51 protein-coding genes (2 of these 51 cut by a window edge) are annotated in these 55,859 nt (G+C 67.4%); 30 read left to right on the top strand and 21 right to left on the bottom strand.

The window, feature by feature from the left end; all coding sequences use genetic code 11:
- Positions 1 to 927, bottom strand: partial view of an anhydro-N-acetylmuramic acid kinase gene (locus CXY91_RS25995; protein ID WP_100964743.1) — the 5' portion only. 204 nt of this gene lie to the left of the window's left edge; the window shows 927 of its 1,131 coding nt (coding positions 1-927); it begins with the start codon at positions 925 to 927; the stop codon falls past the left edge of the window.
- Positions 928 to 1,103: 176 nt separating this feature from the next.
- Here CXY91_RS25995 and CXY91_RS26000 point away from each other — a divergent pair, with 176 nt between their 5' ends.
- Positions 1,104 to 1,502 carry a hypothetical protein gene (locus tag CXY91_RS26000; RefSeq protein ID WP_091834816.1) on the top strand — a complete coding sequence of 133 codons (399 nt, stop codon included), beginning with the start codon at positions 1,104 to 1,106 and terminating at the stop codon, positions 1,500 to 1,502.
- A 2-nt stretch (positions 1,503 to 1,504) separates the two neighbouring features.
- Here CXY91_RS26000 and CXY91_RS26005 read toward each other — a convergent pair whose 3' ends face one another.
- The 3 genes from CXY91_RS26005 to CXY91_RS26015 all read right to left on the bottom strand — a co-directional run bounded on the left by CXY91_RS26005 (position 1,505) and on the right by CXY91_RS26015 (position 4,928).
- Positions 1,505 to 1,711 carry a hypothetical protein gene (locus CXY91_RS26005; RefSeq protein ID WP_158673586.1) on the bottom strand — a complete coding sequence of 69 codons (207 nt, stop codon included), beginning with the start codon at positions 1,709 to 1,711 and terminating at the stop codon, positions 1,505 to 1,507.
- 113 nt (positions 1,712 to 1,824) lie between these two features.
- On the bottom strand, positions 1,825 to 3,408 hold the full coding sequence (locus CXY91_RS26010; RefSeq protein ID WP_100964651.1) for an ABC transporter substrate-binding protein: 1,584 nt from the start codon (positions 3,406 to 3,408) through the stop codon (positions 1,825 to 1,827).
- Positions 3,405 to 4,928, bottom strand: coding sequence for a serine hydrolase domain-containing protein (locus CXY91_RS26015; RefSeq protein ID WP_100964653.1), 1,524 nt, complete (start codon positions 4,926 to 4,928; stop codon positions 3,405 to 3,407). Before CXY91_RS26015 ends, CXY91_RS26010 begins: the two co-directional genes overlap by 4 nt.
- A 221-nt stretch (positions 4,929 to 5,149) precedes the next feature.
- Between CXY91_RS26015 and CXY91_RS30395 the strand changes: the two genes are divergently transcribed.
- A complete protein-coding gene (locus CXY91_RS30395; protein ID WP_158673587.1) occupies positions 5,150 to 5,473 on the top strand; it encodes a hypothetical protein in 324 nt (107 codons plus the stop codon).
- Positions 5,474 to 5,485: 12 nt separating this feature from the next.
- On the opposite strand, the gene CXY91_RS26025 is transcribed toward CXY91_RS30395, so the two are convergent.
- From CXY91_RS26025 to CXY91_RS26045, 5 genes are all read right to left on the bottom strand, one after another.
- Positions 5,486 to 6,772 carry a four-carbon acid sugar kinase family protein gene (locus tag CXY91_RS26025; protein WP_100964657.1) on the bottom strand — a complete coding sequence of 429 codons (1,287 nt, stop codon included), beginning with the start codon at positions 6,770 to 6,772 and terminating at the stop codon, positions 5,486 to 5,488.
- A gap of 2 nt (positions 6,773 to 6,774) precedes the next feature.
- The gene (locus tag CXY91_RS26030) at positions 6,775 to 8,052 is read right to left on the bottom strand and encodes a ribulose-bisphosphate carboxylase large subunit family protein (protein WP_100964659.1); all 1,278 of its coding nucleotides are present in this window, start codon (positions 8,050 to 8,052) and stop codon (positions 6,775 to 6,777) included.
- 154 nt (positions 8,053 to 8,206) lie between these two features.
- Positions 8,207 to 8,746 (bottom strand): VOC family protein, encoded by a 540-nt coding sequence (locus tag CXY91_RS26035; protein ID WP_092157499.1) that lies wholly within the window; start codon positions 8,744 to 8,746, stop codon positions 8,207 to 8,209.
- A gap of 25 nt (positions 8,747 to 8,771) precedes the next feature.
- Positions 8,772 to 10,649 carry a TRAP transporter large permease gene (locus CXY91_RS26040; protein WP_100964662.1) on the bottom strand — a complete coding sequence of 626 codons (1,878 nt, stop codon included), beginning with the start codon at positions 10,647 to 10,649 and terminating at the stop codon, positions 8,772 to 8,774.
- A 36-nt stretch (positions 10,650 to 10,685) separates the two neighbouring features.
- Complete coding sequence (locus tag CXY91_RS26045; RefSeq protein ID WP_100964745.1) at positions 10,686 to 11,702, bottom strand: TRAP transporter substrate-binding protein; 1,017 nt, start codon at positions 11,700 to 11,702, stop codon at positions 10,686 to 10,688.
- A gap of 112 nt (positions 11,703 to 11,814) precedes the next feature.
- On the opposite strand from CXY91_RS26045, the gene CXY91_RS26050 reads away from it, so the two are divergent.
- Positions 11,815 to 12,885, top strand: coding sequence for a LacI family DNA-binding transcriptional regulator (locus CXY91_RS26050; protein ID WP_091834843.1), 1,071 nt, complete (start codon positions 11,815 to 11,817; stop codon positions 12,883 to 12,885).
- 20 nt (positions 12,886 to 12,905) lie between these two features.
- On the opposite strand, the gene CXY91_RS26055 is transcribed toward CXY91_RS26050, so the two are convergent.
- Complete coding sequence (locus CXY91_RS26055) at positions 12,906 to 14,555, bottom strand: acyl-CoA dehydrogenase family protein (RefSeq protein WP_100964664.1); 1,650 nt, start codon at positions 14,553 to 14,555, stop codon at positions 12,906 to 12,908.
- Entirely contained in the window at positions 14,552 to 16,084 is a 1,533-nt protein-coding gene (locus CXY91_RS26060; RefSeq protein WP_100964666.1) for a 4-hydroxyphenylacetate 3-hydroxylase family protein, read from the bottom strand. The genes CXY91_RS26055 and CXY91_RS26060 overlap by 4 nt, the downstream gene beginning before the upstream one ends.
- 81 nt (positions 16,085 to 16,165) lie before the next feature.
- Here CXY91_RS26060 and CXY91_RS26065 point away from each other — a divergent pair, with 81 nt between their 5' ends.
- From CXY91_RS26065 to CXY91_RS26085, 5 genes are all read left to right on the top strand, one after another.
- Positions 16,166 to 16,798 carry a TetR/AcrR family transcriptional regulator gene (locus tag CXY91_RS26065; protein WP_100964667.1) on the top strand — a complete coding sequence of 211 codons (633 nt, stop codon included), beginning with the start codon at positions 16,166 to 16,168 and terminating at the stop codon, positions 16,796 to 16,798.
- A 5-nt stretch (positions 16,799 to 16,803) separates the two neighbouring features.
- Entirely contained in the window at positions 16,804 to 17,334 is a 531-nt protein-coding gene (locus CXY91_RS26070) for a hydrolase (RefSeq protein WP_100964747.1), read from the top strand.
- A gap of 8 nt (positions 17,335 to 17,342) precedes the next feature.
- Positions 17,343 to 17,978, top strand: a complete 636-nt coding sequence (locus tag CXY91_RS26075) for a 2-hydroxychromene-2-carboxylate isomerase (protein WP_158673588.1) — start codon at positions 17,343 to 17,345, stop codon at positions 17,976 to 17,978.
- Positions 17,979 to 18,088: 110 nt separating this feature from the next.
- Positions 18,089 to 19,096: a Vgb family protein gene (locus CXY91_RS26080; protein ID WP_100964669.1), complete on the top strand. Its 1,008-nt coding sequence runs from the start codon at positions 18,089 to 18,091 to the stop codon at positions 19,094 to 19,096.
- Positions 19,093 to 19,464 carry a c-type cytochrome gene (locus CXY91_RS26085; protein ID WP_158673589.1) on the top strand — a complete coding sequence of 124 codons (372 nt, stop codon included), beginning with the start codon at positions 19,093 to 19,095 and terminating at the stop codon, positions 19,462 to 19,464. The genes CXY91_RS26080 and CXY91_RS26085 overlap by 4 nt, the downstream gene beginning before the upstream one ends.
- Positions 19,465 to 19,473: 9 nt before the next feature.
- Here the strand turns inward: CXY91_RS26085 and CXY91_RS26090 are convergent, their stop codons facing one another.
- The 6 genes from CXY91_RS26090 to CXY91_RS26115 form a co-directional block, all read right to left on the bottom strand.
- Positions 19,474 to 20,466, bottom strand: coding sequence for a branched-chain amino acid ABC transporter permease (locus CXY91_RS26090; RefSeq protein ID WP_091834862.1), 993 nt, complete (start codon positions 20,464 to 20,466; stop codon positions 19,474 to 19,476).
- A 9-nt stretch (positions 20,467 to 20,475) separates the two neighbouring features.
- Positions 20,476 to 21,363 (bottom strand): branched-chain amino acid ABC transporter permease, encoded by an 888-nt coding sequence (locus CXY91_RS26095; RefSeq protein WP_091834865.1) that lies wholly within the window; start codon positions 21,361 to 21,363, stop codon positions 20,476 to 20,478.
- 77 nt (positions 21,364 to 21,440) lie between these two features.
- Positions 21,441 to 22,646 (bottom strand): ABC transporter substrate-binding protein, encoded by a 1,206-nt coding sequence (locus CXY91_RS26100; RefSeq protein WP_100964671.1) that lies wholly within the window; start codon positions 22,644 to 22,646, stop codon positions 21,441 to 21,443.
- 56 nt (positions 22,647 to 22,702) lie between these two features.
- Positions 22,703 to 23,461, bottom strand: coding sequence for an ABC transporter ATP-binding protein (locus CXY91_RS26105; RefSeq protein WP_100964672.1), 759 nt, complete (start codon positions 23,459 to 23,461; stop codon positions 22,703 to 22,705).
- Complete coding sequence (locus CXY91_RS26110) at positions 23,451 to 24,215, bottom strand: ABC transporter ATP-binding protein (RefSeq protein WP_091834874.1); 765 nt, start codon at positions 24,213 to 24,215, stop codon at positions 23,451 to 23,453. The genes CXY91_RS26105 and CXY91_RS26110 overlap by 11 nt, the downstream gene beginning before the upstream one ends.
- A 208-nt stretch (positions 24,216 to 24,423) precedes the next feature.
- Positions 24,424 to 25,059 (bottom strand): TetR/AcrR family transcriptional regulator, encoded by a 636-nt coding sequence (locus CXY91_RS26115; protein ID WP_100964674.1) that lies wholly within the window; start codon positions 25,057 to 25,059, stop codon positions 24,424 to 24,426.
- A gap of 194 nt (positions 25,060 to 25,253) precedes the next feature.
- Between CXY91_RS26115 and CXY91_RS26120 the strand changes: the two genes are divergently transcribed.
- From CXY91_RS26120 to CXY91_RS26130, 3 genes are read left to right on the top strand one after another with little or no spacing between them, the layout of a single operon-like run.
- Positions 25,254 to 25,715: a (2Fe-2S)-binding protein gene (locus CXY91_RS26120; protein WP_100964676.1), complete on the top strand. Its 462-nt coding sequence runs from the start codon at positions 25,254 to 25,256 to the stop codon at positions 25,713 to 25,715.
- A gap of 2 nt (positions 25,716 to 25,717) precedes the next feature.
- A complete protein-coding gene (locus CXY91_RS26125) occupies positions 25,718 to 27,895 on the top strand; it encodes a xanthine dehydrogenase family protein molybdopterin-binding subunit (protein WP_100964678.1) in 2,178 nt (725 codons plus the stop codon).
- Positions 27,895 to 28,515, top strand: a complete 621-nt coding sequence (locus CXY91_RS26130; protein WP_100964680.1) for an Isoquinoline 1-oxidoreductase subunit — start codon at positions 27,895 to 27,897, stop codon at positions 28,513 to 28,515. Before CXY91_RS26125 ends, CXY91_RS26130 begins: the two co-directional genes overlap by 1 nt.
- Before the next feature lie 120 nt (positions 28,516 to 28,635).
- Here the strand turns inward: CXY91_RS26130 and CXY91_RS26135 are convergent, their stop codons facing one another.
- Positions 28,636 to 30,090, bottom strand: a complete 1,455-nt coding sequence (locus tag CXY91_RS26135; RefSeq protein WP_091834889.1) for an AMP nucleosidase — start codon at positions 30,088 to 30,090, stop codon at positions 28,636 to 28,638.
- A gap of 190 nt (positions 30,091 to 30,280) precedes the next feature.
- Here CXY91_RS26135 and CXY91_RS26140 point away from each other — a divergent pair, with 190 nt between their 5' ends.
- The 3 genes from CXY91_RS26140 (at position 30,281) to CXY91_RS26150 (ending at position 32,057) form a co-directional block, all read left to right on the top strand.
- A complete protein-coding gene (locus CXY91_RS26140; protein WP_100964682.1) occupies positions 30,281 to 30,694 on the top strand; it encodes a VOC family protein in 414 nt (137 codons plus the stop codon).
- A 224-nt stretch (positions 30,695 to 30,918) separates the two neighbouring features.
- Entirely contained in the window at positions 30,919 to 31,575 is a 657-nt protein-coding gene (locus CXY91_RS26145) for a GntR family transcriptional regulator (protein WP_100964684.1), read from the top strand.
- The gene (locus tag CXY91_RS26150; RefSeq protein WP_100964686.1) at positions 31,575 to 32,057 is read left to right on the top strand and encodes an OsmC family protein; all 483 of its coding nucleotides are present in this window, start codon (positions 31,575 to 31,577) and stop codon (positions 32,055 to 32,057) included. Before CXY91_RS26145 ends, CXY91_RS26150 begins: the two co-directional genes overlap by 1 nt.
- Before the next feature lie 11 nt (positions 32,058 to 32,068).
- Here the strand turns inward: CXY91_RS26150 and CXY91_RS26155 are convergent, their stop codons facing one another.
- Together CXY91_RS26155 and CXY91_RS26160 are read right to left on the bottom strand one after the other, a co-directional pair.
- A complete protein-coding gene (locus CXY91_RS26155) occupies positions 32,069 to 33,286 on the bottom strand; it encodes a glycosyltransferase (protein ID WP_100964688.1) in 1,218 nt (405 codons plus the stop codon).
- On the bottom strand, positions 33,235 to 33,720 hold the full coding sequence (locus tag CXY91_RS26160) for a MarR family transcriptional regulator (RefSeq protein ID WP_199777573.1): 486 nt from the start codon (positions 33,718 to 33,720) through the stop codon (positions 33,235 to 33,237). The genes CXY91_RS26155 and CXY91_RS26160 overlap by 52 nt, the downstream gene beginning before the upstream one ends.
- Before the next feature lie 459 nt (positions 33,721 to 34,179).
- On the opposite strand from CXY91_RS26160, the gene CXY91_RS26165 reads away from it, so the two are divergent.
- The 16 genes from CXY91_RS26165 (at position 34,180) to CXY91_RS26240 (ending at position 55,481) form a co-directional block, all read left to right on the top strand.
- The gene (locus CXY91_RS26165; protein WP_091834909.1) at positions 34,180 to 35,919 is read left to right on the top strand and encodes a type I secretion system permease/ATPase; all 1,740 of its coding nucleotides are present in this window, start codon (positions 34,180 to 34,182) and stop codon (positions 35,917 to 35,919) included.
- A complete protein-coding gene (locus CXY91_RS26170; RefSeq protein ID WP_100964690.1) occupies positions 35,916 to 37,271 on the top strand; it encodes an HlyD family type I secretion periplasmic adaptor subunit in 1,356 nt (451 codons plus the stop codon). Before CXY91_RS26165 ends, CXY91_RS26170 begins: the two co-directional genes overlap by 4 nt.
- Before the next feature lie 313 nt (positions 37,272 to 37,584).
- Positions 37,585 to 38,379 carry a calcium-binding protein gene (locus tag CXY91_RS26175; RefSeq protein WP_100964692.1) on the top strand — a complete coding sequence of 265 codons (795 nt, stop codon included), beginning with the start codon at positions 37,585 to 37,587 and terminating at the stop codon, positions 38,377 to 38,379.
- Between the two features lie 69 nt (positions 38,380 to 38,448).
- Entirely contained in the window at positions 38,449 to 40,755 is a 2,307-nt protein-coding gene (locus CXY91_RS26180; protein WP_100964694.1) for a glycosyltransferase, read from the top strand.
- Entirely contained in the window at positions 40,752 to 41,585 is an 834-nt protein-coding gene (locus CXY91_RS26185; RefSeq protein WP_100964696.1) for a class I SAM-dependent methyltransferase, read from the top strand. The genes CXY91_RS26180 and CXY91_RS26185 overlap by 4 nt, the downstream gene beginning before the upstream one ends.
- On the top strand, positions 41,582 to 42,835 hold the full coding sequence (locus CXY91_RS26190; RefSeq protein WP_100964698.1) for a glycosyltransferase family 4 protein: 1,254 nt from the start codon (positions 41,582 to 41,584) through the stop codon (positions 42,833 to 42,835). The genes CXY91_RS26185 and CXY91_RS26190 overlap by 4 nt, the downstream gene beginning before the upstream one ends.
- Positions 42,832 to 43,599, top strand: coding sequence for a hypothetical protein (locus tag CXY91_RS26195; RefSeq protein WP_091834930.1), 768 nt, complete (start codon positions 42,832 to 42,834; stop codon positions 43,597 to 43,599). The genes CXY91_RS26190 and CXY91_RS26195 overlap by 4 nt, the downstream gene beginning before the upstream one ends.
- Before the next feature lie 4 nt (positions 43,600 to 43,603).
- Positions 43,604 to 45,784 carry a glycosyltransferase family 2 protein gene (locus CXY91_RS26200; protein WP_100964700.1) on the top strand — a complete coding sequence of 727 codons (2,181 nt, stop codon included), beginning with the start codon at positions 43,604 to 43,606 and terminating at the stop codon, positions 45,782 to 45,784.
- Between the two features lie 2 nt (positions 45,785 to 45,786).
- Entirely contained in the window at positions 45,787 to 47,091 is a 1,305-nt protein-coding gene (locus tag CXY91_RS26205; RefSeq protein ID WP_465246894.1) for a glycosyltransferase family 4 protein, read from the top strand.
- 32 nt (positions 47,092 to 47,123) lie between these two features.
- A complete protein-coding gene (locus CXY91_RS26210; RefSeq protein ID WP_100964704.1) occupies positions 47,124 to 48,329 on the top strand; it encodes a polysaccharide pyruvyl transferase family protein in 1,206 nt (401 codons plus the stop codon).
- On the top strand, positions 48,326 to 49,525 hold the full coding sequence (locus tag CXY91_RS26215; protein ID WP_100964706.1) for a hypothetical protein: 1,200 nt from the start codon (positions 48,326 to 48,328) through the stop codon (positions 49,523 to 49,525). The genes CXY91_RS26210 and CXY91_RS26215 overlap by 4 nt, the downstream gene beginning before the upstream one ends.
- Positions 49,522 to 50,982 (top strand): polysaccharide pyruvyl transferase family protein, encoded by a 1,461-nt coding sequence (locus tag CXY91_RS26220; RefSeq protein ID WP_100964708.1) that lies wholly within the window; start codon positions 49,522 to 49,524, stop codon positions 50,980 to 50,982. The genes CXY91_RS26215 and CXY91_RS26220 overlap by 4 nt, the downstream gene beginning before the upstream one ends.
- A 142-nt stretch (positions 50,983 to 51,124) precedes the next feature.
- Positions 51,125 to 52,159 carry a GSCFA domain-containing protein gene (locus CXY91_RS26225; protein ID WP_158673590.1) on the top strand — a complete coding sequence of 345 codons (1,035 nt, stop codon included), beginning with the start codon at positions 51,125 to 51,127 and terminating at the stop codon, positions 52,157 to 52,159.
- 121 nt (positions 52,160 to 52,280) lie between these two features.
- A complete protein-coding gene (locus CXY91_RS26230; RefSeq protein ID WP_100964712.1) occupies positions 52,281 to 52,562 on the top strand; it encodes a P-loop NTPase family protein in 282 nt (93 codons plus the stop codon).
- Positions 52,563 to 52,690: 128 nt separating this feature from the next.
- Positions 52,691 to 54,793, top strand: coding sequence for a protein-disulfide reductase DsbD family protein (locus CXY91_RS26235; protein ID WP_100964753.1), 2,103 nt, complete (start codon positions 52,691 to 52,693; stop codon positions 54,791 to 54,793).
- Positions 54,794 to 54,842: 49 nt separating this feature from the next.
- The gene (locus tag CXY91_RS26240) at positions 54,843 to 55,481 is read left to right on the top strand and encodes a thioredoxin family protein (RefSeq protein WP_100964714.1); all 639 of its coding nucleotides are present in this window, start codon (positions 54,843 to 54,845) and stop codon (positions 55,479 to 55,481) included.
- A 190-nt stretch (positions 55,482 to 55,671) separates the two neighbouring features.
- Here the strand turns inward: CXY91_RS26240 and CXY91_RS26245 are convergent, their stop codons facing one another.
- Positions 55,672 to 55,859, bottom strand: the 3' end of a protein-coding gene (locus tag CXY91_RS26245) for a sn-glycerol-3-phosphate import ATP-binding protein UgpC (protein WP_100964716.1). Its footprint extends 892 nt past the window's final position; the window shows 188 of its 1,080 coding nt (coding positions 893-1,080); the start codon falls outside the window, past its right edge; it ends in the stop codon at positions 55,672 to 55,674.

The raw sequence follows: 55,859 nt of genomic DNA on the forward strand, positions 1-55,859 counted from the left end.
CATGATCGCCGGGTTGCGCCGCCCGCCGCCGCAAACGATCAGCCTCCGTGGCCTGACCGGCAGCAAGTCGAGCCCACGCCCGACGGCACCGGCAGTGAAGGCGGTCAGCGTCGCCGCCCCGTTCTCAAAGGTGAGGCCGTCGGCCATGGCCGCGGTGAAGTCGTAGCGATCGAGCGATTTCGGGTAGGGCGCGAAGAGATAGCGGTGCTCGAGCAGCAGCGCGAGCCGGGCCTCGTCGACAGTGCCCGCAAGCGAGAAGGCGCCGTCGCGGTCCATCTCGCCCTTGCCGTGCCGCTTGATCCAGTCGTTGAGCGGCGCATTGCCCGGCCCGGTATCGAAAGCGAGGACACGTTCGGCATCGGCGAACGCGCTGAGATTGCCGACACCGCCGAGATTGAGCACGGCCGTCTCCTGCCCGGCCCCGATGCTGGCCATCAGCGCAGCATGATAGCTTGCGACCAGCGGCGCGCCCTGGCCGCCGGCGCGGACATCGGCGGTGCGGAAATCGTAGACGACGTCGATACCGAGCTGCCGTGCCATGAGCGCCCCGTCGCCGAGCTGACGGGTGTCGCCCTTACGCTCCCTGGTCGGGGCGCGGTGCAGCACGGTCTGACCATGGAAGCCGATCGCTGCGACTTCGCTCGAAGCGATGCCCTCAGAGGCAAGGAACTCGGCGACGGCTTCGCCTTGCGCCAGCGTCAGAGCACGCTCGGCCTCAGCGAAAATCGCCGGCTCCGGCCCCTCGAAGCGCCAGCCGAGCGCCGCCTGGACCGCCTCAGCCAACAGGTCGCGGACCTCCTGGCGATAGGGCGAGAGGCGCCACGGTCCGAACTCGGCGACAACAGTGCCATCGGTGCGGATCGCGGCGATGTCGATATTGCCGTCGAGGACCGTTCCGGTCATCAGGCCGATCGCCCAGGCTTGCATGCGCCGCATCTCCCTCTCGTCCCGCAATCTCACGCAATTGCGGACGCGAAACCGCTGCACGCACTTGCTGGACTGGCTCTGGCGATGCCTGTCACAGGCCAGCTTCGCCCGCAATCCCGTCCCGATTCCGACCCAATCGCCGCTTACGCAAGGCAAGCCTCTTCTGGAGATCGGCCATGCTGACCCGTCGCTTCGTCCTAACTGCCTGCCTCGGCCTCGTTCCGACGGGATCGGTGATGGCTCAGGCTCTGAGCGGCGGTATCGGCGCGCCGCCGCGAGCCGTTCCCCCGCCCGGGCCTGGACCGGGGCCGGGACCCGCTCCGGCGCCCGATCTTGCTCCGCCGCCACCGCGCGCGCCCCGGCCGCCGGCGCCCGCCTATGACGACGATGACGGCGACTACGGCATCAGCCGGCGCGACGCGGTGCGCATCGCCCGCCGCCGCGGCGTGGTCGATGTCGAGAACGTCAGCCGCCGCCGCGGGGTCTGGATCGTCTCGGGCATCGACGATGAGGGCGATGGTATCCGCGTCGTCGTCAACGACGAGGGCTATGTCGTCGATGTCAGGCGCGACTGAGCTCAGCCGGCCTGCAGTGCGGCGTCGAAAGCGTCCTGCAGCATCTGCCGGCACTGCCGCGCCTGCTCGCGGCTCGGCTCATGCAGGATATGCGGTGTGATGTCGGCGAGGTCACGCAAGGCGAAGTCGATCGCCGACATCAGGTCGAGCGCATCGCCATCGCCCATGACGGCCGGCGGCTTCAAGCGGAACTGCAAAACCTGACCCATCAGGACCTGACCCATTACGCGTCTCACGAGACTAGGAAGGCGAATCGTTCTCCCGAGTCTCGCCCGCAATCGGTCAGGAACCGGTTAACGCCCGATCTTTCGACCTTGGGCACTCACTTCTTCTCGACGTTCCAGAACAGCATCACCGGCGCCGCCAGCACGCCCGAGACCGAGCTGCGCCTGGCATAGGGCTGCTCGAACTGGCCGAGCACGCGATAGGGCTGCACCTCGGCCAGGCGCTTGTGCAATGCCTCGACCGCCGCCTTGCGGGCGGCATCGTCGGGCGCATCGACCACGGCGCCGCGCAGCTTCTCGGCTTCGGCATCGCAAGGCCAGCCGGCCCAGGCCTTCTCGCAGGCCATGTTGGTGCCGATATTGGTCATCGGCGACTGCATGGTCGCGCCCGAGGCATAGGTCACGAACAGGTTCCAGCCGCCCTGGTCCGGCGGGCTCTTGTTCTGCTGGCGGGTGGTGACGGTGCCCCAGTCGGAGAACTGGACGTCGACGTTGATTCCGACCTTCTTGAGCTGCGCGGCAGCGACCTCGGCCATCCGGCCGATCGCGGCGATGTCGTTGCTGGTGGTCAGGACGAGCTTCTCGCCCTTGTAGCCGGCCTCCGCCAGCAATTGCTTCGCCTTCTCCAGATCGGGCTTGGAATAGCCCTCCGTGCCGGCTTCCGTGCCGTTCGGCCCGCCGCAGATGAAATAAGCGGCGCAGCGCTTCCACCAGTCCTCGTCGCCGAAGCCGCCGGCCAAAAACTCGGCCTGGTCGGTGGCATAGGCAAGAGCGAGCCGCGCCTTGGGGTTATCGAAGGGCGGATGCAGGCTGTTGGGCCGCAGCATCACCTGGTTGGCGAGATTGGAATAGCGTTCGACCTTGACGTCCCTGGCCGCGGCGACCACCGGGATCAGATCCTGGCTCGGCTGCTCCCAGATGTCGATCTCACCGGTCTGCAGCGCGGCCGCGGCCGTCGCCGCGTCCGGCATGATCAACCACTCGACGCGGTCGACCTTGACGATCCGCCCGCCGGCGAGCCCGTCGGCCGGCTCCGAGCGCGGCACATAATCGGGGTTCTTGTCGTAGACGACCTTGGCGCCGCTGCGCCATTCGGCGCGGTTGAACCTGAACGGGCCGGAACCGATCGTCTCGGTCACCGGCTTCATCGGGTCGGTCGCGGCATCCGCCTCGCGCATGATCACCGGGATCTGGCCCACCGCCGAGCCGAGCGCGAACGGCACCAGCGCCATGGGCCGCTTCAGCTTGAGCACGAAGGTTCGCTCGTCCTTCGCCTCCATCCCTTCGGTGTACTCGCCGAGCTTGCCGCCGATCGTGTCGCGCTTCATCCAGCGAGCCAGCGAGGCGATGACGTCGCGCGTGGTCACCGACTGGCCGTCATGGAATTTCAGGCCCGGCCGCAAGGTGAAGGTCCAGGAGAGCTTGTCGTCCGAGGTCGAGAAGCTCTCGACCATCTGCGGCTTCGCCTGGAGATTGGCGTCCCAGGCGAACAGGCTCTCGTAGATCATCAGCCCGTGCATGCGGGTGATGACGATCGAGGCGGCGACGGGATCGAGCGTCTTGAGGTCGGCATGCGGCGCCACCCGCAGCACGTTTTTCGGTGCCGGCTGTGCCTGCGCGCCAGCGGCGAGCAGCAGCGCGGTTGTGCCGAACAGAGCAGCGACAAGGCGGGATCGGGTCATGACTGGCCTCCCTCGATACGTTGGAAATGCAGGATGCGTGAACGATGGCTGGCGAGCCGCAGGCTGCCGTCCGGCTGCAGCCAGAGGCAAGGCCGATGCCGCCACGGGCCATGCTTCAGGTCGGCAAGCGCCCGCCCGCCGGGCAGCGGCGTCAGCGGGGTTGTGAGGCCGACCGTCCCGGCCCAGGGCCAGGATGCGGTGCCGTCGGCACTGATCGTGATCTCGACCTCGAGCCGCTCGTCGCGCCAGCGCCCGACGAGGCGCTCGTCGAGCATCGTCTCGGGCGGCACCGGCAGCAGCCGGCGCGGCACGCCGCCGATCCGGCCGCTGAACGCGCCGTCGGGATCGGCCTTCAGGGCAATGTCGAGATAGGCCGGCAGGCTGCGCAGGCCGCCGTCGCCATCCGAGACCAGCTTCTCATAGCCGCCCATGACGCTGATCGCGCCGGCAGCGAACTCGGCCCAGAACGGCCCGTCCTCGGCCGCGTATAGCCCGGTTGGAACACGCTCGGGATCGTCAGGCAGCGCCTCACCGAGCAGCGCCGTCAGCACGCGCAGCGCCGGCCAGAGCGCATCCTCCTCGCGATTGGTCAGCACGACGACGCCGACGCCCAGCTCCGGCGCCATCAGCATGTGGTTGCGATAGCCCGTCAGCGAGCCGCCATGGCCGATAATCCGGGTACCGCCGAGCCGGCTCGCGACTAGGCCGAGCCGGTAGCCGCTCTGGCTGCCATCGACGAACTGGCGCGGCGCGGCGAGCCGGTCGAGCAGCCCGGCATACGGCTCGCGCCCGGCCATCAGCCCCGCCGCCCAGCGCGCCAGCCCGGCCGCGCTGCCGGCCATGCCGCCAGACGCCGAGAAGTTGAAGCCGTAAAAGCCGCGCCGCCAGCCCTGCCCGTCATGCCAGTAGCCGGTAGCGAGCCCGGGGACGACCTCGCTCTCGTCGGAGACGAAGCGGATCGGCAGCGTGGCTGGCGCCATCAGCTCCTCGACCAGTTGCGCGGCGCCCTTGCTGGTCCGACGTTCGAGGATCGCCTGCGCCAGGCGCCAACCAGTGTTCGAGTAGGCCATCTCGCTGCCTGGCTCGCCGTTGAGCCCGGGCAGGCGGCAGGCAGCGGCGAAGATCTCGGAGGCGGACAGACTCGCGGTGAACGGCGTTCCCTGCTGCCAGAGCGCCTCCATCATGTCCGGCAGCGCGCCGGTCATGTCGAGCGCCCGGCCGAGCGGCACGGCGCCAAGTGCCCGGGGTAGCTCAGGGATGAAGCTGGCGAGCGTTTCCTCCAGCGATACCCCCTCGCGCAACAGAAGGGCCGCGCAGATATGCTTGCTGATCGAGGCCAACCGATTCTGGGTGTCGGGCGTGAACGGGAGGCGGTGCTCGATCACCGCGAAGCCGCCGCTTGCGCTCTCGCGCACGCCATCGCTGTCGAACAGCACGATCGCCCCGCCCGGTCCGCCTTGCCGCGTCCATGGCTCGGCGATCGCCTGTGCCTCGCCGCGTCCCTTCGTCCAGTCGACCATGCGCTGTCCTGCTCCGCCGTTCCGTCCCGGTTGGAACTGTCGCGGATGAGAGGGCGATCAGGCAATCCTCTCAGCCATGCGCTGACGTTCAACCCCTATCGTCATGAAAGCGGCACATTCGCTGGACGATCCTGCCACGCGCGCGGCGGCGCGCTGGACCGGAGCCCGGCCCTGTCGGAGACTGCGGATTTGATGAAGCGATATTGAGGAGGCGGATTGGGATGAAACGTGCGTTTATTGTGGCCGGGGCGATTGGTCTTACCGGTATCGTGGCAGGTTGCTCGCAGCCGCAGCGCTTCGGCGCCCCGCCTCCCGGCCTGGCCCCCAGCCCCGCGCCCGGCACCACCGTAATGACCAAGCGCATCGTCAGCGACGGCGCTGGTGGCCTGCAACTGCCTGATGGAACGCGCGTCCAGACCGACCAGAGCGGCGGCTTTTCCCTGCCCAACGGCGCCTATGTCCGCCGCGATCGCTCCGGCGCCCTCAACCTGCCCAACGGCGCGCGCTGCGTGCCCGACAACCAGGGCGGCTACGTCTGCCCGTAGGCCGAGACCGGCTCAGGCCGTCTCTGCGACGCGGTTGAAGAAATCGGGTGTGCCCATCTGGCCGCCCTTCAGCACGATATCGAGGCCATCGAGCCGGGGATCATCGCTATGGGCGCGGCAGAGCGGCGCGCCCGGCGTGCAGGGCGAGCGATAGGACAGGCCCCAGAGATCGAGCGCGCGGATCGCCAGCGTCGAGGTGTCGCCGCCGGCGACGACCAGCCGTTTGATCCGCGCGTCGCTCATGATCGCTCGCAGCAGCGCTCCGGTCGCGGCCGCGACCTTCCCGGTCTCGGCCGGTACGCCGGCCGGCTTGTCGGTGATCAGCATGACGTTGCTCTGTTCCAAGCTGGCCAGGGCTTCGATGCGCAGCGCTTCCAGATAAGCGGGTTCGCGAGTGAGTCGCGCCGGATCGATCGCGATCCGCTCATAGCCCTGGGCGAGCTCGACCTGGGCGCGGGTCACAGGCGACAAGCTGCCGACCAGAGCGAGCAGATTGCCACCGGAAGCGGAGCGAGCGAGCTTTGGCATCTCGGCCTTGGGGGTCTGCGGGAAGCCGGCAATCGCCTGTGCCACCGAGCTGGCGCCGATTGCAAGCATCGGCCCCGCACTCATGCGCTCGCGCAGCAGGGCGCCGATCGCGGCGAGGTCGGACGGGCGCGAGACGTCGAAAAGGACGGCTTCGGGCGCTCCAGCGAGCGCAGCGTCCAAGGCCCGTCGCCCGCCCTCGCCTTCATGGCTGCGGTAATCGACGAGCGCGGCGCGCTCCAGCCCCTGCGCCTGGAGATGCCGCCGCAGATCCGCCTCGCCCATCGGCGTCACCGGATGGACGCTCATCGTCGGGTGGCGGTCGATTCGGTGAACGACGCCGCCCGCGCCCGCCGCAGCGAAGAGAGTGCCGAACAGACAGTAGCGCCCGAGATTGGGCTGGCCGCCGATCACCGGCAGACATGGATTGGGAAAATGCGGCCGCAAGGCCCGTGCCGCCGCGCCGAGGCTGCCGACATCCGGAGCGCTGTCGAAGGTCGAGCAGCATTTGTAGTGCAGCAGGCCGATACCGAGCGTGGCGAAGAAGCGCCCCGCTTCTTCCAGCTCCCGCGCCATGGCCTCGGGCGCCATCGCTCGTGTCGCCCCCGCAATGCCGACCGCGTCGAGCGATCCGGCGCTCGCAAGCTGCTGGGCCGTCGGGATTTGCAGGAAGAGCAGAGCGCGCTGTCCGGCCTCCGCCAGCGTCGCGAGCGTGTCGGTCGCACCGGTGAAGTCGTCGCCATACCAGCCGTAGCAGGGTGCCGCCTCAGCCATGCTCAGCCGCCGCTCTTGCCAAAGAAGGCGAGCGCCTGCGCGAGTTCGTCATGGCTCTTCGCCGCTTCGCCCAGCGGCAGGCCGGCCGCGACCGCAGCCCAGGCCTGGCGGATGCTGGCGACGCCGGCCGCCGGCCCGCCGGGATGGGCGAGGATGCCACCTCCCGCCATGAACAGCAGATCGTCATGGCCGATCGCGTCCCAGGTCGGCTGCGCCGTGCCGGCCCATTGCCCGGAGGAGAAGGCGGGTAGCACGCGATCGTCGATGCCATCCGCCAGCGGCGTCACGCAATCCCTGGCGGAGGTCACGACCTCCCCGTCCTCCTGTGCAAACTTCCCCTGCAAGCCGTGGACATGCATGTGGTCGACGCCGGCGAGCCGCCAAAGCGTCTGGTAGGCCTGGAAGCCGATGCCGAGCAATGGATGGCGCGAGAGCGCGCCAAAACCGTTACGGTGGCCGTGCAGGGCAAGGCTGGTCGAGCGACGCAGCGTCTCGACCGCCGAAAAGCCGCACCAGTTCAGGCTGACCATCACACAGGTGCCACCCTCGCGCTCGACCAGCTCGGCATGGCGGCGCATCTGGTCGGTTTCGGCGGTGATGTTGAAGGCGACCATCACCGCCTTGCCGGTGCGGTCCTGATGGCGGCGCACCGCGGCCATCACCGCCGGCACGCGCTGGGCCAGCGGCGCATGCACGGGATCAGCCGAGACCTCATCGTCCTTGATGAAGTCGAGCCCGGCGGCGCAGAGCCGCCCGACGAGCTCGGCGGTCTCGAAGGGACGCAGGCCGACATTGGGCTTGATGATCGAGCCGATCATCGGGCCATCCATGACGCCGGTCGCCCGGCGGGTGCCGGCGATGCCCCGTGTCGGCAACGGGAAGAGACGGCGATAGGCGGCTGGGAGCGCCATGCTCTCGAGCCGGAGCCCGGTGACCTCGCCGAGATCGAACAGGTTGCCCGCGACGATCGAAGCCAGCGTCGGCAGGTTGGGACCGACATTGTCGACCGGGAAGGAGAGCGTGATCCGGGCGCGACGCCACGGCCCCTCGACGCCTTTCCGCGCCAGCCAGGCATTGGGCAGGCTCGGTTCGGCAGCGCTATCGAGGTCCTCGACCGAGATGACGACGGCGCGGGTGCGGTCGCGCAGTTCGTCGGTCTCGCCGGCAACGCGGGTGAAGGTGCCGCTCGACTGCTCGCCGGCCATGATTTCCGCGACCTTGCGCGGATCGAGCGGCGTCTCGATCAGATAGGTGGCCGTGAAACGGTCGGCAGCGGACATGTCGCGATACTCACCATGGCGGTCGTCCCGGAAAAGCCGCCTTCGGCGGCGCCGATCCCGGACCCATGCCTGAGCATCTATCGGTGGGGCTCAGGCATGGGTCCCGGGTCTCCCTGCGGTCGTCCGGGACGACCGCAGAGCCTAGGCGAAAGCGTCAAAGCTTGCTGAGGTCGGGGAAGGGGCGCACCGGGTCCTCGCCGTCCCAAGTTTCCGCCGCCTCGCGGATCAATCGGAACATCTCGCCCTTGGGGCCGGCGACCTCCGAGAGCTCGATCACCGTGCCGGGATGGTAGTGCGTGTCGAAATAGATGAAGCGGCCGCGCTCGCCGACTTCGCCGGACATCACCGGCTTGAAGCCTTCCGCCAACAGCCGCTCCAGGTCGGCATCGTAGTCCGAGGTCCAGTAGGCGACATGCTGCAGGCCACTATGGCCGGCATCGGTGAAGTCCTTGTACATGGACGGCACCGCGTTGCGGCACTGGATCAGCTCGATCTGCAGCGGGCCGGAATTGGCGAGCGCCACAGAGTTATGCGGTTCGTAGGCTTCGCCCTTGTAGCGGTAGTTCCTGATCGGGACCTTCGGGTTGTAGAAGAACGGCCCGACGCCGAGCACCCGGCTCCAATAGTCCATTGCCGCCTCGATATCGGGGACGACATAGCCGGCCTGACGGATCTGGCCAAAATGACGGCTCATGGCGGGTGCTTTCCTGCAACGATGACTAGAGGAAGCCGATGGAGAACCACGGCACGGCGGCGACGATGACGAGGCCGACCAAAAGGGCCGCGACATAGGCCCAGATGTATTTCAGCCCCTCGTCGGGATTGATCTTCGAGATCGCGCAGGCGCCGTAATAGCCGACGCCGAAGGGCGGGGCGAAAAGCCCGATGCCCATCGCGAAGATCACGACCATCGAATAGTGGACTTCGTGCACGCCGATCTGCTTGGCGATCGGGAAGAGCAGCGGGCCGAACAGCACGATCGCCGGAATGCCCTCGAGCACGCTGCCGAGGATGACGAAGGCGACGATCGAGATGGCGAGGAAGCCCCAGGTGCCGCCCGGGACGGCCGCCATCACCTTGGCGAGGTCCTGCGAGAAGCCCGATTGCGTCAGGCCCCAGGCCATCGCTGTGGCGCAGCCGATGATGAAGATGATCGCGCCGGTGAGCGAGGCCGTGTCGACCAGCATGCGCTTGAGCCGGCGCCAGTCGAACTGTCGGTAGATCAGGATGCCGGCCAGCACTGCATAGGCGATGCCGATGGTCGAGACCTCGGTCGCGGTAGCGACGCCCTCGACGACGGCGGCGCGGATGACGAAGGGCAGTGCGATGGCGGGCGCCGCGATCAGGCAGAGCCTGCCGATCTCGTGCTTCGAATATTTGGTGACCTGGCTGAGATCCTCGCCCCGGTTGCGCCACCAGACCACGAAGCAGAGCGCGATGCCGAGCACGACCGCCGGCAGCATGCCGCCGGTGAACAGGGCCGCGATCGAGACGCCGGTGACCGAGCCGATCGTGATCAGCACGATCGAGGGCGGGATCGTCTCGGTCTGCGCGCCCGTCGCCGAGAGCAGCGCGACGAGGTCGCCGGGCTTGGCGCCGCGCTTCTGCATCTCCGGGAACAGGACAGGGGCGATCGCCGCCATGTCGGCGATCTTCGAACCGGAGATGCCGGAGACCAGATACATCGCGCCGACCAGCACATAGGAAAGCCCGCCGCGGACATGGCCGAGCAGCGAGGCCAGGAACTGGATCATGGCGCGGGCCATGCCGGTCATCTCGATCAACGCGCCGAGGAAGATGAACAGCGGCACGGCGAGCAGGATGAGATGGCTCATGCCCTCGTCGAGCCGGCCGACCATGACGACCATCGGCGTGGACGTGGTCAGCGCAAGATAGCCGAAGGTGGCGAGCGCGAAGGAGAAGGCGATCGGCACCCCGGCGAAGACGTTCGCCGCGACGACGCCGACGAAGAAGACCACCAGGTTGAGCTTGCCGAGCGGCTTCAGCACCGGCCCCGCGAGATAGAACAGGCCGATCAGCGCCACGGTGATCCCGAGAGCCAGCGCGACGGTCTTCCAGGAGCCGAAGCGCAGCAGCCGGCAGAAGGCGGCGAACAGCATCAGGACGATGCCGATCGGCAGCGCCGCGGCGCGCCAGGAGTTGGCGATCTCCAGCGCCGGCGTGACGATGAAGCGCTCGTCCCCGGCATATTCCAGCGCATCCGGCAGGATCATCACCAGGAAGGCGATCGCGGCGGTGATGGCGAACGCCTCGAGCAGGAGGCGCGCCTGCGGGCCGACGCGGGTGACGAGCCCGGTCATGCGCATATGCTCGCCGCGGCGCAACGCCACCACCGCGCCGAGCATGGAAAGCCAGAGGAACAGGATCGAGGCGAGCTCGTCCGACCAGACCAAGGGCGCGTGGAAGGCGTAGCGGGCGGTGACGCCCGCTCCCAAGATGACGATCTCGGCAAGGACGAGCACGGCCGCGACAAGCTCGACCACCGTGCCGACGGCGCGGTCGAGCCTGTCGGCGAGGCGACCGAGGCCGGTCGCCGGCATGACCGGCGGCGGCAAAGTGGCGGCGTGAGCGTCCATGGCGTTTCCCCGAGAATTCGGCTGCGGCTCGCTCGCTCAGGCGAGTTTGCCGACCGCTCCCTCGAGCAGGCCCCAGGCTTCGGCGCCGAAGCGCTCCTGCCATTCCCTGTAGAATCCGCCGTCGCGGAGCTTGGCCCGGAAGCTGTCGGGGTTGGTCTTGTTGAAGGCAAGCCCCTTCGACTGCAGATCGGCCTGCACGGTTTCGTTGAGGCTCTTGATGTCGCCGCGCTGGGCGACGCCGGCATCGTTGATCGCGGACGCCACGATCTTCTGGATATCCGGCGGCAGACCCTTCCAGGCGCGGCCATTGGCAATGAACCAGAAGCCGTCCCAGATATGGTTCGAGACCGCGCAGCTCTTCTGGACCTCGTAGAGCTTGGCGACCTGGATGATCGGTAGCGGGTTCTCTTGTGCATCGACGACTTTGGTCTGCAGCGCCGAATAGACCTCGGAGAACTGCAGGCTGGCGGGCGCTGCGCCGAGCGCCTTGAACATCGAGATCGAGAGCGGCGAGACCGGCACGCGGATCTTGAGCGAGGCCATGTCGGCCGCCTGCTCGATCGCCTTGCCCGAGGTGGTCATCTGGCGGAAGCCATTGTCCCACATCTTCTCGAAGGCATAGAGATTGACCTTCTCGATGGCGGCGCGGACATGCGCGCCGACCGGCCCGTCCATCGCCTTCCAGACCTGGTCATAGTCGGCGAAGGCGAAGCCGACCGCGTTGATCGCCGCGACCGGCACCAAGGTCGCGATCACCAGTGCCGACGGGGTGAAGAAGGTGATTCCGCCATTGCGGACCTGGCTCAGCATGTCGGTGTCGCCGCCGAGCTGGTTGTTCGGGAAGATCTTGATCTCGACCCGCCCGTTCGTCTCCTTGGCGACGCGCTCGGCCGCCTGCTGGGCGCGGATGTTGAGCGGGTGGCTAAGCGGCAGGTTGTTGCCGTATTTCAGCTCGATCTCAGCGGCGCGCGCGATCATGGGCATGCCGATCAGCGATGCGGCGGGGGCGGCGGCTAGGCCCTTGATGAGCGTGCGGCGGCTCGGTCCGGTCATGATGTCCTCCCTGCGGACTTGATGCGATTTGATCGCTCTTGAGTGCTTGACGCTCAGCATAGAAATCGCATCTGATGGTCTTCAAGCTCATTTTCTGATGGTTTTTGATGGGATGAATGCGCCGATCCGCAATCCGGACGAGGAGACCGCGCTACCGCGCCGGCGCCAGATGGCGCGCGTCGAGGATGTCGCGCGCCTGGCGGGCGTCTCGACCGCGACGGTCGACCGGGTGCTGAACCAGCGACCGGGCGTCAGGCCGGCGACGGTGCAGCGCGTGCTGAAGGCCGCTGGCGAGCTCGGCTATGTCATGGAGGGGGCGCTGCCGGCGAGCGCGCTCAGGCCCCTGCGCCTCGGCTTCCTGCTGCCGGCCGGGAACAACCGTTTCCTCGGCATGCTCGGGCGGCTGATCGCGGGATCGCAGGACCAGCTGGCGTCCTTCAACATGCGCGCCAGGGTCGAGCATATCGAGAGCTTCAAGCCGGAGCTGCTCGCCCATGAACTGCGACGCATCGGCCGCGAGGTCGACGGCGTCGCCTTCATGGCGCTGGAGCATCCGACCGTGCGCGAGGCGGTCGATGCCCTCGCAGAGCGCGGGGTGCCGAGCGTCACGCTGATCTCCGACATCGCCAACACCGCTCGCGCCGCCTATGTCGGGCTCGACAACCGCGCCGCCGGCCGCACCGCCGGCCAACTCATCGCCCGCTTCATCGGACCGCGCCGGGCGAAGGTGGCGATGATCGCCGGCAGCCTGAGCTACCGCGCCCATGAGGAGCGCGAGATGGGCTTCCTGCACCTGTTCGAGGAGCTTTATCCGGAGATAAAGGTGGTCGGCCTGCGCGAGGGCCATGACGACGAGGCCAAGAACTACCGCCAGACCAAGACCCTGCTCGGCCAGCATCCGGATCTCGCGGGCATCTACAATATCGGTGGCGGGCCGGAAGGCATTGCCCGGGCGCTGAAGGAAGCTGGGCGGCAGGATGTCGTCTTCGTCGGCCATGGGCTGACGCCGGAGACGCGCGGCCTGCTCGTCGACGGCACCATGGACGCGGTGATCACCCAGCAGCCGCTGGCGACGCTGATGAGTTGCGTCGCGATCTTCGCAAACTTGCGCGCCGGGCGACCGGCGGCGGAGGGCACGGCCCGGCCCGGCATCGAGATCGTGCTGCGCGAAAACCTGCCCTGAGGGGCGGCGATGGCCGCGCTTCAGCTCTGCGCCACCGTCGCCCGCCTGACGATCCCGGCCAGCTCCGGCGACGGGTCGAGCGTGCCGAAGACATAGCCCCAGTCGGCGTCGAGCCGCGAGCGGCAGAAGGCCTCGAACACGGCCTCGTCGGCGTGCTTCCGCAGCTCCGAGGCCTGCAGCGCATAGGCCATCAGATTGGCGAGCCGGCGGCCATGGCCGTCATCGTTGCGGGGCTTCGCTGCTTCGTCGCCGAGCCGGTCGAGCCAGCGGTCGAGGGCGCGGTTGGCGCCGCGCGCCTGGCCCACCTCGGCCATGAAGGCCTCCTTGGTGCGTGGTTCGCGGTTGAAGGCGCGCAGCACGTCCATGCACATCATGTTCGAGGTGCCCTCCCAGATCGCATTGAGCGGCGCCTCGCGATAGAGCCGCGCCATCGGGTTCTCCTCGATGAAGCCGTTGCCGCCATGGCATTCCAGCGCCTCGACGACGAAGGCGGCGGCGCGCTTGCAGTTCCAGAACTTCGCCAGTGGCGTGGTGACGCGGGCGAGATGGCGCTCCTGCTCTGATGTCTCCATCGCATCGGTCGCAGCGGCGACGCGGAAGGCCATCAGGGTCGAGGCCTCCGAGTCGATCGCGAGATCGGCGAGAATGTTGGTCATCATCGGCTGCTCGGCGAGCGCGGAGCCGAAGCCGCGACGCGACTGGGTGTGGTTGAGCGCCAGCGTCAGCGCCTGGCGCATCAGCCCGGCCGAGCCGACGGCGAAGTCGAGCCGGGTCAGATGGGCATGGGAGATGATCTCCTTGATGCCCGCCCCCTCTTCACCGACGAGCCAGCCCAGGCAGTCGCGGAATTCGACTTCGGAGGAGGCGTTCGAACGGTTGCCGGCCTTGTCCTTGAGGCGCTGGATCTGCAGGCGGTTGCGGCTGCCGTCGGGCAGGAAGCCCGGGCAGAACAGGCAGGAAACGCCGCTCTCAGTGCGCGCCAGGGTAAAGAACCCGTCCGATTGCGGCACCGAGAAGAACCATTTGTGCCCGGTGATCAGATAGACCCGGCCCTCGGGCGTATCCTCGAGGAAGCGGGCGGTGGTCTGAGTCTGGCGCAGGTCGGAGCCGCCCTGCTTCTCGGTCATCGCATAGCCGATGCTGGCGCCCTCTTTAAGCGCCACCGGCAGCGGGCGTCTGTCGTAGCGGCCCGAGGTAATCTTCTCCCGCCAGAGCGAAAACTCCGGCTGGGCGAGGCCGGGAAAGGCGGCATAGGTCATGCCGGTCGGACACCCCGTCCCGTGCTCGACCTGGTTCCAGAGATAGGACAACACCGCGCGGGCGAGATGGCCGTTCGGCTCGCTCGTGGTCCAGGCGAGCGAGGGGACTTCATGGGCGAAGGCAAGGCGCATCAGCTCGTGCCAGGCCGGATGAAATTCGATCCAGTCGATGCGATTGCCGTAGCGGTCGTGGGTCCTGAGCTCCGGCCCGTGCCGGTTGGCAAGACGGGCGAGGTCCTGGATCTCGGCATCGCCCGCATGGGCGCCGAGTGCCGCCGCCTTCTCCGCGACCCAGGGCGCACCGCGCGCGACGATGCCCTGCAGCACCGCATCGCCGGAGAAAGCGTTCCAGCCGGTCGCCGGACGGGCCTGGTTGAGGACCTGATGGGTGGCGTGAGCGTGAATGGTCATTCCGCCGCCTCCTGCGTCGTGACGCGCTCTGGCACCTCGCAGCCGGTGACGCAGCAGCGGCCGGGCTGCTTCGACACCCGCGAGCCGTCGGCGAGCACGCCGCGGTCGAGCAGGCTCTCGACCAGCGCGACCTTCTCCATCAGCGGATAGTTGCGCCAGATCTCGCGCTTCATCGCTTCCGGCGAGCCGCCGCCATGCAGCGAGATCACCGAATACCAGCCAGCCTCCTTGGACACTGTGAGGTCCTCGATGAAGCGGGCGACCTCGGCGCGCTGCTCATAGGGGATGTCCGGCCGCCCGGTGAGCACGGCTGCGAGCGAGGCGGCGGTCTCGGGGTTATGGTCCTCATCCGGGGCGGGCAGCGCCACGATCAAGCCTCCCGAGACGTAATGAGCGATGCGGTGCATGTCATAGATCTTAGTAGCGAGAAGCAGCTTGCCGATATTGGCGAAAACTGCGTCGGGCATCGCCACGCCCGAAGCGTCCTTGCTGCAATAGACCGAAGCCGCGACGCCGCAGGCGAAGAAGCTCTCGGTGATGGTGATCAGCTCGACCAGTTGCTCGCGGACATGGGAGTGCCTGTCGGCATCGAGCCCGTTGGCTTCGACGATCAGCGCGCCGGCGCCGATCAGGAGGTCGCCGAAACCCGCCCGGGCGGCGATGCAGCTATGGCGATGATGGGTGGCGTAGCTGGTGGTGAGGTAGCCGGCCTCCTCGGTCTCGCCGGCCATGAAGACCCGGTCCCAGGGCACGAAGACGTCGTCGAACATCACCGCACCGGTCGACTGGCCGTATTTCGCCGAGAACTTCGCGGCGGGATCACCCGGCCGCCCGGCCGGACGCGCGACGATGGTGATGCCCTCGGCATCGCAGGGCACGGCGCAGCAGAGGGCGAAATCCTCGTCGCCTTTGGCATGGGTGCGGCAGGGCATGACCAGGAATTCGTGCAAGTAAGGCGCGCCCGTGACGATCGCCTTGGTGCCGCGGATGACGATGCCGTCCGGTCGGCGCTCCTTGATATGAACATAGGAATCGCGATTGGCTTGCATTCCGGGCCGCAGCGAGCGATCGCCCTTGGCGTCGGTCATGGCGACGCCGCAGGTCAGGTCCTCGTCCTGGATCCGATGCATGTAGGCGAGGAAGCGTTGCGTGTAATCGGTGCCATGATTGGCATCGGCCCTTATCGTCGCCTGCAGGATGCCGTTGAAGGCGTCATGCGTCAGGTAGCGCTGGGCGCAGCCGGAGATCTTGCAGACCAGGCGGACCGCTTCGAGCTTGCCGAGCAGGTCGCTCGACGAGGCGTCGATATGGAGCATGCGGTTGACGGTCTTGCCGGAGGAGCCCTGCACCGCCGTCATGATCGGCCGGTAGGCCTCGTCATGGGCGAGATCATAGGTCACGCCGATGCCGTTGATCCCCGGCAGCAGCAATTTCTCGTCGGCGACACTCTCGACGCGTTGCCCGCCGACGAAGACGCGCGGTTGGTAGGCGCGCAGGGATTCGCGATAGCCGGCGGCATCCATCAGCATGATAGCCTCCTCCCGATCGATTGTTGCCGTCAAAATTGAACGGCGTTAGATTTTCGTCAAGAGGATTGGAGGCGTTCGAGAGTGGGCGAGGAAGCAGCAGGCCGCAAGCGCGGCCGCTATGCCGCGACGGACGCAAAGCGCGAGGGCATCATTGCCGCCGCGCGCACCGTGTTCGAGCGCGAGGGGCTGGACGGCGCCTCGTTGCGGGCGATCGCCGCCGAGGCCGGCTACACGCCGGCAGCGCTCTACTTCCATTTCGACTCCAAGGAAGCGCTTTATGCCGAGGTGCTCGGCCGGTCGATCGCCGCGTTGCAGGCCGCAGTCGATGCCGCGGTCGCAGCCGTGGACTCACCGGCAGAACGCTTCTCGGCGGCCGCCCTCGCCTTCTTCGACTTCTACGCCGCCAATCCGCGCGATCTCGACCTCGGCTTCTACCTGTTCCGCGGCGGCATGCGCCCGCACGGCCTCGGCCGCGAGCGCGACAAGACGCTGAATGAGGCGCTGGAAGCGACCTTGGCACCGATCCGCGCGGCGGCGCTGGCGCTCGGTGCCGATGCCGCGCAGGCCGACTTGATCATGACCGACGCCTTCGCCCATGCTTCCGGAGTGCTGCTGCTGGCGCATACGCGGCGCATCCGCATGTTCGGCGCGTCGCCGCGCCTGCTGATGGAGCGCCATGTCGAAACCGAGCTCGACCGGCTCCTGCGGAGATGATGCCGATGCACCTGATGAACGCCAAGCGCTCTCGCCTCGTCATCATCGATTTCCAGGCGCGCCTGATGCCGGCGATCCATGACGGGCCGCGCCTCGTCGCCAATGCCGGCAAGCTGGTGGCGGCGGCGAGGTTGCTGGACGTGCCGATCGTGATGACCGAGCAGAATCCGGCCGGGCTCGGAACGACGGTGCCGGAGCTGGCCGAGGCCGCGCCCGCCATCGCCAAGATGAGCTTCGACTCCTGCGGCGCGCCCGATTTCATCGACGCCATCGCCGGCGACGAGGACCTCATCCTCTGCGGCTGCGAGGCGCATGTCTGCGTCGGCCAGACCGCGCTCTCGCTGCTGGAGAACAAGCGCCGCGTGCTGGTGGTGCAGGACGCGGTCGGTTCGCGCACGCCGGAGAACAAGGAGGCGGCCTTGCGCCGGCTGGAGCGGAGCGGCGCCGAGATCGTCACCACCGAGATGGTGGTGTTCGAGTGGCTGCGCACAGCCGAGCACCCGCAGTTCCGCGCCGCCGCCAGGCTGATCAAGTGAGCCGATCTGTGCCCCAGCCCGCCCTCTGGTATTTCGACATCATTTCGCCCTTCGCGCATCTGGCGCTGACGCGGCTGGGTGCGATCCGGGAGCAGCGGCCGGTCGTGCTGAAGCCGATCGTCTTCGGCGGGGTGCTCAAGGCCTGGGGCCAGCTCGGGCCGGCGGAGGTCGCACCGAAACGCGTCCATACCTACCGCCTCTCGACGCATCTGGCGCAGGCGATGGGCGTGCCCTTCCGCTTTCCGCCGGCTCACCCGTTCAACCCGCTCGCGATGCTGCGGCTGCTGACGGCGCTCGACGGCAGCGAGGCGGCGGTCACTGCCGCCTTCCGTCTCGTCTGGGGCGAAGGACGCGACGCCAACGACCAACAGGTCCTGCAGAAGGTCGCCGATGCCGCCGGCCGCCCCGATGCCTTGGCGCGGATCGGAGAGCAGGAGGTGAAGGACCGGCTGCGCCAGGCGACCGAGGACGCGGTTGCCGCCGGTGTCTTCGGCGTGCCGAGCCTTGTGATCGACGGCGAGATCTTCTGGGGTGTCGATGCCATGCCGATGGCGCTGGACTATCTCGCCGATCCCGCAGCGTTCCGCAGCGGCGAGATGGCGCGCATCTCGACGCTGCCGGAAGGCGTCCAGCGGCAGCGCTGAACACGAGCGAAGGGAACCGCACGGCCGCAGCCACAGTTTCATGATGTTGTCGGTTTACGCCTCTCGCCGGGAGGCGGATGATCCGCCGCCGACTAAGAAAGGAGACGCCGATGCTGCGCCGTTCGTTTCTGAAATTCGGTATCGCCGGCCTCGCCGCGCCGAACCTCATCCTGCGCAGCGCGCAGGCGACCGGGCAAACCCAGCCCGGCAGCCCGTTCATCGTTACCTATTTCGAGGTGCCGGAGATCAAGGGCTCGCGCGATGTCACCGATGCCGGCGACGGCACGATCTGGGTCTGCGGCCAGCGCAACGGCGTGCTCGGGCGCTTCGATCCGCGCACGAGCCAGACCAAGGTGATCGCGCTCGGCGACGGTGCTGCCCCGCATGGGGTGGTGCGTGGGCCCGACGGCGCAGCCTGGGTGACCGAGGGCGGCCAGAATGCCATCGCCCGCATCGACGACAAGACCCACAAGGTCGAGCTGTTCAAGCTGCCGGCCGGGCGCGAGCGCGCCAATCTCAACACGCCGGTGTTCGACAAGGCCGGCATGCTCTGGTTCACCGGCCAGAACGGCATCGTCGGCCGGCTCGATCCCACATCCGGCAAGATGGACATTTTCGACGCGCCGCGCGGCGCCGGGCCCTACGGCATGACCCGGACGCCCGCGGGCGAGATCTGGTTCGCCTCGCTCGCCGGCAACTACATCGCCCGGATCAATACCCAGAGCGGCAGCTTCACCGTGATCGACCCGCCGACCGAGGGCCAGGGCGCGCGCCGCGTCTGGTCGGATTCGAAGAACCGGATCTGGGTCAGCGAGTGGAATTCGGGCCAGGTCTCCGCCTATGACAGCGAAAGCGGCAGTTGGAAGGGCTGGAAATTGCCAGGCAACAAGCCGCGCACCTATTCGGTCTATGTCGACGATGCCGACAAGGTCTGGCTGACCGATTTCGCACTGAACAGCATCGTCCGCTTCGACCCGCTGACCGAGGAGTTCAACAGCTTCCCGAGCGACAAGCCCGGCGCCAATGTCCGCCAGATGGATGGGCGCAGCGGCGAGGCCTGGGGCGGCGAGAGCGGCACCAACCGGCTGGTGCGCATCCAGACGGTGAAGCCGGCGTGAGGGCGGCCTCGGCTGCGCTCATCGCGTTTGCGCTGATTGCCGGCGGCGCGGCGCAAGCGCAGGAGCCGGCTGGGGCCACCGTGTTCAAGACCTGCCAGTCCTGCCACAGTCTCGATACCGCCAAGGCCGGCATGGCGGGACCGCATCTTTCGGGACTGAACGGACGGGTGCTCGGCTCGGCCGAAGGATTCGACTATTCGCCGGCGTTCAAGGTGGCGAAGGCGCAAGGCCTCGCCTGGGACCGCGAGCGGCTGCTCGGCTATCTCACCGATCCCGATGCGATCGTGCCCGGCGGCTGGATGAGCCCACCCGCCGGCCTCAACGCGGCGGATCGGGCTGCCGTAGTGGACTATCTGCTCAAGCAGTAGACGCCGCCGTCACAGCGGCTTCTTGATCCATTTGGCGATGACGCCGACGATGCCTTCGCGGAAGAGCAGCACGCAGATCACGAAGATGATGCCCTGAACGACGGTAACCCATGCGCCGAGCGTCGCCAGGAAGTTCTGCATGGAGACGATGACGAGCGCACCCGCGATCGGGCCGAAGACCGTGCCAAGGCCGCCGACCAGCGTCATCAGGACGACCTCGCCCGACATCGACCAGTGCACGTCGGTGAGCGACGCCAGCTGGAAGACGATCGCCTTGGTCGCGCCGGCGAGGCCGGCGAGCCCGGCCGAGAGCACGAAGACGGCGAGCTTGTACTGGCTGGCGCGGTAGCCGAGCGAGATGGCACGCGGCTCGTTGTCGCGGATTGCCTTGCAGACCTGGCCGAAGGGCGAGTGGATGATCCGGTAGATCAGCAGGAGGCCGCCCATGAAGACCGCCGCGACGAGCCAGTAGAGGGCGCGATCGTCGGCGAGGCTGACCATACCGAGCAGTTTGCCCCGCGGCACGGCCTGGATGCCGTCCTCGCCGCCGGTGAAGCGCGGCGTCTGCAGCGAGAAGAAGAAGGCCATCTGCGCCAAGGCCAGGGTGATCATGGCGAAATAGATGCCCTGGCGGCGGATCGCGAGCGAACCGAAGGCGAGCCCGAGCAGCGCGGCAATCCCCGTGCCGGCCAGGATGGCGAGCTCCGGCGTCAGCCCCCAGTGCTTGGCGGTGTAGGCGCTGACATAGCTCGCCATGCCGAAATAGGCGGCGTGGCCGAAGGAGAGCAGCCCGCCATAGCCGAGCAGAAGGTTGAAGGCGAGCGCGAACAGCGCAAAGCACAAAACCTTCATGACGAAGACCGGGTAGGCGACGAAGGGCGCGATGACCAGGACGACGGCGATGCCGATCATCAGGTTGCGGTGCAAGCGCGCCGTGCCGTCGTCGGTCTCGGCGATGGTGAGGCCGGCGGCGGAAGCGTCGGTGGAAGCGATGTCTGCCATCTCAATTCCTCACGCGGCGCGGCCGAACAGGCCGGCCGGCTTCACCAGAAGCACGACCGCCATGATGATGAAGATCACGGTCGCCGAGGCTTCCGGATAGAACACCTTGGTCAGGCCCTCGACCAGGCCGAGCGAGAAGCCGGTGACGATGGCGCCCATGATCGAGCCCATGCCGCCGATCACCACGACGGCGAAGACGACGATGATCAGGTCGGCGCCCATGTTCGGGTTGACCGAGTAGATCGGCGCAGCCAGCACGCCGGCGAAGGCTGCCAGCGCGACGCCGAAGCCATAGGTCAGCGTCACCAGCAGCGGCACATTGATGCCGAAGGCCTGGGTCAGGGTCGGGTTCTCGGTCGCGGCGCGCAGATAGGAGCCGAGCTTGGTCTTCTCGATCACGAACCAGGTGGCGAGGCAGACGATCAGCGAAGCGATGACGACCCAGCCGCGATAGGTCGGCAGGAACATGAAGCCGAGATTGTAGCCGCCGCGCAGTTCGGCCGGGATCTGGTAGGGCAGGCCGGAGGAGCCGTAGCCGTTGCGGAACAGCCCCTGGATGATCAGCGCCAGGCCGAAGGTCAGCAGCAGCCCGTAGAGATGGTCGACATGGGCGATGCGTTTCAAAAGGAAGCGCTCGATCACCACGCCGGTGAAGCCCACCACGATGGGGGCCAGCAGCAGCGCCGCCCAGTAGTTGATGCCGAGATAGTTCAGGCACATCCAGGCGACGAAGGCGCCCATCATGTACTGCGCGCCATGGGTGAAGTTGATGATGTTGAGCAGGCCGAAGATCACCGCCAGGCCAAGCGACAGGATCGCGTAGAACGAGCCGTTGATCAGGCCGAGCAGAAGCTGGCCGAACAGGGCTTGCGGCGGGACACCCAGGAGCTCGAACATGCGATCGACCGTTCCGAAAAAGCTGGTCCGGGGCCGTCTGCGGCCCCGGAACGACGCATTGGGACAGGCTCAGCCCGTCACTTCTTGACGAGCGGGCACTCGCTCTCGGCCAGCGGCTTGAAGGCGTCGTCCGCCTTCAGCACCGCGACCTGCTTGTAATAGTCCCACGGGCCCTTCGATTCGGAAGGCTTCTTGACCTCGTATAGATACATGTCGTGCATCTTGCGGCCGTCGGCGCGGACCGTGCCCTTGCCGAACAGCGGATCGTCGGTCGGCAATTCCTTCATCTTGGCCATGACGGTGGCCGAATCCTTGCTCTTGGCCGCCTCGACGGCCTTCAGATAGTGCAGCATGCCGGAATAGACACCGGCCTGGACCATGGACGGCTTCTTGCCGCCATTGAGCTTGGCGAAGCGCTCCGACCAGGCGCGGGTCCCGTCGTCCTTGTCCCAGTAGAAGGATTCGGTGAGGACGAGGCCCTGCGCCGTCTGCAGGCCGAGCGCGTGCACGTCGGTAGCGAAGACGAGCAGTCCGGCGAGCTTCTGGCCCCCGGCGACGATGCCGAACTCGCCGGCCTGCTTGATCGAGTTGATCGTATCGCCGCCGGCATTGGCGAGGCCGATGACCTTGGCCTTGGAGGCCTGCGCCTGCAGCAGGAAGGACGAGAAGTCCGTGCCGGGGAACGGCGTGCGCACGGCGCCCAGCACCTTGCCGCCGGCCTTGGTCACCACCGCCGAGGTATCGCGCTCGAGCGCATGGCCGAAGGCGTAGTCGGCGGTGAGAAAGAACCAGCTGTCGCCGCCGGCCTTGGTCATGGCGCCGCCGGTGCCCTGGGCAAGGGCATAGGTGTCGTAGGTCCAGTGCACCGTATTCGGCGAGCAGGCCTTGCCGGTGAGATCCGAGGAGGCTGCGCCGGAGTTGATGTGGACCTTGTTCTTCTCGCGCGTGATCTGGTTGACCGCGAGCGCGACCGAGGAGGTCGGCACGTCGAGGATCAGGTCGACGCCGTCCTGGTCGTACCATTGCCGGGCGATGGTCGAGCCGACGTCCGGCTTGTTCTGGTGGTCAGCCGAGACGATCTCGACCTTGATGCCCTTCTCCGCCGCCTTGAAATCCTCGACCGCGAGGCGCGCAGCGATCACCGAGCCTTCGCCCGAGAGGTCGGCGTAGAGGCCGGAGCGGTCGTTGAGCACGCCGGCCTTGACCGAGATCTGCTGCGCCAGCGCCGGCGAGACCATCAGCGCACCGAGCGCCGTGGCCGCGAGCAATGTCTTGAGCTGCATGTTCTTATCTCCCTGAGATGTCTGATGTCCGTACGGTTCTTGTTGGACGCCCTGCGTCAGACGCCGAGATAGGCGTGAAGCTTGTCGATATTGGCGTCGAGTTCGGCATTCGGGATCATGTCGACGACCTTGCCCTGCTCGACGACGTAGTGGCGGTCGGCGACGGTCTGGGCAAAGCGGAAGTTCTGCTCCACCAGGACGATGGTGAAGCCCTTCTGCTTCAGCATGCGGATGGTGGCGCCGATCTGGTCGATGATGACGGGCGCGAGGCCTTCGGTCGGCTCGTCGAGCAGGAGCAGATTGGCGCCGGTGCGCAGGATGCGTCCGATCGCCAGCATCTGCTGCTCGCCGCCCGAGAGCTTGGTGCCCTGGCTGCGCAGCCGCTCCTTCAGGTTGGGGAAGAGCGTGAAGATCTGCTCGACCGGCAGGCCGCCCGGCTTCACCTGCGGCGGCAGCAGCAGGTTCTCCTCGACCGAGAGGGTCGAGTAGATGCCGCGCTCCTCCGGAACATAACCGATGCCGAGCCGGGCAATGGCGCGCGACGGAAGCCCGATCGTCTCCTGCCCAGCAAAAGTGACCGAGCCCTTGCGCTTGCCGATCACGCCCATGATCGACTTCAGCGTCGTGGTCTTGCCAGCGCCGTTGCGGCCGAGCAGCGTCACCACCTCGCCCTCGCCGACATCGAGCTCGATGCCATGAAGGACATGGCTCTCGCCATACCAGGCCTCGAGCCCGCGCACCGCGAGCAGCGGCTTGCCGCCAGCCACGGCCGGGCGCTCCAGCACCGCTCCGGTGGCCGGTCCTTCAGTGGCCATGGCCGACTCCCGATCCGATATAGGCTTCGACCACGCGCGGATCCTTCGAGACGGTGGCGTAGTCGCCCTCGGCCAGGACCTGGCCGCGGGCAAGCACGGTGATGCGGTCGCAAAGCGCGGCGACGACCGAGAGATTGTGCTCGACCATCAGGATGGTGCGGTCCTTCGAGACCTTGCGGATCAGGGCCTCGATGCGCTCGATATCCTCGCGGCCCATGCCGGCCATGGGCTCGTCGAGAAGCAGCATCTCGGGTTCCAGCGCCAGCGTGGTCGCGATCTCCAGCGCGCGCTTGCGACCATAGCTGAGCTCGCCTGCCGGCAGCTCGGCGAAGGCCGAGAGGCCGACGGCGTCGACGAGCCGCAGCGCCTCGGCATCGAGCGAGGACAGGACCCTTTCCGAACGCCAGAAATCGAACGAGTCGCCGCGCTTCCTCTGCAGCGCGACGCGGACATTGGTCTTGACCGAGAGCTGCGGGAACACAGCCGAGATCTGAAACGAGCGCACCAGCCCGAGCCTTGCGATCTCCGCCGGCTTCTCGCGCGAGATGTCGCGACCGTTATACACGATCTGGCCGCGCGTCAGCGGCAGGAACTTGGTCAGCAGATTGAAACAGGTCGTCTTGCCTGCGCCGTTCGGGCCGATCAAAGCGTGAATCGAGCCACGACGAACCTTCAGATCAACGCCGTTGACAGCTGTGAAGCCGGCAAATTCTTTCGTAAGGCCTGATGTCGACAGAATAATATCCTCAGACATCCGCCCTTAACCTTAGTCATTGCTGGATTGTTCGTTTCCCCGGGCGGCATGCTGCACCGCGCATATCGCCCATGTCAACGGCGCAGGTGTGCGCAGAACCCCATACCGAGCCCCCGAAACTCCCGCCGCTAGACGAAAGGCTTAGACCCTCCAACCCGAGCAGCTCTGGTCAGAGGCTCTCAGACCCACGGGCCGGCTTGGACCCGGGTCAGCTTCGTGCGGATGCGGGCGGCGCGACCGCAGCCGCAAATACCGTCGCGACCTCACGCAGCCGGACGAGATAATGTTCGCAGGAGGGCTGATCGCCATATTTCGCGCCGGCGGCGGCGCGGGTCAGCGTCGCGATCAAGGTCTCCAGCGCAAGGCCGCTGCGCGCGATTGCGATCTCGCCGCGCGCCTCTGCCTCCTCGAAGAGCTGCCGGGCGAAGCTGACGAAGGTCGCCTCGAAGGCGGCAAGCTCGGCTCCCGCGATGGCGACCATCACCGCTTTCAATTCGCCGAGATGTTCGCCGGCGCTGAAGGCGGCGAAGGCGGTGCCGTGATGAGCTTCCATCAGCGCAGCCAGCCGCTCCGAGAACGGACTGGGCGTCGCCAGCGCCTCGCGGCAACGTGTCTCGACACGGCCGCCGAGGCCCGCGAGCATGGCGCGGAAGACGTCGTCCTTGCCCTTGAAGTGGAGGTAGAGCGTGGCGCGGGCGACCCCGGCCTCGCGCGCGATGTCGTCCATCGAGGTGCGCTTGTAGCCATAGCGGGCGAACAGGCGCAGCGCCGCTTCCGCGATCTGCTCGATGCGGCCCTTGCTGTCCTCGCCGGACGTTACGGAAGTTTCGCTGCGGTCGCTCATTTGCAGTCTTGACAGAATCCAAACTGTCGGCGACCATTCTAGTTAGACGCAAAACGTCTAACTCGTCTAGTCGCGCGACCCAAGACGACGGATCACCGCCCGCCTTCTGATATGTCAGAACGGGCCTTCGAGCGAGCCTCGATCCGGCAGCCCTGGTGCCGCGCTGTGTCATGCCCAGCGCCAGAGAGGCAGCCATGGCCCATACCATCACAGTCAACGGAACGCGCCACAGCGTCGATGTCGACGACGACACCCCACTGCTCTGGGTGCTGCGCGACAATCTTGGCCTGACCGGCACCAAATTCGGCTGCGGCGTCGCGCAATGCGGCGCCTGCACCGTCTATATGGACGACCAGCCGCTGCGCTCCTGCTCCATGCCGGTCTCGGCGATCGGCGAGGCGAAGATCACCACGATCGAGGCGCTCGCCGGCAAGGAAGCGGAAGCCATCCAGGCCGCCTGGGTCAAGCACGACGTGCCGCAATGCGGCTACTGCCAGTCCGGCCAGGTGATGAGCGCGATCGCTCTGCTCAAGGAGATCCGCAAGCCGACCGACCGCGACATCGACCTCGCAATGAACGGCAATCTCTGCCGCTGCGCGACCTATGTCCGTATCCGCGCCGCGATCCACGACGCCGCACGCACGTTGGAGGGTTGATCATGACCGCGCACGACATCTCCCTTTCGCGCCGCAACCTCCTGAAGGGCGCCGGCGCGCTCGTCATCGGCATGAGCCTGCCGCAGGCCGGCCGGGCGCAATCGGGTGCGGCGCAGGCCTTCCGGCCAGGCGGAAACGCGACCTTTGCGCCGAACGCGTTCATCCGGATCGCGCAGGACGACACCGTCACGGTGCTGGTCAAGCATATCGAGTTCGGCCAGGGGCCCTTCACCGGGCTCGCCACGCTCGCAGCCGAGGAGCTCGACGCCGACTGGAGCCAGATGCGGGCCGAGCATGCCCCCGCCGACGTCAAGCTTTACGCCAACCTCGCCTTCGGCGTGCAGGGCACCGGCGGCTCGACGGCGATCGCCAATTCCTACGAACAGATGCGCAAGGCCGGCGCCACCGCCCGAGCCATGCTGGTGCAGGCCGCTGCCGAGGCCTGGAAGGTTCCGGCAGCCGAGATCAGCGTCGAGAAGGGCGTGCTCAAGCATGCCTCCGGCAAACAGGGCCGCTTCGGCGAGTTCGCCGAGGCCGCCTCCAAGCTCCAGGCCCCGGCCGAGGTCAAGCTCAAGGACCCTGCGCAGTTCCGGCTGATCGGCAAGGAAGGTGCGGTCAAGCGCCTCGACAGCCCGGGCAAATCCACCGGCAAGACGCAGTTCACCATCGACATCCGCACGCCGGAGATGCTGACGGTCGTCGTCGCCCGGCCGCCACGCTTCGGCGGCAAGGTCGCTTCCTTCGACGCAACCGAGGCGAAGAAGATCAAGGGCGTCGTCGACGTCCTTCAGATCGGCTCCGGCGTCGCCGTCTACGGCACCGGCATGTGGCCGGCGCTGAAGGGGCGTGAAGCCCTGAAGGTGACCTGGGACGAGAGCGGCGCCGAGAAGCGCGGCAGCCGCGAGCTGATCGCCGAATATCGCAAGCTCGCCCGCACGGAAGGCACGCTCGCCGGCAGGCATGGCGACGCCGAGGCGGTGCTCGCCAAGGCCGACAAGGTGGTCGAGGCGGAATATGTCTTCCCCTATCTGGCGCATGCGCCGATGGAGCCGCTCGACGGCTATCTCGAATGGAATGCGCAGGGTGCGCTGGCCCGCTTCGGCAGCCAGTTCCAGACCACCGAGCACCAGACCATCGCGACGATCCTCGAGCTGCCGCCGGAGAAGGTGCAGCTCGAGACAATGCTGGCCGGCGGCAGCTTCGGCCGGCGCGCGCAGGTGAGCCAGCATCTTGCGGCGGAACTCGCCATGGTCGGCAAGGCGATCGGCCCGAACCGGCCGGTCAAGCTGGTCTGGACCCGCGAGGACGATCTTTCCGGCGGCTATTACCGGCCGCTCTTCCTGCATCGCATGCGCGGTGCGGTGAAGGACGGAAAGATCACCGCCTGGAGCAACGCGATCGTCGGCCAGTCCTTCTTCTTGGGCACGCCGTTCGAGGCGATGACGGTGAAGGACGGCATCGACGCCACCATGGTCGAGGGTGCGAACGAGCTCCCCTATGAGGTCGCCGATTTCCGCTGCGAGGTCCACACGACCAAGGTCGGCGTCCCGACCCTGTGGTGGCGTTCGGTCGGCCACACCCATACCGGCTATGCGGTCGAATGCTTCATCGACCAGCTGCTGCAGGCGGCGGGCCAGGACCCGGTCGCCGGGCGGCTCGCCCTGATGGGCAAGGAGCCGCGTCTGGCAAACGTGCTCAAGGCCGTCGCGGACCTTGCCAAATGGAACGGCCCCGGTCCCGCCAACGGTCGCGCCCGCGGCGTCGGGGTGGTCGAGAGCTTCGGGTCGTATGTGGCGCAGATCGCCGAGGTTTCGCTCGGCGAGGGCGGCGAGCCCAAGGTTCACAAGGTCTGGTGCGCGATCGACTGCGGCGTGGCCGTCAATCCTGACATTATCCGGGCCCAGATCGAGGGCGGCATCGGCTTCGGCCTGGGGCATGCCCTCTACGGCGAATTGACGCTCGACCAGGGCAAGCCGGTCCAGACCAATTTCGACAGCTATCGCTCGCTGCGCATCCACGAGATGCCGGAGGTCGAGGTCAGGATCGTGCCATCCGCCGAGAAGCCGACCGGCGTCGGCGAGCCGGGCGTGCCGCCGATCGGGCCGGCGGTCGCCAATGCGCTGGCGCGGCTCGGGCGCGAGCGGCCGCTGTCGCTGCCTATGGTCGGAGGGACCGTGTGATGCGTTCGATCGCTCTCGCCACGGCGGCTGCCGCTGTCACCCTGCTGCTCGGCAGCGCGCTCTCCCTGGCGCAGACTGCTCCGCAGCAAGATGCCGCGACGCTCCGCCCGGCCGCCAGCTTTGCCGGCATCGCCAATCAACGCGACCGCTCGGTCGCGCTGTTCACCGAGATCGGCAAGGTGCTGCAGCACCCGCGCTGCATGAACTGCCATCCAGCGACGGAACGGCCGCGCCAAAGCGATGCCAGGCGGCTGCACCAGCCGATGGTGGTGCGCGGCAAGGACGGGCATGGTGCGCCCGGCCTCGCCTGCACCACCTGCCACGGCAAGCAGAACTTCGACCCGGCCGGCATCCCCGGCGACGGCCACTGGGCGCTGGCCCCGGCCTCGATGGCCTGGGAGGGCAAGACGCTCGGCCAGATCTGCGAGCAGCTCAAGGACCAGAACCGCAATGGCAGCCGCGACCTCGCGGCGATCGTCAAGCATGTCACATCGGACACGCTGGTGCTCTGGGGCTGGAACCCCGGCAAGGGCCGCCAGCCGGCACCGGGGACGAATGCGCAGTTCGGCGAACTGATGCAGGCCTGGGCCGATAGCGGAGCGGCCTGCCCGGCGGGGTAGTCCCTGATTGCCATAACGTCGTCATGGTCGGGCTTGTCCCGACCATCCACGTCTTCGCATCACTGATCGCGTGCGGGGTTCAAGACGTCGATGCTCGCCACAAGGGCGAGCGTGACGGCACTACCTGAAAGGCGGCTCGTCGAAGCTCCTGAGCTTGCGCGAATGGATCGATGAGCCGGCTTCCTTGAGCTTTTCCAGCGCGGCGAGGCCGATCTTGAGGTGCTCGCCCACGGCGCGCTCATAGAAGGCGTTGGCGGCACCCGGCAGCTTGATCTCGCCGTGGAGGGGCTTGTCGGAGACGCAGAGCAAGGTGCCGTAGGGCACGCGCAGGCGATAGCCCTGCGCCGCGATCGTGCCGGACTCCATGTCCACCGCGATGGCGCGCGACAGGTTGATGCGCTTGCGCTCCTTGCTCCAGCGCAACTCCCAATTGCGATCGTCCTGGGTGACGACCGTGCCGGTGCGCAGCCGCTGCTTCAGCCGGTCGCCCTTCTCGCCGGTGACCTCGGCCGCCGCCTCCTGCAAGGCAACCTGGACCTCCGCCAGCGCCGGGACCGGCACATCGGGCGGCACCAGCTCGTCCAGGATGCCATCCTGGCGGAGATAGGCGTGGGCGAGGACATAGTCGCCGATGATCTGTGTCTGGCGCAGGCCGCCGCAATGGCCGACCATCAGCCAGCAATTGGGCCTGAGTACCGCGAGATGGTCGGTGATGTTCTTGGCGTTGGAGGGGCCGACGCCGATATTGACCAACGTGACGCCCTCGCCGCTCGACCGGATCAGGTGATAGGCCGGCATCTGGAAGCGGTGCCAGGGCGCCGACATCACCCGTTCGGCGGCGCTGACGTCGATGCCGTCGCGATCGATGCGGATACCGCCCGGCGCGACGAGCGCCTCTGCCGTCCCAGCCTCGATCTCGGCCAGGGCCAGCCGGACGAACTGGTCGACATAGCGATGGTAGTTGGTCAGCAGCACCCAGGGCTGCACGGCGCGCCAGTCGGTGCCGGTGTAGTGAACCAGCCGGCGCAGTGAGTAATCGACCCGGACTGCATCGAAGAGCGCGAGCGGGCGCGGCTCGCCCTCGACGATCTCATAGGTGCCGTCTGCGATCTCGTCGCCGACCAATGCCAGCAACGGCGTCGGGAAGTAACGGGCGAGCTCGGCGGCCGTGACCGTGCCGCGGCCGAGCTCGTCGCCGCCGTCGAGCGCGTAGGGGTAGGGTATCTCCTGGCTGCTGATGCCGGTCTCGATCGTCGCACCATACTCCTCGACCAGCGGCTGGAGCTGGTCGAGCAGATAGGCCCGGAACTCGCCCGGCTGCGTCACCGTCGTCGAATAGATGCCCGGCGTGGCGAATTTCGCATAACCGCGCCGCGTTGCGGCCGGCAGCTTAGAGGGCTCGTAGGTGACGCGCAGCATCGGGTAGCGATAGAGCGCCCGCTCCTCCGGCGTCGGCGGCTCGGCGGTGGTGAAGAAGCGCTGCAAATCGTCGCGCAACGCCGTCCGGGCCTGCTCGTAGAGCAGCTCCAGCCGGTCGACGGCCTCCTGCGGGGTGGCGGCGATCTCGAATGTCATACCCGAACGATCCTCTCGTTCGGGGTGCTTGTAACTGCGCCACCATGGCCCTGACAACAGCGCCCCGAACACGGAGAGCCCGCAGGATGGTTGTGAGGCGGCGATCGTCCTGACCGAAGCTGTCGAAGCGTCCTGCTGGAGTGGACATGCCGCCTGACAGGCGTGGCCACAAACTTGAGGAGAAGCAGCGATGAAGCTCGCGCCCTATCTGTTCTATGACGGTCGATGCGAGGCCGCCTTCACTGCATACCAGTCGATTCTCGGCGGCAAGATCGAGGCGATGCTCCCGTATGAGGGCTCACCCTCCCCGGTCGGCCCGGATTGGGCCAGCAAGATCATGCATGCTTGCCTGGTCCTGCCCGGCGGGCAGATGCTGATGGCGTCCGACGCGCCGCCCGAGCAGAGCAACGGCCCGATGCAAAGCGTATCGGTCAGCATAGGCGTCGAGGATAATGCGCAGGCCGAGCGCATTTTCGCCGCCCTTGCCGATGGCGGGACCGTCCATATGCCGATCGCAGAGACATTCTGGGCCGAACGCTTCGGTATGCTCACCGACCGCTATGGCGCTCATTGGATGGTGAGCGGTGCGGCCAAGGCGATGTAGACCGCGCCTCGCCGGGCCCGTGCAGAGGGATCGACCTCGCCGGTTCGCCGGCACATCACGCCGTCCCGACCGGGCATGGTCAGTCGCGCGGCCCCGGAATTCATTGTAAATTTGTCGCGCTGGCGGCCGATCGCGGCGTTCAGCCGTGATCAGGTCGCAATGGCCGTCAAAAACGAAGCTTCAGGGGGCATTGCGGGCAGCCGGTTTTTGGATACAATTATCCTATGATCTCATCGCTCCCCGCGGTCACGACAGCGTCCGTCCTCGCCCAGCGCCTGCGCGAGGCGATCGATGCCGGGCGCTGGCGTCCGGGCGAACTGGTGCGGCAGGAGCAGATCGCCGCCGAATACGGCGTCAGCCGCATCCCGGTGCGCGAGGCGCTGGCGCAGTTGCAGAGCGAGGGGCTGCTCGAGATCGCGCATTACCGCGGCGCCCGCGTGAGCCGGCCGCAGGCCGTGGAGATCGCCGAACTGTTCGACCTCCGGCTGCTGGTCGAAGGCGACCTCCTGGCGCGAGCGCTCGGAGGGCACGACCAGCGCTCGCTGCGTGAGCTGACGCGGCTGCAGGACAGGCTGGAGGACGCCGAGGACCGGCTCGGCTGGATTTCCGGCGACATCGCCTTCCACGAGGCGCTTTACGGGCCGGCGGAACGGCCGCGCAGCCTTGCGCTCTTCCGGCAGTTGCGCGCCCCGATCGACCGCTTCAGCGTCCAGGCACTCGGCCCCGGGACGCGCAAGCAGGGCTGGGCCGACGAGCACCGACAGTTGATCGCCGCCGTCGCGGCGGGCGAAGCAGCTGCGGCCAAGGCGATCCTCGAACAGCATCTGCAGGCGACGCGGGCTGTGGTGCTCGCGGCCTGCTCGGGAGACGGAGAAAACTGATGGCGACGCATGGTGCGACGATCACCTGGCAGCGCGGCGAGGAAGCCTTCCTCGATAACCGCTATAGCCGCGCCCATCTCTGGCGCTTCGATGGCGGGCTGGAGGTGCCGGCCTCGAGCTCGCCGCATGTGGTGCGCGTGCCGTTCTCCAATCCGGCCAATGTCGATCCGGAGGAGGCTTATGTCGCGGCGCTGTCGAGCTGCCACATGCTCTGGTTCCTCAACCTCGCGGCCATCAGCGGCTACCGGGTCGACCGATATGCCGATGCCGCCGAAGGCGTGATGGAAAAGAATGCCGACGGCAAGGAGTGGGTCGCGACGGTGACGCTCAGGCCGCATGTCGTCTTCAGCGGGCCGAAGGCGCCGGACGAAGCCGCCGTCGAAGCGCTGCATCAAGACGCCCACGCCAACTGTTTCCTGGCCAATTCGGTGCGCTCGGCGCTGGAGACGCAGGGCAGCTGGGCCTATCAGAGCGCAGCCTGAGGCATGCGCCCCTATTGCGCCGCGAGCAGATCGTCTTCGGCGACGAGCCGGCCGATGAAGCCGAGCTGCCGGTCGACGCACGCCTCGCGCTCATAGCGCGCGATGACGGTCCGGCGTGCGGCGGCGCGCAGCGGCGCCAGCTCGTCTTGCCTGTCGAGCGCGGCGACCACCGTCCTTGCCAGCCTCGTCTCGTCGAAGAAGGGGGCGAGCAGGCCGTTGGTGCCGTGGCGGATCACCTCCTGCACCGGCGGCGTCGCCGAGCCGACGACCAGCGCACCGCAAGCCATCGCCTCCAGCATCGACCATGACAGGACGAAGGGGACGCTCAGATAGACATGGGCGGCCGAGACCTGGAACAGCCTGACGAGATCGGCATGGGCAAGCCACGGGATATGGACGATGCGATCGCCGAGGCCGGTCTCCTCCAGCATGACCTCGCGCCAGGGCCGCCCGTCCGGACGTGGGCGGCCATAGCCAGGCCCGTCGCCGCCGACCGCAACGAAGAGCACGTTTGGCCGATCCTGCGCGATCCTGGCCGCCGCCCGCATGAATTGCGGATAACCGCGATAGGGATCGAGATCGCGGGCGGCGAAGGTGACGACGCGATCGCCGGGGCGGAGCACGCGGCCGTCGGGCAGCGTGAATGCCGCCTGCGCGTCGGGCCGGCAGAACTGGATGTCGATGCCGTCATGGCAGACGGCGATGCGCTGCTGCAGGGCCCGGGGATATTGCAGCTGCTGCCAGCGCGTCGGTGCATAGGCGAAGTCGAGCGCCTGCAGCGTCACCAGCTGGGCAGCATTGCGCATGCGGATGCGCCGCCGCTCGGCTTCCGGTACGGGGATGCCTGAGTCGAAGTCGAGGTCGGAGCCGGTCGCGTTGTAGAAATACTCGCAATAGCCGATCAGCGGCACGCCCGGCATCGCGTCCTTGGCGAAGAGCATGCCGCCCCAGCCGACATGGCCGAGGATCGCATCCGGCCGGTCTTGCCGGTGCAATCTGCTCAATGCGGCGGCAACCGCCTCGCCAGTGCGCACATGATAGTCGGTGGCGGCCAACGTCGCATGCGCAGTCGCCGGCTCGCCTACCGAATAGGCGATCTGCCTCACACCCGGGCGATCCGGCTCAGGCTTCTCCGTCACCAGCGTGACCTCGCCGCCCTCGGCGACGAGGCGCCGGATCAGGTGAGCGAACTGACCAGATCCTGAACGATGAACGAATAGGACGTGCATGAAGCCAGCAGGATCCCGCCATAGCGCAAAGCGTCGCTCCACCACTGCTCGAGGCGGCGCAGCGTGTCGTGGGTAGCCTGAAGATCGGCGACGAGATCGTTGTCGAGTCCCTGGCTGAATTGACTGGTCTCGTCGAGCAGCTTCAGGCGCTCGACCAGAAGCTGACCCTTCGGCGAGAGCGAGATGCGAGCGAGACGGCGGTCGCGCGGGGACGCCCCGCGGTCCAGATAGCCGCTCTCGACCAGTTGCTTGAGGTTGTAGGAGGCGTTCGAGCCGACATAGTGGCCGCGGTCGAGCAGATCGCGCACCGCGATCTCGCCGGAGCCGATGGTGAACAGCACCATCACCTGCGAAGGCGAGATGTCGTCGACCCCGAGCTTGGTCAGCTCGAGCCTGAGATAGTCGAGAAAGCGCCGGCTGACCCGTTCGACCATGCGAGCGAGGTCGAGCTGCGAGACCGGCACCCTCGCAGGGCCTGATTCGGCTTCCAGGCGACGGATGCCGTCGGGCGGATCTCCATTGAAACCATTGCCTAAGAATCGAGCGCCGTCATGGGGTTTTAGATGCATTCCCTACTCCGCCTGATCTCGAAATGAGCAGTCAGCCCTCCGGGCCCCTTCGGCTGACGAATAGCCTATACGCAAAGCACATGCCACCCTGAACCCATGGATGTTAAGATTTTATCGAAATCAACATAGTCATGAAGTGTTTCAAATTTTGAAATGTAGCACGCTTCTGCCATATTCTCGGTAATTGTCGTTATTTCCTAAGGCTTCATCTGTCATATTATAGACACGGCTTATGTGTCAGGCTTTAATAACACTCAGAGACTGCCGTATCGTCATAGGCGTCAGCGGCGCCATCTGATGGCCAGCCACCGTTCGGAGACCTGCATGAAGGTTGCGACCCAGCCTGCCGACGTCCTGATTCGCGGCCTGCAGCGCGGCTTTGCCGGAGGGCTGGCCTATGCCGCCTTCCTCAGCTTCTGCGTCAACATCCTGCTGCTGACCGTGCCGATGTTCATGCTGCAGGTTCAGGACCGCGTCATCGTCAGCCGCAGCTATGACACGCTGACCATGCTGCTGGTGATCGCGGTCGGGGCGCTGGCGCTCTACGGCACGATCGAATTCATCCGCTCGCTGACCTTCCAGGCGATGGCGAGCATCCTCGCCCGCCGGCTCAACCTGCCGGCGCTGCAGGCCGCCGTCTCGACCTCGCTGGAGAAGGGCTCAGGCCAGGCGACGCAGGCGATCCGTGACCTCAACGAACTCCGCTATTTCATCGCCAGCTCGGCGATCGCGACACCGCTGGAGGCGATGTGGTCGCCGATCTTCCTGGCCGTGCTGTTCGCCTTCCACTGGATCTACGGCCTGGTCGGCCTGGCCTCCCTGCTGATCCTGCTGCTGCTGGGCGTCGTCTCCGACATGCTGACGCGGCGGGCGCTGAAGGAGGCGAACGAAGAAGGCGTCGCTTCGATCAACGAGATCAGCGCCACCTTGCGCCATGCCGAGACGATCGAGGCTATGGGCATGCTGCCGGCCCTCTCCAGCCGCTGGCGGGCCAAGCAGATCGCCATGCTCGAGCATCTCGATCTCGGCACGCGCCGCGGCAAGTTCATCGCCGCCATCACCCGCGCCAGCCGCATGACCATGCAGCTTTCGATCTATGCGACGGGCGCGGTGCTGATCATCCGGCACGAGGTCTCGGCCGGCACGCTGATGGCGGCGAGCATCCTGCTCGGGCGCCTGCTGGCGCCGTTCGACTCGATGATCACCGACTGGCGGCAATGGGTGCTCGCCGCCGCGGCCTGGAAGCGCGTCCGCGAGCTCCTGCAATCGCAGAGCTCGCAGCGTCAGAGCGTGCCGACGCCGGCGACGCAGGGCGACCTCGTCATCGACCGGCTGGTCTACGCGCCGAAGGGCGGCGAGCAGACGGTGATCAAGGGCGTCTCCTTCACGCTCGAGCCGGGCGAGGTGCTCGGCCTGGTCGGGCCATCGGGAGCCGGCAAATCGACGCTGGCGCGACTGATCGTCGGCGTGCTCAAGCCGAATGTCGGCGGCGTCTATCTCGACGGCCACAACACCTATCTATGGGAGCGCGGCTCCTTCGGCGACATGGTCGGCTATCTCCCGCAATCGGTCTCGCTGCTCGACGGCACCATCGCCGAGAACATCGCCCGCATGCGCAAGCCCGATCCTCACGCCATCCTGGAAGCGGCGCGTATCGCCGGCGTGCACGAGCTGATCGGCCGCCTGCCGCTCGGCTACGACACCAATGTCGCCGACAGCGATTTCAAATTGTCCGGCGGCCAGCGCCAGCGCATCGGCCTGGCGCGGGCACTCTACGGCATGCCGCGTCTCGTCGTGCTCGACGAGCCCAATGCCAATCTCGACACCGAGGGCGAGCAGAGCCTGATCCGGGCGATCAACGCCGCGCGCGAGAGCGGCGCGATCGTGATCCTGATCGCGCATCGCCCCTCGGTGATGCAGATCGTCGACAAGATCCTGGTGCTGCGCGAGGGCCGCGTCGCCCAGTTCGGCCCGCGCTCGGCGATCTCCGGCATGATCACGCCGGCCGGCGTCGTCGAGCTCGAACCGTCGAAACCAGTCCCCGCCCGCGAGGTAAGCGCATGAGCGAGCTGCCGATGTTGCGCCGGCCGGACCGCGCGCTCCTGCCGGTGACGATTGAGGCGGAGCCCGAGGAGCGCATGCCGTCGCTGCGCAATCTCGTCCTCGCCGGCGTCGCCGCGGTGGCGATCGGCTTCGGCGGCTTCGGCGCCTGGGCCGTGACGGCGCGGCTCGACAACGCCGCCGTCGCGCAAGGCACGGTGATCGTCGACAGCCGCCGCAAGACCGTGAGCCATCTCGAAGGCGGCATCCTCAAGACCCTGCTCAAGGCCGAAGGCGAGCGCGTCTCGCAGAATGAGCCGCTGCTCAGGCTGGAGGACGCCCGCGCACGCGCCGAGCTGCAGCAGCTCGAAGGCAAACGCGTCGGCCTCGACGCCAGGCTCGCCCGTCTGCGTGCCGAGCAGAGCGATGCGACGCAGATCGACTTCCCGGATGACATCGAGAATGCGCGGACGCCGATCGCACGCGAGGTGATCAATGCCGAGCGAGCGCTCTTCCGCGCCCGCGCCCAGGTCTATGACGGCAAGACCCGCATCCAGCAGCGCGTGATCGAGCAGCATCAGGCCGAATCCGAGGCGTTGCAGGCGCAGATCGACGCGGTGCGCAACCAGCGCACGCTGATCGACGATGAGGTGAAGACGATCGCCGAGCTCTATGAGAAGCGCTACGCCAAGCGCTCCCAGCTCGTTGAGCTGCAGACCCGCCAGAGCGAGCTCACCGGCCGCGCCGGCGAGATGAAGGCACGCAAGGCCAAGGCCGAGCAGGCCGTCGCCGGCGCCGAACTCGAGATCAAGGCGATCAGCCTCGATCGCCAGAGCGAGATCGCCAAGGACCTGCAGGACAGCCAGCTCCAGCTCTCGGAGGTGGTCGAGCGCATCGTCCAGGCGCGGGACGTGCTGCGCCGGCTGGTGGTGACTGCGCCACAGGAAGGCATCGTCGCCAATATCCGCATGCGCACGGCCGGCAGCGTCGTCGCCGCGGGCGAGGCCATCCTCGACATCGTGCCCGAACAGGAGCCGCTCGTCGTCGAGGCCAAGGTCGATCCGCGCGACATCGATTCGGTCCGGGTCGGCGCCGACACGCAAGTGCGGCTCACCGCCTTCAACGCCCGAATCATGCCCCCGCTTCTGGCGAAGGTCAGCTATGTCGCTGCCGACCAGCTGGTCGACGACAAGACCGGAAATGCCTTCTTCATCGTCCGCGCCGAGATCACGCCGCAGAGCCTGAAGGAGAACAAGGTGACGCTGCATGCCGGCATGGCGGCCGAGGTGCTGATCGTCAACGGCCGCCGTTTTGCGGCCGATTACCTGCTTTCGCCCATCCGGGACAGCTTCAATCGCGCCTTCAGGGAGGATTGAGCCCGGTCGATGCGGTCGCCGAAGTCGGATCGCATCCCCGGCCGATTCCAAATCAAAACAATATACTTCGAAATCCGTATCAAACTCTCAGTATAATGCTCGGCTGAACAATATATAAAATGATTTAAACTTTGCTGCACCGCAAAATAGTCATAATATATTGCTTGATATCAAGCTCTTCTAGGCTACTCTCATGAGCGTCGCACGATGGCGAGCCTCCGGATCGCTATCGAAATCGCACCGTGACCCAGAACGAGCGGCGGACGTTCTCCGCATATCTGGTGGTGCTCTCTGATCACCGAGGAGGTGACGAATGGCCACGATCGAAGGCAGTGCATTCGACGATTTCTTGATTGGGACACGCTTCAGTGACGTGATCCTCGCCGGCGCCGGGGACGACATCGTCCATGGCGGCAACCAGGTGGATTCCCTCTTCGGCGAAGAGGGTGACGACCTGCTTTACGGCGATGCCGGCAACGACTTCCTGTCCGGCGGCGAGGGCAACGACGCCCTCTTCGGCGGCCTGGATGACGATGTCCTCTCCGGCGGCGAAGGCAATGACAGCCTGTTCGGCGGCGAGGGCGACGACGTCCTCGACGGCGGCACAGGCGACGACATCCTGCGCGGCAACAACGGTGACGACGTGCTGCGCGGCGGCGACGGCGACGACCTGCTCCAGGGCGGGCCGGGCGACGACATCCTGCTCGGCGGCACCGGCAATGACGTGCTGCAGGGCGGCATCGGCAGCGACGTGCTCGAAGGCGGCGCCGGCAACGACGTCCTTCAGGGCGGCGCGGGCGACGATCTGCTCTTCGCCGGCGCGGGTGACGACATCCTCTCCGGCGGCGCCGGCGACGACATCTTCATCTTCAATGGCGGCGGCGGCAACGACGTCGTGCTCGACTTCGATGCCGGCCAAGACCTGCTGCAGATCTCCAGCGGCATCAACGGCACCGACATCGGCTCGGCCGAGGACGTGGCGGCGCGCGCCACCACCGTCGGCGGCAACGCCGTCGTCGATCTCGGCAATGGCGACACCGTGACCATCGTCGGCGTCACCGCCGAAGACATCCAGGCCGACCCGAACTCCTACTTCTCGGTCGCCTGACGACAGCTGGCGCCGGCCGGGCCCAGGCCCGGCCGGCGCCTCCCCCTGCCCTTTCGGAACAGGTTCCCCATGCTCTCTCTTGCGCCCGCGCCGGCCACGGACGGCCTGAGCCCACAGCTGCATCTCTCCCGGCTGAGCGGCACGGTCTTCCTGCTGAGCTGGACCATCGACGCTCCCGTGCTGTCGCGGCCACGCATCGCGCTGGCGGCAGGGGAAAAGCGCCTCGGCTCGGCCTCGGTCGTCCTGCCGCTCGGCGACGGGCGCCTGCGCGTCGTCGTCGTCTTCCGCCATGGCGGGCCCGGAGAGGTCGTCGCGGCGCTGTCCGACGATCATCCGGGTGGCGACACCACCGCGCGTTTCGATCCCGATCTGGTCCATGGCATGGCCGATGCGGAGGATCTCGTCCGCGACGCCACGCCCGATGCACGCCGCATGCTCGCCAACGCGCTGGTCGGCCATTGGCCGACGCTGTTTGGGCTGAGCCAGGCTGCCGGCTATCTCGGCTTCGTGCGCCAGTTCCTGCTGGTTCTCGCCCGCAAGCCCACGGCGGCGTCTCCGGTCGCCCGGCTCACCGAAGGCAAGGTCCTGCTGGAAACGACGGTTCCCGGCCGGCTCCCAGGTGTCCGCACCGCCTATCGGCTCGATGCCGGCGGCCTTTCCCGCCAGCCCGGAAAACCGCGGCTCGGCCGTGCCGATCGCGCCGGCAACCGGCCGCTGCACCTGATCATCGACGAATTCCCGCCACAGGCCGGCGGGCTGCTGATCCTGCAGGCCGAATCCGGCCTGATCGTCAGGACGGTCGCTGCCCGCCAGGACATCCCTTCGCTCGGACGCTGGTGGGCCGGCAAGGCCAGCCAGCGCGACGGATTGCGCAGCTGGCTGGTCGAGCAGCTCTCCGGCCTGTCAGAGCAGGGCCGCCTGCTGGCGATCGAGATGCAGAGGCGGCTGCCGCTCGCCGCCCAGACCGTGCGCCGCAATGACGACCTGCCCTCGGCAGAGCTCGATCTCGCCGTCACCACACCGGCCGGGCTGCTGCTCGGCGGCTGGTACCGCGATGCCGAGGGGCTGCTCGACGAGATGCTGCTGCATCGCTCCGAGGGCGAGCCGACGCCGGTGCTCGAGCGGCTGGAGAACTTCCCTGCGCTGCTGCCCGCCGGCGCCAATGGCGACGTCAAGCGCGCCACCGGCTTTGCTGCCCTGATCCCCGGCTATGCCGGCGGTGCGCCGGTGCTGCAGCCACGGGTCGAGCTCAAGCTGAAATCCGGCACCGTGCTGTCGCTGCGCCCCAATGCGCAGCCCGCGGACGCTCTCGCCATCCGGGCCCGGGCGCTGGCCGCGATCCCGCCCCAGCACCTGACCGCGCAGATGCTGGAGCGGACGATCGCGCCGGTCCTCGCAGACTGCCAGGCGGCTTTGCGCCAGACCCTGCCGGAGCCCCGCATCAGGAGCTTCGGCAAGGGCCCCGCGCATCCCGCGGTCTCGGTGGTGATCCCGCTCTATCGCGTCTACGATTTCCTGCGCATCCAGGTCTCGGCTTTCGCCGCCGATCGCTGGTTCGCCGAGAAGGCCGAGCTGATCTACGTGCTCGATTCACCCGAGCACGAGGGCGAGGTCGCCCATCTCCTCGGCGGTCTCTTCCTCGCCTACGGGTTGCCGATGCAGCTCGTGGTGATGGGCCGCAATGGCGGCTTCTCGGCCGCCTGCAATGCCGGCGCGGCCGCCTCTCGCGGCCAGGCGCTCGCCATGGTCAATTCCGATGTCATCCCCGACAGCGAGGGCTGGCTGCCGGCGTTGTTGCAGCGCATCGAGCCGCATCGACGCACCGGCGCGGTCGGCCCCAAGCTGCTCTATGACGACGGCTCGCTGCAGCATGCCGGGCTCTACTTCAAGCGCGACAGTAAAGGCACTTGGCTCAACCATCATTACTTCAAGGGCATGCCAAGCGGCTATGCGCCGGCCAATGTCGAGCGGCCGGTGCCGGGCGTCACCGGCGCCTGCATCGTGATGCCGCGGGCGCTGTTCATGGAGATCGGCGGCTTCGACGACGCTTACGTCATCGGCGACTACGAGGACAGCGATCTCTGCCTCAAGATCGCGCGGGCCGGGCTCGGCATCGTCTATGTCCCGAGCGTGTCGCTCTACCATCTCGAGCGCCAGTCGATCTCGAAGAGCCTCGACTACACGCGTGGCGTCGCCTCGCAGCACAATTCCTGGCTCCAGACCAGGCGTTGGGACAGCGAGATCGCGGCGCTGATGGCCGCGGTCGACAAGCCGGCGACCCAGCAGCACCCCGCGCCGCCACGGGCGCCATCCTTGAGCCTCGATCCGGAATTCCTGCTCTCCCGCGCCAACCTCAGAAGGGCGACAGCGGCATGACGGCGACCCTTGCCCTGCGACAGACCACCTCGGAAGCAGCGCCCGCGATCGGGCCGATGACGCCCGAGCTCGCCTGGCTGATGGCCCATGTCCAGACGAACCGGTTCCTGCCGCATCCGCCGCCGGATTCGATCTTCGTCGGCGATGGCGACTACCGTGCCATCGGCGCCGAGTTCCTCGGCCATTTCGTCCGGATCGGCCGGTTGCAGCCGCATGAGCGCGTCTTCGACATCGGCTGCGGCATTGGCCGGATGGCGGTGCCGCTGACCCAATATCTCGACCCCGAGCGCGGCAGCTATGACGGCGTCGATCCCGTGATGGACGGCATCCTCTGGTGCGCCCAGACGATTTCTCCGGCCTATCCGCGCTTCCGTTTCCAACGCCTCGATATCGCCCATCCGCTCTACAACCCGCAGGGCTCGCTGCCGGGCAACGAGGTCCGCTTCGGCTTCGCCAACCAGAGCTTCGACTTCATCACCATGACCTCCGTGGCGACGCATCTGCCGCCGGAAGAGCTAGTGGTCTACCTGCACGAGGCGGCGCGCCTGCTCGCCCCGGGCGGACGGCTCTTCCTCACCGCCTTCGCCCTCGACGGCCAGAGCACCGGCCAGGAGCGCCTGAAGTTCCGGCGCTGGGGCGAGGGTCCCGGCTGGTACGCGATCGAGGAGGCACCGCTGGCCGCCGCCGGTATCGACGCCGGCTTCCTGCTGGAGCACGCCACTCAGGCCGGGCTTGCGGTCGAGCGGCTCGACCCCGGCCATTGGCGCGGGCACAGCGCGGCCCATTACCAGGATCTGCTGGTCGCGGTTAAACTGGGGGCCCAGCGATGAACCGGCGCATCCTCGTCGTCGCCCACAACCACCCGGATCTGCATCCGGGCGGTACCGAGATCTTCGCCCATGACCTGGCGAGCGCCTATCGTGGCGAGGGCTGCGAGGTGCTCTTCCTCGGCGCAACCAATGCGATCCACCGCCAGCCGCATCCCGGCACCGCCTTCCAGGCGACCGGAGCGGATGGCGACCTCTTGCTGTGGAGCGGGCATTTCGACCGCTTTCATCTCAGCCAGATCGACCACTACGGCACCTTGCAGGATCTCGGCTCGCTGCTGACCGAGTTCCGGCCGGACGTGATCCACATCCATCATCTCGTGCTGATCGGCGCCGAGTTCCTGGCGCTGGCGCGGCGTCTGCTGCCGCAGGCCTCGATCGTGATGACGCTGCACGACTACTATTCGATCTGCCATCACGACGGGCTGATGGTGCGCACCGGCGACAAGCAGCGCTGCACCGGTGCTTCGCCGGCAAAATGTCATGGCTGCTTTCCTGAGATCGGCCCCGACCGCTTCCTGCTGCGCGAGCGCTTCCTGAAGACGCATCTGTCCGCCGTCGATCGCTTTGTCTCCCCAAGCCGCTTCCTGCGCCAGCGCTATATCGACTGGGGCTTGCCAGGCGAGAAGATCGAGGTCATTGCCAATGCCCGGCCGGTCCAGATGCCGGTGCCGCACCGGCATACCCACGGCCCTCGCAACCGCTTCGGCTATTTCGGCAACCTCAATCCCTGGAAGGGTGCACTGCCGCTGCTGCAGGCGGCGAAGCTTCTGCGCGACGAGGGCGCTGACGGGTTCGAACTGCGCATCCATGGCGGAGCGCCGTTCCAGAGCGAGGCTTTCACCACAGCGGTCGACAAGGCGCTCGCCGAAGCTGGCGCCGAGGTCGTGCATTGCGGCCCTTATCGCCGCGACGAGATGCCGACGCTGATGGCCGAGGTCGACTGGGTGGTTATGCCGTCGCTCTGGTACGAGAACGCCCCCCTCGTCATCCAGGAAGCCTTCCAGCACCTCAGGCCCGTGATCGCCAGCAATATCGGCGGCATGGCCGAGATGGTGAGCGACGGCGTCGACGGCCTGCACGTCCGCCCCGGCGACCCCGGCCAGCTCGCGCGGGTGATGGCCCGCGCCATGAGCGAGGACGGGCTCTGGCACCGCCTAGTCGGCGGCATAGAGCCCGGGGCTGGCATGGACGCCTGCGCGCAGGCGCATCTGGCCCTGTTCGATCAACTCAAACTGGCGGAGGCGGCATGACCAGCATGACGACGATGCACAGTCCGGACGGTACCGTGAGCGACGCGAGCGAGACCCCGGCAAAGCTCAACGGGCGCGTCGATGCGCTCGACGGCAACCGGCTGCATGGCTGGATCTGGGACGAGGCGCGCCCGGAGGAACGGCTGATCGTGCGCCTGATGCGGGGCGGCCTCAAGGTGCAGGAGGCGGTGGCCGACCAGGGCCGCATCGACCTGCGCCGCAACGGCATCGGCGATGGCAGGCACGCCTTCGCCATGGAGCTCGACGACCGCACCGCTGCGGCGCGCGAGGCGCTGACCGTCGTCGGCATCTCGCCAAGCACCGGCGCGCAGCTCGAACTGCGCCTGCCGCCGGCGGCGGAGCTTGCGGCCGAGGCGGCGATCGCCGTGCCGCTCGCCCGCTTCTTCGACCGGGTCGAGGCACTGATCGCGTTGCAGCGGCGCTCGCAGCTGACCCAGAAGGAGTTGCTCGACAAGGTCGGCGAGCTCGGCGTGCAGCTGGCGCAGCATCGCCAGCGCGAGGCCGAGGTGAGGCAATCCGAGGAGGTCGAAGGCAATGGCGCGATCGCGTCCCGTCTCGGCGAGATCGACGTCTTCCAGATGCGCTTCGACCAGACGCTGCGGGCCTTCGACGACCGGCTGGTCGCGATCCGCAAGGAGGCCAAGGCGCCGCTCCGGCAGGTCACCGTCGTGCTCGGCTTCCTCTCGGGCCTGTCGGCGCTGCTCTCCTTCGTCACGCTCACCGTCATGCTGATGGGCAGGTGAGGCGATGAACGAGGTCATCATCCCCGAGCGGACCATGATCAGCCCGGCGCCGACCGTCGCCTGGACTCCGCTCGGCGAGAACGCGATCCTGGTGATGAGCGCCTGCGATGCGCTGCCCGGCAAGGTGCCGGTCGCGGTCGACGGCAACCCGCGCAACCGAGTCGAGACGATGGCGCTGACCTGGCGCCGGCCACAGGCCGACGCCGCGCACGCCACCGGCTTCCTCTGCCTCGCCCCCGCTCCGTCGCCCGATCGTGCCGGCTCCGGCGCGATCCTGCTCGGCCGGCCCGGCCGACCCTTGCGGCTGATCCTGGCGCCGAAGCCGATGCCGCTGCAGGCCTTCCTGGCGGCGCTCGCCGACGAGGCCGGGCAGTCCTTCCCAACCGTCGTCGACGGCCTCCTCGAAGTGCTGCTCGCCGGCAAGTCGAATCCGCGCCGCCTGCGCGCCGTCGGCATGCTGCTGCAATCGGTCGCCAAGCCCGGCGGTTTCGTCGAGGTGATGGGTCCGCTCGACGAGGGCATCTTCCTGCAGGGCTGGACCTCGAATTTCGCCGCCGGGCGCACCAAGCTGCTGATCGCGCATGGCGGGCTCTCGCCGGCCGTGCTGGAAGCGGGAACCTTCCAGCGCGACGATCTCGGCGAAGGCGCCTGTGGCTTCTTCGGCCTGCTGGAAGAGTGCGCGATCCGCCATCCCAGCGAGATCGAGCGACTGTTCTTCCGCGCCAATGACGGCTGGCGCGCGCTCGAGGTCTATGACCGCCACGTCCTGCTCGAGCAGATCACCGTGCCCGGCCATCTGCGCGACGGGCTGCAGCGCGGCATGGCGCCGCCGGCGACCGCCGAGAAGCTGAAGCAGGCCTCGCAACGCTTCGACGGGCGCGACACCATCTCCTTCCTGGAGCAGCCGGTGCGCGCCGGCATCGACGACGCCACCATCGTCGAGGGCAGTGGAGTCCTCGTCATCGGCTGGCTCTTCGACCCGGACCGCCTCACCGGCACTGTCACGCTGCGCAGCGGCAGCCAGTCCTGCGTCGTCGACAAACTCTGGACGCGCGCCGCACGGCCGGACGTCACCGCCGCCTTCGCCGAGGATCCGCGCTTCGGCCCGGCCATGGCGAGCCGGCGCAACAGCCACGGCTTCATCGTCTTTGCGCCGAAGCTGCTGCCGGAGCCCGGCCAGCCGCTCTATCTCGAATTCGAGGTCGAGGGTCACGGGCCGGCCTTCCTGCCGCTTTCGCCCGGACGCAATCCGCCCCGGCGCGCGCTGGAGCGGGTCTTCGGCCTGCTCGACCCGCGCTCCTCGACCGCGGCCGCCGTGGTCGAAAGGCAGATCGCGCCCGCCTTGCAGGCCGCCGAGATCGCCCCGCCCAAGGCGATCGAGACGCACGATATCGGCCGCTTCAACGCCGATGCGGCGCTCGGCCTGGTGATCGGCCTCGACCAGCGCCAGCGCGAGCTCTCCAGCCTGTTCGCCCTGCTCGCGATCGATCCAGAGATCAGGCCACTGCCGATCGTCGTCGCCGCTCCCGGTGAAAGCTTCGACCGGCTTGGAGCGGAGGCGCGCCGGCTGGCGAAGTTCTACGGACTCCAGGTCCGGCTCGTGCTGGTCGAAGGCGTCGAGGACAGCTGCGATGCGCTGGAGGCGGGCGTGCGCGCCTGCCGCTTCCAGACGGTGGCGCTCCTCTCCGGCGCGGCCCAGATCCGGATGCCGGGCTGGCTCGGACGCCTGGAGCGCGCCTATCGCGGCCGAGGCGGGCACTGCGTCGCCAGCCCGACCCTGCTGTTCGAGGACAATTCGATCCGCTGGGCCGGCGCCTGGCTCGAAGGCGAAGGCGCCAACCGGCGCGTCTACAACCGCTTCGTCGGCTATCCGCTCGATGCGATCGGCAGCCTCGGGCCGATGGAGGTCGCCGCCGGCGCAACCGAATGCTGCGTGATGTCGCGCAACGCCTTCCTCGAGGCTGACGGCTTCTCGCGCAGCTACTTCACGCCCAGCGAGAAGGGCCTCGATCTCTGCCTGAAGCTCAGGATGAACGGCGTGCCGTCGCTCTGGGTGCCAGAGGTCGAGATCTATGTCGTCGAGGACGCCGAGACCCGGCCGCATGTCGGCGCGCTTATCAATCTCGCCGACCGTACCAGTTTCGACCGGCGCTGGGCGCTGGCCATTTCCAACATGAGAGGATGAGCATGCGTATCCTCGTCGTCTCGCACGGCCACCCTTCCTTCTCGCTCGGCGGCGCCGAAATCGCCTCCTACAACCTGCACAAGGGCTTCCAGGCCAAGGCCGAGCTCGACACGCACTATCTCGCCCGGGTCGGCGCACCGACACCGCGCCATGGCGGCACGGCGCTGATGAGCCTGCGCCAGCGCGGCGGCGAACTGCTCTATTATGCCGAGGAGTACGACCACTTCCTGCTGTCGAACCGCGCCACCGACGAGATCGAGCGCGACTTCGTTCGCGTGCTGCGCGACCTCAAGCCCGACGTGGTGCACTTCCACCATTTCATCGGGCTCGGGCTCGAATGCATCTTCGCCGTGCGCGACACGCTGCCGGACGCGCTGATCGTCGTGACCTTCCACGAATATCTCTCGATCTGCCACCATCACGGGCAGATGGTGAAGACCGGCGCCTTCAAGCTCTGCTACCGGGCTTCGCCGAGCGACTGCAACGCCTGCTTCCCGGACATCTCTCCCGCACGCTTCCTGGCGCGCGAGACCTTCATCAAGGGCATCCTCAACCTAGCCGACCATTTCGTCTCGCCGAGCCGCTTCCTCGCCGAGCGCTACCAGCAATGGGGACTTTCGGCCGATCGCTTCTCGGTGATCGAGAACGGCATCGACGTCGCCGAGGTTGCGCCGCCACGGCCATTGCCGGAGGCCGAAAGCCGGCGCTCGCGCTTTGCCTATTTCGGCCAGCTCACCCCCTACAAGGGCGCCGACGTGCTGCTCGACGCCGTCACCCGCATCCCGGATTCGGTCTGGGGCGAGGACGGCGTGCTGCTCGTCTATGGCGGCAACCTCGACAGGCAACCGGAGGCCTACAAGAAGAAGTTCGCCGATCTGGTCGAGGCGGCCGGGCGGCGCGTGCGCTTCTGCGGCGCCTTCCAGAACCACGAGATGCCGAACCTGATGCGCTCGGTCGACTGGGTGGTGATGCCCTCGGTCTGGTGGGAGAACTCGCCGATCGTTATCCAGGAGGCCTTCTTCCACGGCCGCCCGATCCTCTCCAGCAATCTCGGCGGCATGGCCGAGAAGATCACCGACGAGGTCGACGGGCTGCATTTCCGCTCGGGCAGCCCGGAGGACCTCGTCGACTGCATGACCCGAGCGCTGAGCGAGCCCGGGCTATGGGAGCGCCTGCGTGCAGGCATCAAGAAGCCGCTCAGCCATGTCGACTGCGCCGATCAGCATCTGGCGCTCTACCAGCGCCTGATCGCCGAGCGGGGCGTGCCGGCTCCGGCCAATCGCGACGCCACGCCGATGATCGCGTGAGCTGCGCGCAGACAAGAAGGGAGAACGCAACCATGGCCCGCATCCTCGTGATCAGCCCTTCGGGCGAAGTCTACGACCACGACAATGTCCGCTGGTACCGGCACGCCGACCTGCAGAGCCACATCAATCACTATCACAATATTGGCGACGCCTTCGTCTTCGATTCCTCGCTGAAGCTGCTCAACTTCGAGACGCTCGAGGAATTGCCGATCACCAGCATCGATCCGGCCCGGATCGACCGCTTCAACGCCGAGTTCGACTATGTCTTCCTGCGCGGCTCGAACTACGTCCACGCCGGGATGAACTGGAGCCGCACCGCCGAGGTGCTGCGCCGGCTGAAATTGCCGGTGCTCGCCTTCGGCATCGGCGCGCAGGCGCCGGTCAGCGGCAAGCTCGAACTCAGCGAGGACAGCAAGACCGTCCTCAAGCTGATTTCGGATTCGACCGCCTCAGTCGGCGTGCGCGGCACCTATTCGGCCGAGGTGATGAACGAGCTTGGCATCAAGAACGTTCGTATCATCGGCTGCCCGACCGCCTTCCGCAACAACCGGCCCGACCTCGCCATCCGCCTGCCGGCGCTCGACTCGGTGAAGCAGGTCGGCGTCACCCTGCGCCGCGAGGTCTCCAAGCACTACGCCAAGGACATCAAGCGCTACCTGACCTTTCACCGCGACCTGGTGAAGGCGATGGCGGATCGCTTCGAGGTCACGCTGATGTCGCAGGGCGAGGTCGAGGAGAAGAAGCTCGCTCTGGGCACGCCCGAGCAGAAGCTGGAGGGCATGGCCGCCCTGCGCGAGAACGGCTGGGCGACCCAATGGTATCTCGATGAGCAGATGGAAGCGCTCTATCGCGACCGGATGTTCTATTCCGACGTCGTCGCAGGCTACGAACAACTCGTACGCAAGCTCGATCTCGTGCTCGGCTACCGGCTGCACGGCAATCTGATGGCGCTCGCGAACGGCACGCCCTCGATCTACTTCACCTATGACAGCCGCACCGTCGAGTTCGCCGAGACCTTCCAGATCCCGAGCGTCGACGTCTTCGGCGACAAGCCGTTCAGGCTGGAAGAGTACTGGGACCAGACGCTCTTCGACCGCTTCAACGCGGCCTATGCCCGGACCTATGGCGCGATGAGCGCCTTCCTCAGCGAGAACAAGGTCGACCACAAGATGGTCAGACCCGCGGCCGCTGCCGCGTCCGCGCCGCCGGCTCCCGAGCCGGAAAGGAAGGTGGCATGAGGACGCTTCGCAGCGCCTTTGCCTGGCTGCCGGCGGCCCTGCTGGCGATCGGAATTCCGGTCGCCGGTTTCGCGCAGGCGCCAGCTCCAAAGGGGGCTGGCTACCGGCTGGAGATCGCGCCCGACGCGAAGGAGGAGACGGTCGTTTCCTGGGCACGCGAGCGCTGCGAGGAATGGGACCTGCCGGACGCGCCGCTGCGGGCCTTCCGAAATGGCAAGGGCGAGGTCGTCGCCTTCGCCAGCCATTATCGCAGCCGGCCGCTGATCGGCGGCAATCTCGGCGCGATCCGCAAGAGCTGCGCCGTCTCCTTCGAGGCGAAGAGCAGCGCCGACCCCAGCCAGTTCAGCGACAAGAGCTGGATCGCCGCGACCTGGACCGGCGATGGCCGCACTGTCGAGGCGCTGGTCCATGCCGAGTACCATGCCGACAAGCATCCCGGCGCCTGCCGCTTCAAGGATGCGATGAGCTGCTGGTACAATGTCGTCACCGCCGCCCATTCCAGCGATGGTGGCCTCAGCTTCAAGACCGACGAGCCGCGCCCGCTGGTGGCGGCGCCGGGCTTTCCCCAGGAGGTCGGCCAGGGCCGGCATCGCGGCTTCTTCAATCCCTCCAACATCGTCCAGAAGGACGGCGCGTGGTATGCGCTGATCATGACGACCGGCGGCGAAGGCCAGAAGAACGGCGTCTGCCTGTTCCGCTCGACCGACATCAAGGACCCGACCTCCTGGCGCGCCTATGACGGGCAGGACTTCACCATCCGCGCCGTCGATCCCTATCGCGACGATCTCAGCCAGGCGCGGCCCTGCCAGACGCTCAAGCCGCTGCCGACCAATGTGGGATCGCTGACCCGGCACGAGCCGAGCGGGAAGTGGCTCGCCCTGCTGCATCTCGGCCCCGACCCCAGCCAGAACATCGCCGGCGGGCGGCTCGCCTATAGCTGGTCCGACGACCTGATCCGCTGGTCGCCGCTGCAGACCCTGATGGTGCAGCCGACGATGTGGAGCAAGAACTGCAGCGACCGGCTGCGCTACGGCTATGGCGCCCTCGCCGACCCCGCCTCGCGCTCGCGCAATTTCGAGACGACCGGCGACGAGGCCTATCTCTTCATGACCAGGATGAAGGTCGCCGACTGCAAGCTCGGTCCCGACCGGGATCTGGTCCGTCTCAAGGTTCAGTTCGTCAAGGAGGGGTCATGAACGCGCCCGTGCTCAATCTCGGCTCCGTGGTCTCCGCCGAGAACGCCATCAAGATCCTGCGCGCCACCACCGGCGAGGTCGTCGTCGCCATCGGGCGCCGGCCCGACCGGAGCTGGCCGGCGCTCAAGCTGCTGCTCGACGGGCAGGACTACGCCACCATCCACCCCGGCGCGATCGTTACGGCTGAGGCCGATGTCGCCGAGCTGACGATCCCGCTGCCAGCTATGCCCAATGGACGCCCGCACTCGATCGCGATCGCCGACGCGGCCACGGGCACGCTCGCCCCTGGCTCGAACCTGCGCCCGATCGCGACCGAGACGAAACTGCGCGCGCTGGTGATTTATCCGGCCGGCGAGGTGCATGAGCACGACAAGGTGCGCTGGTACCGCGCGCCGATGGAGAAGCTGCTCAGCGACTATTTCAACATCGGCGACATGATCGTCTACGATTCGACGCTGAAGCTCCTGCGTTATGCGCATCTGGAGCCGATGAAGATCATGTCCCCGACCGAGGCCGACATCGAGCGCTATGCCAGCGAGTTCGACTTCGTCTTCGTGCGCGGCTCGAATTTCATCCACGAGAACATGGAATGGTTCCGCGCCGTCGAGGTGCTGGAGCGGGTCAAGCTGCCGGTCTACGCCATCGGCGTCGGCGCCCAGGCGAGCCAGAACCGCAGGATCGAGCTGCCCGAACCGTCCCGCCGCTTCTGGTCGATCGTCTCCGAGCGCTGCGCCTCGATCGGCGTGCGCGGCGCCTTCAGCGCCGAAACCCTGCGCCAGAACGGCATCAAGAATGTCGAGGTCGTGGGCTGCCCCTCGATCTTCCGGACCCGCAATCGCGACCTGAAGATACGCATCCCCGACCAGCGCGAAATCCGCAAGGTCGCCTTCAGCCTGCGCCGCGAGGCCGACAAGAGCTACACCGCCGACCCGGAGGCCTATCTGCGCAACCAGAAGGCCGCGCTGCTCAAGGTCGACAGCCAGAGCGAGATGGTGATGTCCTCGCATGGCGAGCAGGAGGAGAAGGCGTTCTTCCTGCGCGACGCCGCGGCGAAGGACAAGGCCGTCGCCGAATTCGTCAGGACCAAGTGGTGGGACGGCCCGGACGATACCGCCATGCGGCGCATCTACGAGAAGCAGCTGTTCTCCTTCTTCGACGTCGAGCGCTATGACGAGTTCGCCAGGTCGATCGACCTCGCCGTCGGCTACCGCGTCCACGGCGTTCTGCCGGCGGTGGCACAGGGCGTGCCCGGCGTCCTCGTCGCCTATGACACGCGCAGCCAGGAGCTGGCCGAGACGCTGAAGATCCCGGTCGTGCCGGAAGCGGCGCTGGCCGAGGGCGGCTGGCGCGCCGTCTACCAGGAGGCGGCGCTCAACAATCTCGCGAAGAGCTATGCCGCTTCCTACGACCGGATGCGCGGCTTCCTCGACCACAACGGCATTCCCCATCGCATGTGAGAGATACGGCGCGGCACAGATCGCGCCGGTCGGAGGAAACGCCCGGAGGTCACCGGGCCATCTGCAAACGCCCGGTGCTTACGAGACTGACCGAAGTCCGCAGCGTCGAGCCGAGAGGTTTGCACGAACCAGGAGACGATCGATGAAGATCGAATACGATGCCGGCACGGCCCTTACCATCATGCGCGGCAATCCAGTGCGCGGCTGGACCTCGGGCAAGCCCGAGAAGATGGCCAAAGAGCGGCTGACCACCGGCAACTACCTCGCCGTCCAGCACAAGCCGAAATTCAAGATCGACCCGGACTGGCCGATCTTCACCATGGGCTCCTGCTTCGCGCGCGAAGTCGAGAACATCCTGATGACGCGCGGCCTGCCCCTGCTGCTGCGCGGCCACGGCGTGCCGGCCGAGCATTTCGAGAGCTGGGACGAGGCGACCGGCCGCGGCGGCGGCGCCGATCGCGGCCAGCTCAGCCGCGGGGCGCTCAACAAGTACTCGGTCCGCTCGATGACGCATGAGCTCAAGCGCGTGCTGCGCGGCGAGAGCTACCCCGATGACGGGCTGATCGAGCTTGCGCCAGGACAATGGTTCGACCCGCATGCCAGCGGCCTCAGGCTGCTCGACCGCGAGACCGCCTTCGCCAATCGCAAACGCCTCACGGAGGCGACGGCGACGATCAAGCAGGCCAAGATCTGCTTCTTCACGCTCGGCCTGACCGAGACCTGGCTCGATGCGCAGACGGGCATCGCGATGAACGCCCATCCCGGGCCGAGCTGGCTGCAACGCATGCCGGAGCGCTTCCGCTTCGTCGACTACGGCTATGATGCGACATTGGCCGACATGCTCGACATCATCGGTCTGATCCGCGAGCACTGTAATCCGGAGATGCGCTTCGTCGTCACCGTCTCGCCGGTGCCGTTCGGCGCGACCTTCAAGGACGCCGACGTGATCGTCGCCAACAGCGCCTCGAAATCGTTGCTGCGGGCCGTCGCCGAGGAGTTGTTCCGGCGCTTCGACTATATCGACTACTTCCCGAGCTACGAGATCGTGCTGAATTCACCGCGGGCGATTGCTTTCGAGGACGACCAGCTGCACATCGCCCGCGAAATGGTGGCGCATGTGATGACGACCTTCCAGGGCGCCTATCTGCCGCCGGTCGAGCAGCCGCAGGCGGCCTGACCATAAGCCGGTCGCCCCGAGCGGCCTGCCATGCCAAGATGCGCCGGGCGCCGACGAACGGCCCCCGGCGCAGGCTTGTCCGGTGGCCGTCCGACCGCCCGATCAGAATCGGGAGGACGAGATGAACGTCGCCAATCTCCAGCTCGAAGGCATGCTGCTGGCCTTCACCGCCGTGCTGCGCTCGCTGGTCAATTCCGGCGCCCTGAGCGAAGCCGAGCTCAAGGCCGCACTGGCGCAGGCCGAGCAGACCGGGCTCGGCGACCGACAACGGTGCGACCAGCTCAGCCCGAGCCAGCGCGACTCGCTCGCCTTCGCCGCCCGCTTCCTCTCGATCGCGACCCGGCCCGACAGCGGCATGCGTCCCTTCTCGGATGTTGCGCGCGAGGTCGGGCGCACCACCTGACCCTGCGACCTCGCGCCGCCCTCACCCGCTTGTCATTGGCTTTTCGCGGCATAAGCGGGCATCTGATCGGGATGATCGCGACGAGCCTCCCGCGCCGGACCGCTTTCCGGCTTTTGCAGCGCGCCTCCATGGCGCTGGCTCTGCTCGCGCCTGTGCCTGTGATCGCCGCCGAATCAACGCCCGTGACCTCGGCGCGCGTCACCGCGACGCTGCTGTCGAGCCGCGATGCCGTCGCGCCGGGCGAACGCTTCCAGGTCGCCCTCACTCAGAAACTTGCGCCGGGCTGGCACAGCTACTGGCAGAACCCCGGCGATTCCGGCGAGGCGACGCGGCTCGAATGGACGCTGCCGGAAGGCGTGAACGCCAGCGCGATCCAGTGGCCGGCGCCCAAGGCGATCCGGGTCGAGCCGCTCGTCAATTTCGGATTCGAGAACGATGTCCTGCTGCCGGTCGAGATCTCGGTCCCGGCCAACGCCAAGCCGGGTGAGACACTGACGCTCTCGGCCAAGGCGACCTGGCTGGTTTGCGAGAAGATCTGCATTCCCGAAGAAGGCGCCTTCACGCTCGACTTGCCGATCGCGCCGGCCGGCATTGTCGACACCGCGGCGGAAGCGCGGATCGATCAGGCCCGCGCCGCCCTGCCGAAACCGGCTGGATTCCCCGCCAAGCTGACGGCGCAGGGCGAAGACAAGCTTGCACTCACCCTGCCCGGCCTGCCCGCCGGCGCCAGCGATGTCCGCTTCTTTCCGGTCCTCGATACGCTGATCGAGCATGCGGCCGAGCAGCCGCTCGCCAACGGCGCGCTTACCCTCACCCGCTCGACCGCCTTCAAGATCGGCACGCCGACGACCGATGGCGTTGTCACCTTCGAGGACAGCGGCGTGAAGCGCGCTCTCGCGCTGAATGCCGAGGTCGAGCCAGCCTTGTTGCAGGCTGCGGCGGCGCCGGCGCAAGCGCCGGCGAAGGTCGTGCTGCCGCCGCCTCCGGCCGAAGACCTGACACTCCTTCTGGCGCTGGCCTTCGCCTTTGCCGGCGGCCTGATCCTCAATCTGATGCCCTGCGTGCTGCCGGTGCTGTTCATCAAGGCGCTCGGCTTTGCCCAGGTGGCGCAGGCGAGCCGCGGCGAGGTCCGCCGGCAGGGGCTGCTCTTCCTCGCCGGCGTGCTCGCGACCTTCTTGCTGCTGGCCTCGGCCGTGATCGCGCTCGGCGCCGGCTGGGGCTTCCAGCTGCAATCGCCGCCGCTCGTCATCCTGCTCGCCGTGCTGATGACGCTGATCGGTTTCAACCTGATCGGCGCCTTCGAGATCGGCGGCAGGCTGCAGGGTGTCGGCGACGGGCTCGCCAGCCGCAGCGGCCCGGTCGGCGCCTTCATGACCGGCGCGCTTGCCGTCGTCGTAGCGACGCCCTGCACCGCCCCCTTCATGGGCGCGGCGATGGGCTATGCGCTGACGCAGCCGCCGGCCGCGGCGCTGTCGATCTTCATGGCGCTGGCGCTCGGCTTCGCCGCGCCCGTCGTCGCCCTCTCCTTCGCGCCCGGGCTGCTGCGGCTGCTGCCCAAGCCGGGCCGCTGGATGATCGTGCTGAAGCAGGCCTTCGCCTTCCCGATGTTCGCCACCGCGATCTGGCTCACCTGGGTCGCGACCATGCAGGCCGGTGCCGACGGCGCGCTCGCCGCGCTCGTCGCGATCCTGATCGCCGGCTTCGCGCTCTGGCTGGTCGGCGTCACCCGCGGCAGTGGCCGGGCCTTGCGCGCGGTCGCGGCTGCGGTGGCCGTCCTGCTCGTCGGCGCGACCTCGGCCTTCGTCATCGAGAGCGCGACGCCTTCGGCCCAGCCGACAGTCCAGGCTGGTACCGACGGCCCCGGAGTCTGGTCGCCGGCGCGGGTCGCGGACCTGCAGGCGCAAGGCAAGCCGGTCTTCGTCAACTTCACCGCCGCCTGGTGCATCACCTGCCTTGCCAATGACCGGGTGGCGCTGTCGCGGCAGGAGGTGAAGGACGCCTTCGCCAAGCTCGGTGTCGCCTATCTCAAGGCCGACTGGACCAATCGTGACGCGACGATCGCCGCGACACTGACGGAGTACGGGCGCGCCGGCGTGCCGCTCTATCTGTTCTACCCGGGAACGAAGGGCGCGCAGGCCGAGGTGCTGCCGCAATTGCTGACGCCCGAGACCGTGGTCAGCGCCGCCCAGCGCGCCGCCGGCAAAGAGGTGAAGACCGCCACCGCACGATAACAGAGCACTGCCCACGCCAACCCTCTGCCACCGAAGAATGGAGACAGACATGACAGACGTGACCAGACAGCTTTTCCTCGCCGGCCTCGCCGCCACCGCACTGACGCTCGCCTCCGGCGCCGCCTTCGCCCAGAGCGCGGCGAAACCCGGTGCCAAGGCGCCCGACTTCTCGGTCGTCGATGTCGACGGCAAGCTGCAGAAGCTGTCGGACTATGCCGGCAAGACGGTGATCCTCGAATGGACCAACCATGACTGCCCCTATGTCCGGAAGCACTACAACAGCGCGACGATGCAGACGCTGCAGAAGGACATGGCCAAGGACGGCATCGTCTGGCTCTCGGTGATTTCCTCGCCCGCCGGCGAGCAGGGTCACGTCGACGCGGCCAAGGCCAAGGAACTCACGAAGACGCGCGACGCCGCCCCCGCCTCGATCCTGCTCGACCCGAAGAGCCAGCTCGCCCGCGCCTATGGCGCCCAGACGACGCCGCACATGTACATCATCGATCCCAAGGGGACGCTCGCCTATGCCGGAGCGATCGACGACAAGCCCTCGTCGAGCGCCTCCAGCCTCGACGGCGCCAAGAGCTATGTCCGCCAGGCGGTGGCCGAGCTCAAGGCCGGCAAGGCGGTCTCGGAGCCGGCGACCAAGGCCTATGGCTGCTTGGTGAAATACGCACCGGTGAGCTGAATCGTCTCACGAAGACAGCCAAAAAGGGGCGCTGGGAACCCTTCTCCCGTGTGGGAGAAGGGCATGGATGAGAGCCTGCCCTAACCGATCGACGTCGCAGGGGCGCCGTAGCACCCCAGTTATCAGCGGCGGTCCCTCACCCCTGCCCTCTCCCATCCGGGAGAGGGGTTCTACGTTACGGCTCCCGCGCTCAAACCTTCCCCAGCCGAACCCCGCTTTCGGCATCGAAGACGTGGACCTTGTCGGGATCGACCGAGATCCAGAGCCGCCCGGGCTGCGCCGTAACCTCGCCGGTCGCCGCCTGCATGACGAAGGGCTTGCCCGCAAGCTGGCCATGGAACAGCTGGGTCGCGCCGAGCTCCTCGATGAACTCGACGT

Source organism: Allobosea sp. FBZP-16, assembly GCF_002831785.1.
Classification (GTDB): Bacteria; Pseudomonadota; Alphaproteobacteria; order Rhizobiales; family Beijerinckiaceae; genus Allobosea; species Allobosea lupini.

Excerpts from the sequence above, each read along its gene's own strand:
- CXY91_RS26000 (WP_091834816.1), top strand. The coding sequence starts at position 1,104 with ATGCTGACCCGTCGCTTCGTCCTAACTGCCTGCCTCGGCCTCGTTCCG.
- CXY91_RS26005 (WP_158673586.1), bottom strand. The coding sequence starts at position 1,711 with ATGGGTCAGGTTTTGCAGTTCCGCTTGAAGCCGCCGGCCGTCATGGGC.
- CXY91_RS26010 (WP_100964651.1), bottom strand. The coding sequence starts at position 3,408 with ATGACCCGATCCCGCCTTGTCGCTGCTCTGTTCGGCACAACCGCGCTG.
- CXY91_RS26015 (WP_100964653.1), bottom strand. The coding sequence starts at position 4,928 with ATGGTCGACTGGACGAAGGGACGCGGCGAGGCACAGGCGATCGCCGAG.
- CXY91_RS30395 (WP_158673587.1), top strand. The coding sequence starts at position 5,150 with ATGAAACGTGCGTTTATTGTGGCCGGGGCGATTGGTCTTACCGGTATC.
- CXY91_RS26025 (WP_100964657.1), bottom strand. The coding sequence starts at position 6,772 with ATGGCTGAGGCGGCACCCTGCTACGGCTGGTATGGCGACGACTTCACC.
- CXY91_RS26030 (WP_100964659.1), bottom strand. The coding sequence starts at position 8,052 with ATGTCCGCTGCCGACCGTTTCACGGCCACCTATCTGATCGAGACGCCG.
- CXY91_RS26035 (WP_092157499.1), bottom strand. The coding sequence starts at position 8,746 with ATGAGCCGTCATTTTGGCCAGATCCGTCAGGCCGGCTATGTCGTCCCC.
- CXY91_RS26040 (WP_100964662.1), bottom strand. The coding sequence starts at position 10,649 with ATGGACGCTCACGCCGCCACTTTGCCGCCGCCGGTCATGCCGGCGACC.
- CXY91_RS26045 (WP_100964745.1), bottom strand. The coding sequence starts at position 11,702 with ATGACCGGACCGAGCCGCCGCACGCTCATCAAGGGCCTAGCCGCCGCC.
- CXY91_RS26050 (WP_091834843.1), top strand. The coding sequence starts at position 11,815 with ATGAATGCGCCGATCCGCAATCCGGACGAGGAGACCGCGCTACCGCGC.
- CXY91_RS26055 (WP_100964664.1), bottom strand. The coding sequence starts at position 14,555 with ATGACCATTCACGCTCACGCCACCCATCAGGTCCTCAACCAGGCCCGT.
- CXY91_RS26060 (WP_100964666.1), bottom strand. The coding sequence starts at position 16,084 with ATGCTGATGGATGCCGCCGGCTATCGCGAATCCCTGCGCGCCTACCAA.
- CXY91_RS26070 (WP_100964747.1), top strand. The coding sequence starts at position 16,804 with ATGCACCTGATGAACGCCAAGCGCTCTCGCCTCGTCATCATCGATTTC.
- CXY91_RS26080 (WP_100964669.1), top strand. The coding sequence starts at position 18,089 with ATGCTGCGCCGTTCGTTTCTGAAATTCGGTATCGCCGGCCTCGCCGCG.
- CXY91_RS26090 (WP_091834862.1), bottom strand. The coding sequence starts at position 20,466 with ATGGCAGACATCGCTTCCACCGACGCTTCCGCCGCCGGCCTCACCATC.
- CXY91_RS26095 (WP_091834865.1), bottom strand. The coding sequence starts at position 21,363 with ATGTTCGAGCTCCTGGGTGTCCCGCCGCAAGCCCTGTTCGGCCAGCTT.
- CXY91_RS26100 (WP_100964671.1), bottom strand. The coding sequence starts at position 22,646 with ATGCAGCTCAAGACATTGCTCGCGGCCACGGCGCTCGGTGCGCTGATG.
- CXY91_RS26105 (WP_100964672.1), bottom strand. The coding sequence starts at position 23,461 with ATGGCCACTGAAGGACCGGCCACCGGAGCGGTGCTGGAGCGCCCGGCC.
- CXY91_RS26110 (WP_091834874.1), bottom strand. The coding sequence starts at position 24,215 with ATGTCTGAGGATATTATTCTGTCGACATCAGGCCTTACGAAAGAATTT.
- CXY91_RS26115 (WP_100964674.1), bottom strand. The coding sequence starts at position 25,059 with ATGAGCGACCGCAGCGAAACTTCCGTAACGTCCGGCGAGGACAGCAAG.
- CXY91_RS26120 (WP_100964676.1), top strand. The coding sequence starts at position 25,254 with ATGGCCCATACCATCACAGTCAACGGAACGCGCCACAGCGTCGATGTC.
- CXY91_RS26125 (WP_100964678.1), top strand. The coding sequence starts at position 25,718 with ATGACCGCGCACGACATCTCCCTTTCGCGCCGCAACCTCCTGAAGGGC.
- CXY91_RS26130 (WP_100964680.1), top strand. The coding sequence starts at position 27,895 with ATGCGTTCGATCGCTCTCGCCACGGCGGCTGCCGCTGTCACCCTGCTG.
- CXY91_RS26135 (WP_091834889.1), bottom strand. The coding sequence starts at position 30,090 with ATGACATTCGAGATCGCCGCCACCCCGCAGGAGGCCGTCGACCGGCTG.
- CXY91_RS26140 (WP_100964682.1), top strand. The coding sequence starts at position 30,281 with ATGAAGCTCGCGCCCTATCTGTTCTATGACGGTCGATGCGAGGCCGCC.
- CXY91_RS26145 (WP_100964684.1), top strand. The coding sequence starts at position 30,919 with ATGATCTCATCGCTCCCCGCGGTCACGACAGCGTCCGTCCTCGCCCAG.
- CXY91_RS26150 (WP_100964686.1), top strand. The coding sequence starts at position 31,575 with ATGGCGACGCATGGTGCGACGATCACCTGGCAGCGCGGCGAGGAAGCC.
- CXY91_RS26155 (WP_100964688.1), bottom strand. The coding sequence starts at position 33,286 with ATGCACGTCCTATTCGTTCATCGTTCAGGATCTGGTCAGTTCGCTCAC.
- CXY91_RS26160 (WP_199777573.1), bottom strand. The coding sequence starts at position 33,720 with ATGGTCGAACGGGTCAGCCGGCGCTTTCTCGACTATCTCAGGCTCGAG.
- CXY91_RS26165 (WP_091834909.1), top strand. The coding sequence starts at position 34,180 with ATGAAGGTTGCGACCCAGCCTGCCGACGTCCTGATTCGCGGCCTGCAG.
- CXY91_RS26170 (WP_100964690.1), top strand. The coding sequence starts at position 35,916 with ATGAGCGAGCTGCCGATGTTGCGCCGGCCGGACCGCGCGCTCCTGCCG.
- CXY91_RS26175 (WP_100964692.1), top strand. The coding sequence starts at position 37,585 with ATGGCCACGATCGAAGGCAGTGCATTCGACGATTTCTTGATTGGGACA.
- CXY91_RS26180 (WP_100964694.1), top strand. The coding sequence starts at position 38,449 with ATGCTCTCTCTTGCGCCCGCGCCGGCCACGGACGGCCTGAGCCCACAG.
- CXY91_RS26185 (WP_100964696.1), top strand. The coding sequence starts at position 40,752 with ATGACGGCGACCCTTGCCCTGCGACAGACCACCTCGGAAGCAGCGCCC.
- CXY91_RS26190 (WP_100964698.1), top strand. The coding sequence starts at position 41,582 with ATGAACCGGCGCATCCTCGTCGTCGCCCACAACCACCCGGATCTGCAT.
- CXY91_RS26195 (WP_091834930.1), top strand. The coding sequence starts at position 42,832 with ATGACCAGCATGACGACGATGCACAGTCCGGACGGTACCGTGAGCGAC.
- CXY91_RS26200 (WP_100964700.1), top strand. The coding sequence starts at position 43,604 with ATGAACGAGGTCATCATCCCCGAGCGGACCATGATCAGCCCGGCGCCG.
- CXY91_RS26205 (WP_465246894.1), top strand. The coding sequence starts at position 45,787 with ATGCGTATCCTCGTCGTCTCGCACGGCCACCCTTCCTTCTCGCTCGGC.
- CXY91_RS26210 (WP_100964704.1), top strand. The coding sequence starts at position 47,124 with ATGGCCCGCATCCTCGTGATCAGCCCTTCGGGCGAAGTCTACGACCAC.
- CXY91_RS26215 (WP_100964706.1), top strand. The coding sequence starts at position 48,326 with ATGAGGACGCTTCGCAGCGCCTTTGCCTGGCTGCCGGCGGCCCTGCTG.
- CXY91_RS26220 (WP_100964708.1), top strand. The coding sequence starts at position 49,522 with ATGAACGCGCCCGTGCTCAATCTCGGCTCCGTGGTCTCCGCCGAGAAC.
- CXY91_RS26225 (WP_158673590.1), top strand. The coding sequence starts at position 51,125 with ATGAAGATCGAATACGATGCCGGCACGGCCCTTACCATCATGCGCGGC.
- CXY91_RS26230 (WP_100964712.1), top strand. The coding sequence starts at position 52,281 with ATGAACGTCGCCAATCTCCAGCTCGAAGGCATGCTGCTGGCCTTCACC.
- CXY91_RS26235 (WP_100964753.1), top strand. The coding sequence starts at position 52,691 with ATGGCGCTGGCTCTGCTCGCGCCTGTGCCTGTGATCGCCGCCGAATCA.
- CXY91_RS26240 (WP_100964714.1), top strand. The coding sequence starts at position 54,843 with ATGACAGACGTGACCAGACAGCTTTTCCTCGCCGGCCTCGCCGCCACC.